The organism is Nonomuraea angiospora (assembly GCF_014873145.1).
Lineage (GTDB): Bacteria > Actinomycetota > Actinomycetes > Streptosporangiales > Streptosporangiaceae > Nonomuraea > Nonomuraea angiospora.
The window spans coordinates 5,802,953-5,860,623 of the sequence record NZ_JADBEK010000001.1; the positions used below are offsets into that span (position 1 = coordinate 5,802,953).

General features: G+C 72.9%; 17 protein-coding genes and 1 tRNA gene (2 of these 18 running past the window's edge). 5 read left to right on the top strand and 13 right to left on the bottom strand.

What is annotated here, in order from left to right; genetic code table 11:
- The 9 genes from H4W80_RS26195 to H4W80_RS26265 form a co-directional block, all read right to left on the bottom strand.
- Window positions 1–358, bottom strand: the 5' portion of a protein-coding gene (locus H4W80_RS26195) for an FG-GAP repeat domain-containing protein (RefSeq protein WP_192787517.1). The gene continues 545 nt to the left of window position 1, outside the view; 358 of the gene's 903 nt are visible here — the first part of the coding sequence; it begins with the start codon at window positions 356–358; its stop codon lies off the left edge, out of view.
- A 177-nt stretch (window positions 359–535) separates the two neighbouring features.
- Window positions 536–1,324 (bottom strand): ABC transporter permease, encoded by a 789-nt coding sequence (locus tag H4W80_RS26200; RefSeq protein ID WP_192787518.1) that lies wholly within the window; start codon window positions 1,322–1,324, stop codon window positions 536–538.
- Window positions 1,321–2,220, bottom strand: a complete 900-nt coding sequence (locus H4W80_RS26205; protein ID WP_192787519.1) for an ABC transporter ATP-binding protein — start codon at window positions 2,218–2,220, stop codon at window positions 1,321–1,323. Before H4W80_RS26205 ends, H4W80_RS26200 begins: the two co-directional genes overlap by 4 nt.
- A 39-nt stretch (window positions 2,221–2,259) precedes the next feature.
- Entirely contained in the window at window positions 2,260–3,681 is a 1,422-nt protein-coding gene (locus tag H4W80_RS26210) for an isochorismate synthase (protein WP_192787520.1), read from the bottom strand.
- A 25-nt stretch (window positions 3,682–3,706) separates the two neighbouring features.
- A complete protein-coding gene (locus tag H4W80_RS26215; protein WP_192787521.1) occupies window positions 3,707–5,296 on the bottom strand; it encodes a (2,3-dihydroxybenzoyl)adenylate synthase in 1,590 nt (529 codons plus the stop codon).
- 33 nt (window positions 5,297–5,329) lie between these two features.
- The gene (locus tag H4W80_RS26220; RefSeq protein WP_192787522.1) at window positions 5,330–14,785 is read right to left on the bottom strand and encodes a type I polyketide synthase; all 9,456 of its coding nucleotides are present in this window, start codon (window positions 14,783–14,785) and stop codon (window positions 5,330–5,332) included.
- Between the two features lie 34 nt (window positions 14,786–14,819).
- Window positions 14,820–25,697, bottom strand: coding sequence for a type I polyketide synthase (locus H4W80_RS26225; RefSeq protein ID WP_192787523.1), 10,878 nt, complete (start codon window positions 25,695–25,697; stop codon window positions 14,820–14,822).
- A gap of 31 nt (window positions 25,698–25,728) precedes the next feature.
- Window positions 25,729–51,171, bottom strand: coding sequence for a type I polyketide synthase (locus H4W80_RS61090; RefSeq protein WP_225963672.1), 25,443 nt, complete (start codon window positions 51,169–51,171; stop codon window positions 25,729–25,731).
- 37 nt (window positions 51,172–51,208) lie between these two features.
- The gene (locus tag H4W80_RS26265; protein WP_318787066.1) at window positions 51,209–51,958 is read right to left on the bottom strand and encodes a thioesterase II family protein; all 750 of its coding nucleotides are present in this window, start codon (window positions 51,956–51,958) and stop codon (window positions 51,209–51,211) included.
- A gap of 336 nt (window positions 51,959–52,294) precedes the next feature.
- On the opposite strand from H4W80_RS26265, the gene H4W80_RS26270 reads away from it, so the two are divergent.
- Both H4W80_RS26270 and H4W80_RS26275 read left to right on the top strand, forming a co-directional pair.
- The gene (locus tag H4W80_RS26270) at window positions 52,295–53,335 is read left to right on the top strand and encodes a MupA/Atu3671 family FMN-dependent luciferase-like monooxygenase (RefSeq protein ID WP_192787525.1); all 1,041 of its coding nucleotides are present in this window, start codon (window positions 52,295–52,297) and stop codon (window positions 53,333–53,335) included.
- The gene (locus tag H4W80_RS26275; protein WP_192787526.1) at window positions 53,332–53,850 is read left to right on the top strand and encodes a flavin reductase family protein; all 519 of its coding nucleotides are present in this window, start codon (window positions 53,332–53,334) and stop codon (window positions 53,848–53,850) included. The genes H4W80_RS26270 and H4W80_RS26275 overlap by 4 nt, the downstream gene beginning before the upstream one ends.
- A 43-nt stretch (window positions 53,851–53,893) precedes the next feature.
- Here H4W80_RS26275 and H4W80_RS26280 read toward each other — a convergent pair.
- The 3 genes from H4W80_RS26280 to H4W80_RS26290 all read right to left on the bottom strand — a co-directional run bounded on the left by H4W80_RS26280 (window position 53,894) and on the right by H4W80_RS26290 (window position 55,562).
- Window positions 53,894–53,967, bottom strand: a tRNA-Lys gene (locus H4W80_RS26280).
- Between the two features lie 41 nt (window positions 53,968–54,008).
- On the bottom strand, window positions 54,009–54,932 hold the full coding sequence (locus H4W80_RS26285) for a nucleoside hydrolase (protein WP_192787527.1): 924 nt from the start codon (window positions 54,930–54,932) through the stop codon (window positions 54,009–54,011).
- A 237-nt stretch (window positions 54,933–55,169) separates the two neighbouring features.
- Window positions 55,170–55,562: an OsmC family protein gene (locus H4W80_RS26290; protein WP_192787528.1), complete on the bottom strand. Its 393-nt coding sequence runs from the start codon at window positions 55,560–55,562 to the stop codon at window positions 55,170–55,172.
- 52 nt (window positions 55,563–55,614) lie between these two features.
- Between H4W80_RS26290 and H4W80_RS26295 the strand changes: the two genes are divergently transcribed.
- Window positions 55,615–56,316 carry a ferredoxin reductase domain-containing protein gene (locus H4W80_RS26295; protein ID WP_192787529.1) on the top strand — a complete coding sequence of 234 codons (702 nt, stop codon included), beginning with the start codon at window positions 55,615–55,617 and terminating at the stop codon, window positions 56,314–56,316.
- A gap of 50 nt (window positions 56,317–56,366) precedes the next feature.
- On the top strand, window positions 56,367–57,143 hold the full coding sequence (locus H4W80_RS26300; protein WP_192787530.1) for an FAD:protein FMN transferase: 777 nt from the start codon (window positions 56,367–56,369) through the stop codon (window positions 57,141–57,143).
- 73 nt (window positions 57,144–57,216) lie between these two features.
- Here the strand turns inward: H4W80_RS26300 and H4W80_RS26305 are convergent, their stop codons facing one another.
- The gene (locus H4W80_RS26305; RefSeq protein WP_185068012.1) at window positions 57,217–57,492 is read right to left on the bottom strand and encodes a hypothetical protein; all 276 of its coding nucleotides are present in this window, start codon (window positions 57,490–57,492) and stop codon (window positions 57,217–57,219) included.
- Window positions 57,493–57,625: 133 nt separating this feature from the next.
- Here H4W80_RS26305 and H4W80_RS26310 point away from each other — a divergent pair, with 133 nt between their 5' ends.
- Window positions 57,626–57,671, top strand: partial view of a phage holin family protein gene (locus H4W80_RS26310; RefSeq protein WP_192787531.1) — the start only. Its footprint extends 335 nt past the window's final position; the window shows 46 of its 381 coding nt (coding positions 1–46); the start codon lies at window positions 57,626–57,628; its stop codon lies off the right edge, out of view.

The window sequence follows — 57,671 nt, forward strand, 5'->3', positions numbered from 1 at the left end:
CGGACACCCGGATCGGCTCGGCGAACGGGCCGATCTCGCCGGGGCCGCCCAGGTTGCGCAGCAGGAAGAAGCCGTGCTCGCCGTTCTCGCCGGGGTTGATGCCGTACTCGCTGGCGCTGAACGCGCAGATGTCGGCGCGCCCGTCGCCGGTCGCGTCCACGGCGCGGACGAAGAAGAACCGCCACCAGCCGAAGCCGTCACCGATCTTCACCGGATCGCCGTAGGTCTCGGTGCCGTTGAACTCGCCGCTGTGCGGATGGACGAACAATTCCCCGGTTTCGGTGTTGCGCACCAACAGGTCCGGCCGCCCGTCGCCGCGGAAGGAACGGCATTGGCCGTTCGCGAAACTCGACGCCATTGTTGAACGCTCCTCCCCGCCAGGAATTCCGGTCAAGCGTCATCAGTATTCGCGAGCCGGGATAAGGCGGGTAACCCCTAGCGCCCATTAAAGAGGCCGCTCACGCCCCACTTCGGGGGCGGACGGCACGCCGAATTCCCGGCGCGCGTGACGCGCGCCGGGTGCCGGTGGGAGGTCTCAGGTGTCGCGCGAGCGGAACAGCGCGAACGCCGCGAGCAGCAGGACCGCGGTGAACGCGGCCATCACGCCGAACCCGGACCACGGCAGCATCCGGTCGGGCAGCTGCACGGTGGTGGTGACCTGGAGGCCGGCCGAGATCGGCCAGTACGTCGTCACCCAGTCGCCGACCGCGTCGGGCAGCAGCCTGGGCGTGATGACGGGGATGATGAAGTTGATCGCCACCACCACGGTCGTCGCGCTCATCGTGGCCCGCATCAGGCCGCCGACCGCCACGCCGACCAGGCCGACCAGCGCCCAGATCAGGCCCATGCCGACGACTGCGCGCAGCACGCCCGGCTGGCCGAGCGAGGCGGTGGGCGCGCCGGCCGCCCCGATCACCCGCTGGCCGAGGAAGTACGCGCCGAAGCCCGCCACCAGGCCCATCAGCAGGGCGATCAGCCCGAACGTGGCCACTTTGGCGGCCAGCAGCCGGCCGCGCCGCGGGACCACGGTCACGCTGGTGCGGATCAGGCCCGTGGCGTACTCGTGGGTCACCACCAGCACGCCCAGCGCGCCCACGGTGATCTGGGCGAACAGGAACCCGCCGTACATGCTGATGTAGGTGGGGTCGAACACCGCCCTGCCGGTCTCGGAGGCCGCCAGGTAGCCCTTGGCCGCGCCGTTGGCGGTGGCCGCGCCCAGGCCGACCATGAGCGCCACGGCGGTGAGGATCGTGGGGATGTTGGACGGTATCGTGCGGAACTTGGTCCACTCGGAGCGGATCGTGTCCGCGATGGCCACGCTCATGCCACACTCGCCTGGAACTCGATGCTGTCACGGGTCAGATCCATGTAGGCCTGCTCCAGGGAGCGCTGCGGCGTCAGCTCCGTCAGCACCACCCCGGCGGCCAGTGCCGCCTTGCCGATCTCCCTGGGCTCCAGCCCGGTGACGATGAGGGCGCCGTCGGCGCCCGGGTGGACGGTGGCGCCGGCCTCGGTCAGGAGCGGGACGAGCAGCTCGTGCTCCTCGGCCCGCACCAGCACGTTGGAGCCCTGCCGGACGAACTCGGTGATGCCGATGTCGGCGATCAGCTTGCCCCTGCCGATCACGACGAGATGGTCGGCGGTCTGCGCCATCTCGCTCATCAGGTGGCTGGAGACCAGCACGGTGCGGCCTTCCGCGGCCAGCCCCCGCATCAGCTCGCGGATCCACTTGATGCCCTCGGGGTCCAGGCCGTTGACGGGCTCGTCGAATAACAGCACCTTCGGGTCGCCGAGCAGCGCCACCGCGATGCCGAGCCGCTGCCCCATGCCCAGCGAGAAGCCGCCGGCGCGCTTGCCCGCCACCGACTCCAGCCCGACCAGGCGCAGGACCTCGTCCACCCGCCGGGCGGGGATGGCGTTGGTCTGGGCGATGCAGAGCAGGTGGTTGCGGGCGGTGCGCCTCGGGTGCACGGCGCGGGCGTCCAGCAGGGCGCCCACCTCGCGCATCGGCCGGGGCAGCCCCGCGTAGGCGCGGCCGTTGACCGTCACGCTGCCCGCGTCGAGGCGGTCGAGGCCGAGAATGGCCCTCATCGTGGTGGATTTGCCCGCGCCGTTGGGGCCGAGAAATCCGGTGACCCGCCCCGGGTGGACGCTGAACGTCAATCCGTCGACTGCCGTCTTATTGCCATAGCGTTTTGTCAAGCCGGTTATTTCGATCATTTCCAGCCCCTCCGAAGACCGGTCGTTTCCAAGATCTTCTCATCGGGACTGTCTATATGGTGCCCTTTCCGACAATGGAATCGCCAGCGCATTAAGCATGGGCCGGAACTTGAGCCGGGTCTCCTCCAGCTCGGCCTCCGGATCGGAGCCCGCCACGATGCCGCATCCGGCGTACAGGGTCGCGGTCTCATCCTGCACGTGTGCCGAGCGGATCGCCACCGCGAACTCGCCCTCCTGCTCGTCGTTCATCCACCCGACGGGGCCCGCGTACCAGCCGCGGTCGAAGGGCTCGGCGTCGCGCACCCACTCCAGCGCGGCGTGGCGCGGATGGCCGCCGACGGCGGGCGTCGGGTGCAGCCGCTCCACCAGGTCGAGGACGCTGGCGGTCTCCGGGTCGGCGATCTCGCCGACGATGCGGGTGTGCAGGTGCCGCAGGTTCGGCAGGTCGAGCACGTGCGGCTCGTCCGGCACCATGACCGTGCGGCACACCTGGTCGAACGCCTGCCGCAGCGTCGCGGTGACGATCCGCTGCTCGCGCCGGCTCTTGTCGTCCTGCAGCAGGGCGGCGCGCAGGCACGCGTCCTCGGCGGGCGTCGCGCCGCGCGGCATGGACGCCGCCAGGCTCATCGACTCGGCCCGCCCGCCGCGCAGGCCGACCAGCCGCTCGGGGGTGGCGCCGACGAAGGCGTGCCCGTACGCGGACACGGCGAAGACGGTGCTCCCCGGTTGCGTGTCGCGCAGGGAGCCCAGCACGGAGGCCAGGTCGTACCCCCACGGCGAGGTGATCCGCAGCTGGCGGGCCAGCACGGCCTTGTCGAACCTGCCGCGGGCGATCTGCTCGGTGGTGTGCGCGACCAGCGCCTTCCACTCCGACGCTGAGGGGACCTCGATCATGGTCGTGCCCGGGAGCAGGGGGCTGGGGCAGGGACGGATCCCGGCGGAGGAGATCAGGGCGAAGGCGTCCGCGACCGTGCGCGCCGGCCCGTCCGTCGTGGTGGGCCGGGGGTCGACGCTGACGCTGAGCGCGAGCGTGGTCGTGCCGTCGGGATCGCGCGAGATCAGCACCCTGGGCACCCACATCAGCGCCTCGGGCAGCGGCCCGGGGCGCGGCGCGAAGGCGAACCCGCCGACCAGCGACGGCATGGCGCGCCGCCCCGGCCCGCCGGAGACCGCGGTCCCGGCCGCCCGCTCCCAGCCGCGCCGGATGCCGGCGAACCGGTCGTGGCCGGCGTGCGTGAAGTCCGTCGCGCTGCCCATCGCCATGACGGTGGAGTGCGGCGACATCCAGACGAAGGTCCGCGTGGACCGCTCGAACAGCGGTCTCAGCAGCCCGGCCGGGTCCACGGGCGGGATCTCCTGGCGCCAGGTCGCCAGCGCGGGGCAGTCGTTGTTGCGCGCCTCGGCGGTGGCCTTGGCGTGCACTTCCAGGAAGCCGGGCAAGTCGATGTCTGCGACGTGCATCGGGTACGTCCTCTGCGAGCGTGGGTTAGCTGAACATCCCGGCGAGCGCCTTCTTGCTGACCTTGCCGAGCGGGGTGACAGGGAGCTCCTGGACGATCTCCAGGCGGTCCGGGAACTTGAAGGCCGCTACCCCGCGTTCTCGCAGGAACGCGGTCAGGTCGCCGAGCGCCGGCGGCGTGCCGCGGGGCACGACGCACGCGCACGCCCGCTCGCCGAGCACCTCGTCGGGCAGGCCCACCAGGGCGACCTCCCTGACGCCCGGGTGCGCGAGCAGGTGGTTCTCCACCTCCTCGGCCGCGATCTTCTCCGCGCCCCGGTTGATCTGGTCCTTGACCCGGCCCTCGAAGACGATGTGCCCGGTCGGCAGCAGCCGTACGAGGTCGCCGGTCCGGTAGTAGCCGTCGGCGGTGAACGTCCTGGCGTTGTGCTCGGGCGCCCGGTAGTAGCCGCGCACCGTGTACGGGCCGCGCGCCAGGAGCTGGCCCACCTCGCCCGGCGTGACGTCGCGGTCGTCCTCGTCGACGACCCGCACCTCGTCGTCCGGGGAGACGGGCAGCCCCTGGCTGACCAGGACCACGTCCTGCGGATCGTCCCATCGGTGGAACCCGCACAATCCCTCGGCCATGCCGAAGGCCTGCTGGAGCCGGCAGCCGAGCGCGGGCTCGACCCGGCGGGCCAGCTCGTTCTGCAGCTTCGAGCCGCCGATCGTGACGCGGCGCAGGCTGGACAGGTCGTACTCGTCCCACTCGGCGGCCTCCATCCACAGCAGGGCCGCGCCGGGGATGAGGCCGGTCTCGGTCACCCCTTCCCGCTCGATGAGCGGGAAGGTCTCGTCCGGGCTGGGGCCGGGCGCCAGCACGAGCGTGCCGGCGGCGTGGAAGGTGGCCAGCAGCCCGTGGGTCAGCGGCCAGTTGTGGCACAGCGGCAGGCTCACCAGGTGGACGGTCTCCTCGCCGTAGTCGCACGCCTCGGCGACCGCGCGCCCGCTGTAGGACCACTCCTGGTGCGCGCGGGGAACGAGCTTGGGCACACCGGTCGTACCGCCCGACAGCAGGAAGAGCGCCACGCCGGCGGGGTCGGGCCGGGGCAGGCAGGCCGCCCCGGCGTCCGCGTAGTCCAGCCTGGTGAAGCCGCCCGGGTCGCCCGCGACGAGCACGTGCTTGAGCGTGGGCACCCGCGCGGCCACCTCGGCGGCCAGGTCCCGGTAGTCGAACCCGACGTGCACGTCCGGGATGACGTACGCGGCCGCCTCCGTGAACTCGCAGAAGTACGTGATCTCGCTGCCGCGGTGCGCCGGCAGCGCCATGACCGGCAGGGCGCCGATCCTGAACAGGGCGAACAGCAGCGCGACGAGCTCCGGGACGTTGGGGAGCTGCACGACGACCCGGTCACCCGGGCCGATGCCGATCTCGCCCAGCCGCGCCGCCATGCGGTCGGCCCGGCTGTCCAGCTCGGCGTAGCTCCACCGGTGGGTGCCCGCCACGAGAGCGAGCTTGTCCGGGTGGGAGCGGGCCCGCGCGCCGAGGAGCTCGCCCAGCGTCTCGTCGCGCCAGTGACCGGCCGAGCGGTAGCGCTCGGCGAACTCCTCCGGCCAGGGGGTGCATCCGTCCAGCATGGGTGCGTCCTTTCTCAGGTGGGGTCCGCGAGCTCAGCTCACGGCCTCCGCGAGCAGGTGCTCGGCCAGCTCGGCGGGGGTCGGGTAGTCGTAGATCGCGTCGGCCGCCACCTCGATGCCGGTCAGTTCGACGAGCCGGTTGCGCAGCTCCACCGCGGCCATCGAGGAGAAGCCCAGCTCGAAGAACTCCGCGTCCCGCTCCACCGCGTCGGGCAGCGGCAGCTGCAGGATCGCGGCGGCCTGGCCGCGTACCACGTCGAGCAGGATGCCGTGGTGCTCGTCGGCCGGGCTGTCGGACAGCAGGCGGCGGAAGGCGGCGATGCCGTCCACGACGCCGTCCGGCCCGATCTGCCGGTCCGCGGCCTGCGGGATCTCCTCCAGCAGCCGGGCGGGCCCGGCCGCGGCGAGCGCGGCCCAGTCCGGGTCGGCGACGACGAGCGCCCTGTCCCCCTGGCGCAGGGCCTGGCGGACGGCGCGGACCGCGTCCGCGGGCTCCTCGAGGCCCGCCGCGACGGCCAGCGCGGGCTGCCCGGATGCGAGCCGCTCGTCGGCGAGCGCGGTGAAGTACTCGTACCGGCCGGCGCCGTCCCCGCCCCAGGCGGCGTGCGCCGGGGCCAGCATGAGGAAGACGGGCACGTCCGCGGCGCGGGCGGGCTTGTCGAGCGCGTACGCCGCCTCGGCGGTCGTGCAGACGACGGCGGTCACCCGGCCTGCGGGCAGCCGCCCGCCGACGGCCCGGACGACCACGCCCGGCTCGCTTTCGAGCCCGGCGTGCGGCTGGGTCAGGACGACCTCGTCCGCGCCGTTGCGCGCGGCCCATCTGGCCAGCTCGGCGGCGGTGTCGTCGAGCGGGCCCGCCACCAGGACCGTGCCGCCGGGACGCCATTCGCGGCCGGTCGGGGCGCCGCGCGGCGGTGCCGGGCGCAGCCTGCGGGCGAAGGCCCCGCCGGAGCGGACCGCCACCTCGTTCTCGCCGGTCAGCCCGGACAGCACCCCGCACAGCCGCCGCATGACCTGCTCGTCCAGCCGGCCCGGCAGGTCGATCAGCCCGCCGCGCCCTTGACCGGTCTGCTCGTCCAGCCGGGCTCGCAGGTCGCCCCAGTCGCGGGCGGCCTGCGGTCCGGCCAGCGGGTCGGACGGCGCCACCTGGATCGCCCCTTGGGTGAGGAACCAGACCGGCGCCGATCCCGACGGGAGCGCCGGAGCGGTCGCGCCTTCCGGCAGCAGGCACACGACGCCCGCCACGCCGCCGTCGGAGTCCGGCATCGCGGACAGCCGTACGGTGTCCGCGCCGTGCGCCGCGAGCCCGGCCGCCAGCAGTTGTGCCGGCGTCTCACCCGGCGCGGTTCCGGCCCGCGTCTCGCCCGGCGCGGCTCCAGCCGGCGTCTCATCCGGGCCGGCGCCGTCGGGGGCGACCACCAGCCAGGTGCCGCGGAGCGCGGGCGCGGGCAGGTCCGTCAGAGGGTGCCAGCCGAGCTGGTAGCGCACGTCCGCGTGGTCGGCGCCGTCCTGGCCGCGCAGCCGGGCCAGCGCGGGCAGCAGCTCGTCGAGCGTCGCCCCGCCCCGCAGGCCGAGCACCGCGAGCAGGCCGTCGCGGTCGCCCCGGGCGACGGCGTCCCACAGCTCCTGGCCGGGCCCCTCGGCCTCCTCGTGCCGGGGCGGGTCCGGCCAGTAGCGCTGCCGCTGGAAGGGATAGGTCGGCAGCGGTACGGGCGAGCCCGTGCCGATCACCGCGCCCCAGTCGACGCCGACGCCGTTGGCGTGCGCCCGGGCCAGGGCCTCGACCAGCGTGGTGGCCTCGGCCCGGTCGCGGCGCAGCACCGGCGCGGCGACGCCGCTCCAGCCGTCCAGGCAGTCCTCGACCATGGCCGACAGCACGGCGTCCGGCCCGAGCTCCAGGAACGTGGAGACGCCCTGGTCCCGCAGGGTCCGCACGCCGTCGCAGAAGCGCACGGCCTGCCGCAGGTGGCGGGCCCAGTACTCGGGCGAGGTCAGCTCGTCGTCGGTGGCGAGCTCGCCGGTGACGTTGGAGACGACGGGGATGGTCGGCGGCCGGAAGTCCAGCCCCCGCGCCACGCTCACGAACTCCTCCAGCGCGGGCTCCATCAGCGGCGAGTGGAACGCGTGGCTGACGGCCAGCCGCTTGGTCTTGCAGCCGCGCCGGGCCAGCCGTTCGGCCAGCTCCAGCACGCTCGTCTCGTCGCCGGACAGGACCAGGGAGGCCGGTCCGTTGAGGGAGGCGATGCCGACGCGCTCCTCGTACCCGGCGAGCAGCGGCAGCACCTCCTCCTCGGTGGCGCCGCGCACCGAGACCATCGCGCCGCCGGGCGGCAGCGCCTGCATCAGCCTGCCCCTGGCGGCGACGAGCGTGACCGCGTCGTCCAGCGACAGCACGCCGGCGACGTGCGCGGCGGCGATCTCGCCGATGGAGTGGCCGGCCAGGTAGTCGGGCCGCACGCCCCACGCCTCCAGGACCCGGAACAGGGCGACCTCGACGGCGAACAGCGCCGCCTGGGTGTACCGCGTCTGCGTGAGCAGGTCGGCGTCGCCGGTGATGACCTCGCGCAGCGGCCGGTCGAGGTGCCGGTCGAACCTGGCGCAGACCGCGTCGAAGGCCGCGGCGTACTCGGGGTAGGCCGCGTACAGCTCCTCCCCCATGGCCGGGCGCTGGCTGCCCTGGCCGGTGAAGAGGTACGCCGTCCGGCCGCGGGCCGCCGATCCGGTGATCACGTTGTCGGCCGCGGTCCCCTCGATCGCCGACTCCAGCCCGGCGGCGAGCTCGCCGCTGGTGGTCCCCAGGACGACCAGCCGCCGCTTGAACGAGGACCGCGTGGTGGCGAGCGACCAGGCCAGGTCCGCGACGGGCCGGCCGGGCCGGGCCGCCAGGTGCTCGCGCAGCCGGCGGGCCTGGGCCTTCAGGGCGTCCTGTGTCTTGGCCGACAGCACCCAGGGGATCACCGGCCGCCCGGCCCGCGCCGGCGGCGCGGCGGGCTCCTCCGGGACCTGCTCCACGATGACGTGCGCGTTGGTGCCGCTGATGCCGAAGGACGAGACGCCCGCGCGGCGCGGCCTGCCGGTCTCCGGCCACGAGGTGGCCTCGGTGAGCAGCCGGACGGCGCCGGCGTCCCACGCGACGTGCGTCGTCGGCTCGTCCACGTGCAGGGTCTTCGGCAGCACGCCGTGCCGCATGGCCATCACCATCTTGATGACGCCCGCCACTCCGGCCGCGGCCTGGGTGTGGCCGAGGTTCGACTTCACCGAGCCCAGGTAGAGTGGCCGGTCCTGCGGCCGGTCCTGGCCGTAGGTGGCGACGATGGCCTGCGCCTCGATCGGGTCGCCGAGGGTGGTGCCGGTGCCGTGGCCCTCGACGGCGTCGACGTCGGCGGCGCGCAGCCCCGCGTCGGCCAGCGTCTGCTCGATGAGCCGCTGCTGGGAGGGGCCGTTGGGGGCGGTGAGCCCGTAGCTGGCGCCGTCCTGGTTGATCGCGCTGCCGCGCACGACGGCCAGGATGGGGTGGCCGTTGCGGCGCGCGTCGGAGAGCCGCTCGACGAGCAGCATGCCCACGCCTTCCGCCCAGCCGGTGCCGTCGGCGGCCGCGGCGAACGACTTGCAGCGGCCATTGGCGGCCAGCCCGCGCTGGCGGCTGAAGTCGACGAACACGGACGGGGTGGACAGCACGGTGACGCCGCCGGCCAGCGCGAGCGAGCACTCGCCGCGCCGCAGCGCCTGGATCGCCATGTGCAGCGCCACCAGCGAGGAGGAGCAGGCCGTGTCGAGGGTGACCGACGGGCCCTCGAACCCGAAGGTGTACGACACCCGCCCGGAGGCGACGCCGGCCGAGATCCCGGTGCCGACCAGGCCCTCCAGGTCGCTCGCCGGCTGCTGCAGGTGCATCCCGTAGTCGTGGTACATCAGGCCGACGTACACGCCGGTCTTGCTGCCGCGCAGCCCGGCCGGGTCGATGCCGGCGTGCTCCAGCGCCTCCCACGAGCTCTCCAGCAGCAGGCGCTGCTGGGGGTCCATGGCCACGGCCTCCCTGGGCGAGATGCTGAAGAACGCCGGGTCGAACGCGGTCGCGTCGTAGACGAAGCCGCCCTCGCGGGCGTACGTGGTGCCGGGGTGCTCGGGGTCCGGGTGGTAGAGCTCGTCCAGGTTCCAGTTGCGGTCGGAGGGGAACATCGACATCGCGTCGCCGCCCTCGGCCACCAGGTTCCACAGCTCGTCGGGGTTGGTGACGCCGCCGGGGAGCCGGCAGCTCATGCCGACGATGACGATCGGCTCCTCCTCACCGGCCCGGGTCGTGGCGGAGGCGGCCGTCTGGGGCCCGTCGAGCAGGCGGTCGAGCAGATACCGGACCAGCTGGACGGGCGTCGGGTAGTCGAAGATCAGCGTGGCGGGCAGCCGCAGCCCGGTGGCCGCGTTCATCCTGTTGCGGAACTCGACGGCGGTCAGCGAGTCGAACCCGGCCTCGTTGAACGGGCGGTCCTGCTCCACGGCGCCGGCGTCGCGATAGCCGAGCACGGTCGCCACCTGGCCGAGCACCAGGTCGAGCAGCACCCTGGCGTGCTCGGCCGCGGGCATGCGGGCCAGGCGCTCGCGCAGCTCCGACGCGGCGGCCGGGTCGTCGCCCACCACCCGCCGCTTGGAGGTGGGGACGAGCTCCCGCAGGATCGTGGGCAGCGCCCCGAACTGGGCCGCCATCCGCAGCGCGGCGAACTCCAGCCGGATCGGCACCAGCGCCGCCCGGTCGGCGGCGCAGGCCGCGTCCAGCAGCGCGAGGCCGTCGGCGGTGGACAGCGGCGCGACCCCGGTGCGGGCCAGCCGCGCCCGGTCCGCCTCGCTGAGGGTGCCGGTCAGCCCGCTGTCCTGCTCCCACAGGCCCCAGGCCAGGGACAGGGCGGGCAGGCCGAGCCGCCCGCGCCACTGCGCGAGGGCGTCCACGAACGCGTTGGCGGCCGCGTAGTTGCCCTGGCCGGGGCCGCCGAAGACGCCGGCGGCCGACGAGAACAGCACGAACGCGGTCAGCGGCAGGTCCTTGGTCAGCTCGTGCAGGTTCAGCACGGCGTCGGCCTTGGCCCGCAGCACGTTGTCGATCCGCTCGGGCGTCAGCGCGGCCAGGACGCCGTCGTCCAGCGCGCCGGCCGTGTGGACGACCCCGGTGAGCGGGTGCTCGTCCGGGATTGCGGCCAGCACGTCGGCCAGCGCCTGCCGGTCGGCGGCGTCGCAGGCGGTGACGGTCACGTCCGCGCCCAGCCCGGTCAGCTCGGCCATCAGGCCGGCCGCGCCGTCGGCGTGGGGGCCGCGCCGGCTGATCAGCACCAGCCGCCGTACCCCGTGCTCGTTCACCAGGTGACGGGCGACGATCCCGCCCAGGGTGCCGGTACCGCCGGTGATCAGCACGGTCCCGTCGGGGGTCCACGTGCCGGGGCCGGCGGGCTCCACGGCGCGGTGCCGGGCCAGCCGCGGGACCAGGGCCTCGCCTTCGACCAGCGCGAGCTGGGGTTCGCCCGAGGCGAGGGCGGCGGGGACCGCCTGCCAGGACGCGTCCGTGCCGTCGACGTCGAGGAGGACGAACCGGCCGGGATTCTCCGACTGGGCCGAGCGGATCAGCCCCCATACGGCGGCGCCCGGCAGGTCGTCGCCGGTTGCTCCCTGGGTCAGGATGACCAGGGGCACGTCGGCGTACCGCTCCTGTTCGAGCCAGGACTGGGCGGCGGCCAGCACCTCGCCGGTCGCGGCGCGGGCGCCGGCGGCCGGGTCGTCGCCCGCGTACGGGGTGCAGACCAGGATCGCCAGGTCCGGCACGGGGCCGTCCGGGTCGAGGGCGTCCACCGGCAGGCCGAGCCGGGTGGCGTCGCCACCGGCGATCGCGTACCGGAGGCCGTCCCGGGCGGGGGCGGGCTGCGCGGGCACCCATTCGAGGGCGAACAGCGCGTCCCGCAGCGGGTCCGCGGCGGCCTTGAGGTCGGCGGCGGCCATCGCGCGCACGACCAGCGAGTCCACGGAGGCGACGGGCGCGCCGGTCGCGTCGGCCACCTCGATGCGGACCGCGTTCGCTCCCTCGGGCGCCAGCCGGACCCGTAAGGTGGCCGCGCCGGTGGCGGCCAGCCGCACGCCGGTCCAGGCGAAGGGCAGGACGGGCCCGGCGCCGTCCTGGGCGGGGAAGAAGTCGCCCACCGCGAGCGGCTGGATGGCCGCGTCGAGCAGCGCCGGGTGCAGCCCGAATCCGCCGGTCTCGGTCCCTTCCGGGAGCGCCACCTCGGCGAACAGCTCCCGGTCGCGCCGCCAGACGGCCCGCAGGCCGCGGAAGGCCGCGCCGTAGCCGACGCCGATGCCCTCCAGCAGCTCGTAGACGTCGTCGGCGCCGACGGCGGTCGCGCCCGCGGGCGGCCACGACGGCTCGCCGAACGCCACGGCGCCGGTGTCCTTGGCGAGGAAGCCGGTGGCGTGCCTGGTCCAGGGCTCGTCGTCGAGCCGGGCGTGGATGGCCAGCGCCCGCCGCCCGTCCTCGTCGGGCGCCCCGACGGCCACCTGCACCTGGACGCCGCCGCGCTCGGGCAGGATCAGCGGTGCCTGCAGGGTCAGCTCTTCGAGCAGGTCGCAGCCGGCCTCGTCGCCCGCTCTGACGGCCAGCTCCACGAACGCGGTGCCGGGCAGCAGCACCTGGCCGTTGACCTGGTGGTCGGCCAGCCACGGGTGGGTCTTCAGCGAGAGCCTGCCGGTCAGCAGCACGCCCTCGCCGTCCGCGAGCGACACCGCCGCCGCCAGCAGCGGGTGCCCGGCGGGGCCCATGCCGACCTCGGTGAGGTCGCCGTTGGACTGGACGGTCTTGGGCCAGTACGGCTCGCGCTCGAAGGCGTAGGTGGGCAGTTCGACCTGGGTCGGGCGGGCGGGCTCGTACACGCCGGTCCAGTCGATCTCCACGCCGCGTACCCACAGCTCGGCGGCGCTGGTCCACAACCTGCGCAGGCCACCGTCGTCGCGGCGCAGCGTGCCGCACGCCACCACGTCCTCGACCGTCTCCTGCACCGCCATCGTCAACACCGGATGGGCACTGACCTCGACGAACACCCCATGACCCTGCTCAGCCAGCGCCCGCACCGACGGCTCCAACCACACCGTCCGCCGCAGATTCTCGTACCAGTACGCGGCATCCACCTCGGACCCGGTCAGCCAGCACTGCCGCACCGTCGAGTACCACGGCACCTCGCCCGCTCGCGGCTCCACCGGGGCCAGCAACCTCGCCAGCTCCTCCTCGATCGCCTCCACATGAGCCGAATGCGAGGCGTAATCCACCTCGATCCGCCGCGCCCGCACCCCCTGGGCCTCATAGCCGGCGATCAATTCCTCAATGGCATCCGCATCGCCTGAGACCACCGTCGAAGACGGCCCGTTCACCGCCGCGATCGAAATCCGATCGCCCACTTCGACTTCCGAGGCCGGTAGCGGGATCGACGCCATGCCGCCCTGCCCGGCCAGCGCGACGATCGCCTGGCTTCGCAACGCCACCACCCGGGCGCCATCCTCGAGCGACAGCGCACCCGCCACGACCGCGGCGGCGATCTCACCCTGAGAGTGACCCACCACGGCGGCCGGAGCCACCCCGAGCGAGCGCCACACCTCGGCCAGCGACACCATCACGGCCCACAACACCGGCTGCACCACATCCACGCGGTCCAGACCCTCTTGATCGCGCAACACACCCGTGAGGGACCAGTCCACGAACTCCGACAGCGCCGCCTCACACTCCGCCATCCGCGCCGCGAACACCGGCGACTCATCCAGCAGTTCCACGCCCATGCCGAGCCACTGCGACCCCTGACCGGGAAAAACGAACACCGTCTTGCCGAGCGGCCCGGCCACACCCCGCACCGCGCCCTCGCCCAGACCGGCCAGCAGCTCCTCCCGGTCAGACCCGATCACCACCGCACGGTGGTCGAAGACCGAGCGGCCGAGCAACGACCAGCCCACGTCCACCGTTCCCTGGTCGGGATGCGACCGCGTCCACGAGGCCAGCCGTTCGGCCTGCCGCCGCAGCGCCTCGCCCGTCCTGGCCGAGAGCGTCCACGGCACGACGGGCAGCTCCCCGCCGGGTTCCGCGGGGGTCTCGGCGGGCGCCTCCTCCAGCACCACGTGCGCGTTCGTGCCGCTCATGCCGAACGACGACACGCCGGCTCGGCGCGGCTCGCCGCCCGCGGGCCAGGGGCGGGCCTCGGTGAGCAGCTCCACCGCGCCCGCCGACCAGTCGATGTGCGGCGAGCGCTCCTCGGCGTGCAGCGTCGCGGGCAGGACGCCGTTGCGCATGGCCATGACCATCTTGATGACGCCCGCCGCGCCGGCGGCGGCCTGGGCGTGGCCGATGTTCGACTTGATCGATCCCAGCCACAGCGGCTGGTCCCGCTCCTGGCCGTAGGTCGCGAGCAGCGCCTGGGCCTCGATCGGGTCCCCCAGCGGGGTCCCCGTGCCGTGCGCCTCGACCGCGTCGACCTGGACGGGCGCGAGTCTGGCGTCGGCGAGCGCCTGGCGGATCACCCGCTGCTGGGAAGGGCCGTTAGGGGCGGTCAGGCCGTTGCTGGCGCCGTCCTGGTTGACCGCCGAGCCGCGGATGACCGCCAGCACCGGGTGTCCGTTGCGGCGGGCGTCCGACAGCCGCTCGACCAGGAGGATGCCGACGCCCTCGGCGAGCCCCATGCCGTCCGCCTCGGCGGAGAACGCCTTGGAACGGCCGTCCCTGGCCAGCCCGCGTACCCGGCTGAAGCCGATGAAGGTGCCCGGCGTGGACAGGACGGTCACGGCCCCCGCCAGCGCCAGCGAGCAGTCCCCGTTGCGCAGCGCCCGCACCGCCAGGTGCAGCGCCACCAGGGACGAGGAGCAGGCCGTGTCGATCGTGACGGCCGGTCCCTCCAGGCCCAGCGTGTACGAGACGCGGCCGGACACCACGCTCGTGGCGACGCCGGTCATCAGGTAGCCCTGCAGCTCCGGCGGCGCCTGCATCATCATCGTGAGGAATTCGGGGCTGTTGGCGCCCACGAACACCCCGGTCCGGCTGCCGCGCAGCGCGGCCGGGTCGATGCCGGCCCGCTCGATCGCTTCCCATGAGGTTTCGAGCAGCAGCCGCTGCTGCGGGTCCATGGCCACGGCCTCGCGCGGCGAGACGCCGAAGAACGCGGCGTCGAAGGCGGTGGCGTCCCGCATGAAGCCGCCGTCCCGGACGTACGAGGTGCCGACCGCGTCGGGATCCGGGTTGTACATCGACTCCAGGTCCCAGCCGCGGTCGTCCGGCATCCCGGAGACGGCGTCGGTGCGGTCGGACACGACCCGCCACAGGTCCTCGGGGCTCGCGATGTCGCCGGGGTATCGGCAGCCGATGCCGATGATGGCGATGGGCTCGTGGTCCTTGTCCTCGGCCGCCTGCAGCCGCTTCTTGCTGTCGTGGAGCTCGGTCGTCACGCGCTTGAGGTATTCGACGAGCTGCTCTTCTGTCGCCATGTGTGCTGCCTTCCTAGCCTTCGGTGACGCCTGCTCAGGAGAGTCCGAACTCGCTGTCGATGAAACTGATGATCTCGTCGGCCGTGGCCGAGCTGAGCTGGCCGGCCACGTCGTCGGCGGTGGCGCCGGCTTCTTGGTGCCGTTCCTTCCAGGAGAAGACCAGCTGTTCGAGCCGGGCGGTGATCTCCCCGGCGGTGGCGCATTCGGCCGCCATGACGGCCAGCCTGGCCTCGATCCGGTCGAGCTCGGCCAGGACCTGCTGTTCGGCGCTGAGCGCGGGTGGCGCCAGCTCCTCCAGCAGGTGCCCGGCCAGCGCGGCGGCGTTGGGGTAGTCGAAGATCAGGGAGACGGGCAGCCGCAGTCCCGAGACCGCCTTGAGCCGGTTGCGCAGCTCCACGGCGGTCAGCGAGTCGAAGCCGAGGTCCTTGAACGCCCGTCCCGGTTCGACGGACTCCGGCCCGGCGAAGCCGAGCACGGCGGCCACGTGGCCGCGTACCAGGTCGAGGAGCATCGGAGCCCGCTCCGCCTCCGGCAGGGCGGCCAGCCGGTCGGTGAGCGAGTCGCCGAGGGGCGTCTCCGCCGCCAGCACGCGGCGCGTGGAGATGCGTACCAGGCCGCGGAAGAGCGGGTGGCCGAACCCCTTGGCCGCGCCCGCGCGCAGCGTGGCGAGATCCAGGTGGATCGGCACGAGCGCCGCCTCGTCCACGCTCAGCGCCCGGTCGAACAGGCCGAGGCCCTCTTCGAGGCCGAGCGCGCCCATGCCGGACCGGCTCAGCCTGCTCAGGTCGGCCTCGTCCAGGTGGCCGGTCATGCCGCTGCCGCTCTGCGGCGACCACAGGCCCCAGGCCAGGGAGGTCGCCGCCAGCCCGCGGGCGCGGCGGTGCTGGGCGAGCGCGTCCAGAAACGTGTTCGCCGCGGCGTAGTTGCCCTGGCCGGGGCTGCCGAGGATGCCCGCGGCGCCCGAATACAGGATGAACTGCGCCAGATCGAGATCGGCGGTCAGCTCGTGTAGGTTGGCCGCCGCGGTCACCTTCGGGCGCATGACAGCCTCGACGCGCTCCGGCGTGAGCGAGGAGATCATCCCGTCGTCGAGCACGCCGGCCGTGCTGACGACCCCGGTCAGCGGATGCTCGGCGGGGATGCTCGCGAGCAGCGCGGCGAGGGCGTCGCGGTCGGCGGCGTCGCAGGCGGCGACCGTCACGGTGGCGCCGAGCCCGGTCAGCTCCGCCTCCAGCGCCGCCGCGCCGCCGGCGTCGGGGCCGCGCCGGCTGGCCAGGACCAGGTGCCGCACGCCGTGCTCGGTGACCAGGCGCCTGGCGGCCAGGGCGCCGAGCGCGCCGGTGCCGCCGGTGACGAGCACGGTGCCCTCGGGGTCGAGGGCGGGCGGCGCGGTCAGCACGACCTTTCCGATGTGGCGGGCCTGGGCGACATACCGGAACGCGTCGGGGGCGCGGCGGACGTCCCACGTGCTGATCGGCGGGAGCCGGAGCGCGCCCCGCGCGAACAGGGCGGCGATGTCGGCCAGGATCTCGCCGGTGCGCGCCGGGCCGAGCAGGGTGAGGTCGAAGTTCTGGTAGCGGACCGAGGGCAGCCCGGCCGGGTCCCGTACGTCCGTCTTGCCCATCTCGATGAAGCGCCCGCCCGGCCGCAGCAGGCCCAGGGAGGCGTCCACGAACTCGCCCGCGAGGGAGTTGAGCACGACGTCCACGCCGGGGGCGAAGGTCCGCGCGAACTCCAGCGTCCGGGACGAGGCGATGCGCTCGGCGGGGACGCCCAGCTCGCGTACCGCGTCCCATTTGCTCTCGCTGGCGGTGCCGTAGACCTCGGCGCCCAGGTGGTGCGCGAGCTGCACGGCGGCCGTGCCCACGCCGCCCGCGGCGGCGTGGACGAGCAGCGCCTCGCCCGCCTGGAGCCCGGCCAGGTCCACCAGGGCGTGGTACGCGGTGACGAAGGCGATCGGCACGGACGCCGCCTGGGCGAACGTCCACTCGTCCGGGATGCGGGCGAGCAGCCGGTGGTCGGTGACCGCCTCCCGGGCGAAGCCGTCGACGATGCCCATCACCCGGTCGCCGGGCGCGAGCGTGGTGACGTCGCCGGCCACCTCGATGACGACGCCGGCGCCCTCGCCGCCCATCGGCGCGTCGCCCGGATACATGTCCAGGGCGATCAGCACGTCGCGGAAGTTCAGGCCCATGGCCTTGGTGCTGATGCGGACCTGGCCGGGCGCGAGCGCCGCCGACGGGGTGGGCAGCAGCGCGAGGTCGTCGAGCGTGCCGCGGGTGGTGACGTCCAGCCGCCAGTTCGCGGCCCCGGCCGGCGGGGTCAGCGCGCCGTCGGCCCCGGGCCGGGCCAGGCGGGGCGCGTACGGCGTCCCCTGCCTGATCGCGAGCTGTGCCTCGCCCGTCGCGAGCGCGGCGGGCAGCGCCCGGCAGGAGTCGGCGTCACGGTCGAGGTCGAGGACGACGACCCGTTCGGGGCTCTCCGACTGCGCGGACCTGACCAGGCCCCAGACCCCGGCGTTGACCAGGTCCGGCACCTCGTCCTCGGCCGTGGTCGCGACCGCGCCGCGGGTGAGGAGGACGAGCCTGGAGGCGGGGAAGCCCTCCTCGGCCAGCCAGGTCTGCAGCAGCTCCAGCACCTGGCAGGTCCGGTCGGCGACCGCCGCGGCCAGATCGGGCCCCGGTTCGCCGTCCAGCGGGACGACCACCCATTCGGGCACCGATCCGGCGGCCAGGAGTTCGGCCAGGCCGGCGTGCGCGGCCGCGTCGATCCCGGCGGCCGCCAGCTCGGACGGGTCGCCGATGACGGCCCATCGCTGCTCGCCCGCGGGTTCGCCGGCGGGCACCGGCGCCCATTCGAGCGTGTAGAGCGAGTCCTCTCCGGCCGCGCGCTGCTCGGCGCCGAGGTCGGCGGGCAGCGGGCGCAGGATCAGCGAGTCCACGTGCGCGACGGGCACGCCGGTGGCGTCGGTGACGGCGAGCGTCACGTCGTCGGTGCCGCGAGGGGTGAGCCGGACGCGGATCGAGGTCGCGCCGGTCGCGTGCAGCCGCACGCCGGTCCAGGCGAACGGCATCCGCGGCCCGTCCTCGGCGGTGGCCGCGTCGAGCGCGACGCTGTGCAGCGCGGCGTCGAGCAGCGCCGGGTGCAGCCCGAATCCGCCGGTCTCGGTCCCTTCCGGCAGCGCCACCTCGGCGAACAGCTCCTGGTCGCGCTTCCAGGCCGCCTTCAGGCCCTGGAACGTGGGTCCGTAGCCCAAGCCGACCGCGCCGAGCCAGTCGTACAGGCCGGTCATCGGGAGCGGCTGCGCGCCCTCGGGCGGCCAAGCGGCCGTCTCCTGGGCGGGCGGCGCGGCGGCCTCCGGCGCGAGCACGCCGGTGGCGTGGCAGGTCCACGGGTCGTCGGCGGCTCCGCCGTCGGGCCGGGTGTGGACGGTGAGCTGCCGACGCCCGTCCTCGTAGGGGGCGCCGACGGCCAGCTGGAGCTGGACCGCGCCGCGCTCGGGCACGATGAGCGGTGCTTGCAGGGTGAGCTCTTCGAGCAGGTCGCAGCCGGCCTCGTCGCCCGCTCTGACGGCCAGCTCCACGAACGCGGTGCCGGGCAGCAGCACCTGGCCGTTGACCTGGTGGTCGGCCAGCCACGGGTGGGTCTTCAGCGAGAGCCTGCCGGTCAGCAGCACGCCGTCGGCGTCGGCCAGCGAGACGGCGGCGGCGAGGAGGGGGTGTCCGACCGCCCCGAGCCCGGCGGCGCCGACGTCACCCGCGCTCGCGGTGCGCTCCTCGAGCCAGAAGTGCTGGTGTTGGAAGGCGTAGGTCGGCAGGTCGACCGTCCGGGGGGCGAAGGGCTCCAGCGCCCGCGCCCAATCGACGTTCACGCCGCGTACCCACAGCTCGGCGGCGCTGGTCCACAACCTGCGCAGGCCGCCGTCGTCGCGGCGCAGCGTGCCACAGGCCAGAACGTCCTCGACCGTCTCCTGCACCGCCATCGTCAACACCGGATGCGCACTGACCTCAACGAACACCCCATGACCCTGCTCGGCCAGCGCCCGCACCGACGGCTCCAGCCACACCGTCCGCCGCAGATTCTCGTACCAGTACGCGGCGTCCACTTCGGTCCCGGTCAGCCAGCACTGCCGCACCGTCGAGTACCACGGCACCTCGCCTGCTTGCGGGGTCACCGGGGCCAGCAGCCTCGCCAGCTCCTCCTCGATCGCCTCGACATGAGCCGAATGCGAGGCGTAGTCCACCTCGATCCGCCGCGCCCGCGCCGTGTCATACCGAGCCAGGAACTCCTCGATGGCATCCGCATCACCAGACACCACCGTCGAAGAAGGACCATTCACGGCCGCGATCGAGATCCGGTCGTCGACCGCCACCTCCGAGGCCGGTAGCGGGATGGATGCCATGCCGCCCTGCCCGGCCAGCGCCACGATGGCCTGGCTTCGCAGTGCCACCACCCGCGCGCCGTCCCGAAGCGACAGCGCGCCCGCCACGACCGCAGCGGCGATCTCACCCTGCGAATGGCCCACCACCGCAGCCGGGACCACCCCGAGCGAGCGCCACACCTCGGCCAGCGACACCATCACGGCCCACAACACCGGCTGCACCACATCCACGCGGTCCAGACCCTCTTGACCGCGCAACACACCGGTGAGAGACCAGTCCACGAACTCCGACAGCGCCGCCTCACACTCCGCCATCCGCGCCGCGAACACCGGCGACTCATCCAGCAGCTCCACCCCCATGCCGAGCCACTGCGACCCCTGACCGGGAAAAACGAACACCGTCTTGCCGAGCGGACCCGCCACACCCCGCACCGCGCCCTCGCCCAGCAGCTCCTCCCGGTCAGCGCCGAGCACCACCGCACGGTGATCGAAGACCGAGCGGCCGAGCAACGACCAGCCCACGTCCACCGGCCGGACCCCGGCCACCGCATCGGCCAACCGGCCCGCCTGGGCCCGCAACGCCTCCGCGCTACGGCCCGACAGCACCCACGGCACCACCGGCGGCCCGTCAACGGGCTCGGGCTCCTCGTCCGTGCCCGGCACCTGCTCGATGATCACGTGGGCGTTGGTGCCGCTGATGCCGAAGGAGGAGACTGCGGCGCGGCGCGGGCGGTCCTGAACGTCCCACGGCCGGGCCTCGGTCAGCAGTTCGACGGCCCCGGCCGACCAGTCCACGTGCGGGGACGGCTCGTCCACGTGCAACGTCCGCGGCAGCAGCCCGTGGCGCATGGCCATGACCATCTTGATGACCCCGGCCACACCTGCGGCGGCCTGGGTGTGGCCGATGTTCGACTTGACCGAGCCCAGCCACAGCGGCTGGTCCCGCTCCTGGCCGTAGGTGGCGATCAGGGCCTGGGCCTCGATCGGGTCGCCCAGCGTCGTGCCCGTGCCGTGCGCCTCGACCACGTCCACCTCGGCGCCCGACAGCCCGGCGTTGGCCAGCGCCTGGCGGATCACCCGCTGCTGGGAGGGGCCGTTCGGCGCGGTCAGGCCGTTGCTGGCACCGTCCTGGTTGATCGCCGAGCCCTTGACGACCGCCAGCACCGGGTGCCCGTTGCGGCGGGCGTCCGACAGCCGCTCCACCAGCAGCATGCCGACGCCCTCCGACAGGGCGAACCCGTCCGCCGCACCGGCGAAGGGCTTGCACCTCCCGTCCCGGGCGAGCGCGCCCTGCAGGCTGAAGCCGATGAAGCCGAGCGGGGTGCACATCACGGTGACGCCGCCGGCCAGCGCCAGGTCGCAGTCGCCGTTCCGCAGTGCCTGTGCCGCCAGGTGCAGCGCCACCAGCGACGACGAGCAGGCCGTGTCCACTGTCACCGCGGGCCCTTCGAGCCCCAGCGCGTACGCGACCCGGCCGGACGCGATGCTGCTCAGCGTGCCGGTGACCAGGTGCCCCACGGATTCCAGCGGGACCTGGTCGGAGTGGCGGCCGTACTCCTCGTAGGCCGCGCCGACGAAGACGCCGGTACGGGTGCCGCGCAGCGAGCCGGGCTCGATCCGGCCGTGCTCGATCGCCTCCCACGACGCTTCGAGCAGGACCCGCTGCTGCGGGTCCATGGCCAGGGCCTCGCGCGGGCTGATGCCGAAGAACTCGGGGTCGAACTCGGCCGCGTCACGCAGGAAGCCGCCTTCCCGTACGTACGAGGCGAGCTGGGCCTCGGGGTCCGGGTCGTAGATCCCCTCGACGTCCCAGCCGCGGTCGTCCGGGAGGAGCGAGATCGCGTCCCCGCCCTCGGCGACCAGCCGCCAGAGGTCGTCGGCGTTGGTCACGCCGCCGGGCATCCGGCAGCTCATCCCGACGATCACGATCGGGTCGTCGGAGACCGGCCCGCGGCTCTCGCCGGTGGGCCCGGCCTCCGTCCGGGTGCCCAGGATCTCGCCGCGTACCAGGGTCGCGAGCGCCTTGACGTTCGGGTAGTCGAAGACCACGGTCGCCGGGAGCCGCACGCCCAGCGCGGCGTTGAGCCTGCCGCGCAGCTCGACCGCGGTGACCGAGTCGAAGCCGAGGTCTCTGAAGGCCCGGTCCACCTCCACCTCGCCGGGGGCGTACCCGAGCACGGCGGCCACCTGCTCGCGCACCTGCGCGACCAGCAGCCGGTCCTGCTCGTCCGCGCTCAGCGGGAGCAGCTTCGCGCGCAGCTCGGAGGTCTCGGAGTCGGTCTCCGCCTCCTTCCGCAGCGCCGCCACGGCCTCCGGGACGCCGTCGAGGAGGGGCCGCCGCCGGGCGGCGGTGAAGACGGGGAAGAAGCGTTCCCAGTCGACGTCGGCGACGACCAGGTTGGTCTCGCCGTCGTCCAGGGCCTGCCGCAGGGCGTCGATGGCCAGGCCGGCGTCCATGTAGCGGACGCCGGTCCTGCGGGCGTCCTCCTCGTCGAGGAGCGTGGTCATGCCGCCGCCCGCGGCGTCCCAGAAGCCCCAGGCGACGGCCGTGGCGGCGAGGCCGCGGGAGCGGCGGTGCGCGGCCAGCGCGTCGAGGTAGGCGTTGCCGGCGGCGTACGCGCCGTTCAGGGCGCCGCCCCAGACGCCGGCGCCGGACGAGAACAGCACGAACGCGTCGAGCGGCCCGTCGAAGGCGGCGTCCAGGTTGGCGGCCCCGACGATCTTGGCTTGGGTGGCGTCGGCCAGTTCGTCGCGTCCGAGCCGGGTGAGGGGCTGCATGTGGGGCACGCCCGCGGTGTGGAAGACCGATCGGACGGGGGCGTCGGCCTCGATCTCGCGGACCAGGGCCGCGAGCGCGTCGCGGTCGGCCACGTCGCACCTGGACACCGTCACCCGCGCGCCGAGCTCCTGGAGTTCGGCCACGAGCGCGGCGGCGCCGGGGGCGTCGGCGCCGCGCCGGCTGGTGAGCACGAGGTGCTCGGCGCCGTCGCGGGCCAGCCACCGCGCGACGTTCGCGCCCAGTCCGCCGGTGCCGCCGGTGATCAGTACGGTCCCGCGGGCCCGCCAGCGCTCGGCCGAGTCGGTCCGCGCCCTGGGCGCCCTGGACAGGCGGCGGGCGAAGATCCCCGACGCGCGGACGGCGAGCTGGTCCTCTTCCTCGATCCCGGCGAGCACGGTGACCAGGCGGGCCAGGACGCGCTGGTCGAGCGTCTCCGGCAGGTCGACGAGACCGCCCCAGCGGGCGGGGTGCTCCAGGCCGAGGACCCGGCCGAGCCCGGAGACCGCGGCCTGCTCCGGGTCGCGGACCGGGTCGGCCCGGCTGACGCTCTCGGCGCCGTCGGTGGCGATCCAGAGCGGCGCCGCCACGCCGGCGTCGTCCATGGCCTGGATCAGCGTGACCGTCCGGGGCAGGTCGCAGTGGAGGGCGAGCACGCCGGCCGGCGCCTCGTCCCCGCCCAGCAGCGCGGCGAGGCCGTCCCTGCCGGTGTCGGCGGTGACCTCCAGGACCTCGCACCGGGCTCCGTGCCGTTCGAGCGCCCCGGCGACGCAGGCCACCGCGTCGCCGCCGGCCCGCTCCGCCGGGACGACGACGCGCCAGGTGCCCGACAGCGCGGGCGGCTTCCCGCCGGGCGCGCCGACGGGCGTCCAGGTGACGCGGTACCGCCAGGAGTCGAGCACGTCCTGGTCGCGCCGCCGGCGCCGCCAGGACGACAGCGCCGGCAGGATGGCGGCCAGCGGGGAACCGTCCTCGATGCCGAGGGTGGCGGCCAGCGCGGCCACGTCCTCGCGTTCGACCGCGGCCCAGAACTCGGGGTCGACGGAGCCGTCGGGCGCCTGCTCGGCCGGGGCGGCGCCGGGCATGAACCAGAAGCGCTTGCGCTGGAAGGCGTACGTGGGCAGGTCGACGCGCTGGGGGACGGCGTCGGCGAAGTAGGCGTCCCAGTCGACGGCGACGCCCCGGCAGTGCAGCCGGCCGACGGCCTCCACGAAGGCGCGGGCCTCGTCGCGGTCCTTGCGGGTGGCGCTGACGAAGAACGCGGCGTCGTCGCCGTCGAGCGTCTGCCTGGCCAGGCTGGTCAGCACCCCGTCCGGGCCGACCTCCACGAACACGGTGGCGCCGCCGGCCCTGGCGGTGGCGACGGCGTCGGCGAAGCGCACCGCCCGGCGGACGTGGTCCACCCAGTAGCCCGGGTCGGCGAGCTGGCCGGGCTGCGCCTTCTGCCCGGTCACGTCGGAGATGATGGGAATGGCGGGCTCGCCGTACGTGAGGGACTCCGCGACCTGCCGGAACTCCTCCAGCATCGGCTCGACGAGCGGCGAGTGGAACGCGTGTGAGACGCGCAGCCGGCGGGTGCGCACCTGCCGCACCTCAAGTTCCTGCGCGATCTCGTCGAGGTCGGCGGCGGCGCCGGAGACGACGACCGCGCCCGGCGCGTTGACGGCGGCGATCCCGGCCCGGTCCGCACGCCCCGCCAGCAGCGGGAGGACCTGCTCCTCCGGGGCGGCGACGGCGAGCATGGCGCCGCCCGCGGGCAGCGCCTGCATCAGCCGGGCCCGCGCGGCGACCAGCGCGCAGGCGTCGCCGAGCGAGAGCACCCCCGCGACGTGCGCGGCGGCGAGCTCGCCGACCGAGTGCCCGGCGAGCACGTCGGCCTCGATGCCCAGCGAGGTCAGCAACCGGTACAGGGCGACCTCGAAGGCGAACAGGGCGGGCTGGGTCATGCCCGTCTCGTCCAGCACCCCGTCGGGGTCGGTGAACATGACGTCCCTGATGGGGTGCGGCAGCAGCGGGTCCAGGACCTTGCAGACGTCTTCGAGCGCGGCGGCGAACACCGGGAACGCCTGGGCGAGCGCGGCGCCCATGCCTGCCCGCTGGCTGCCCTGCCCGGCGAACAGGAAGGCGATCCTGCCTCCCGCCCCGGAGCCCGTGACGGCGGTGGCGCCGTCGGCCAGCGACCGGAGACCGGCCAGGAGCTCGTCCCGGGTCTCCCCCACGATCACGGCGCGCTGGTCCAGCGCGGCCCGGCCGGTCGCCAGCGACCAGCCGACGTCCTCGACGCGCAGGTCCGGCCGCGCGGCCACCCACGTCCCGAGCCGGTCGGCCTGCGCGGCCAGCGCCTGCCCGTCCCTGGCGGAGACCGTCCAGGGCACCAGTGGCAGGTTCAGCCCGGCCTGCTCGGCGGTGTCGTCCTGCTCGGCGGGCGTCTCTTCGAGGATCAGGTGGGCGTTGGTGCCGCTGAAGCCGAAGGCCGAGACGGCGGCGCGGCGGGGCGCCTCGCCGGACTCCCACGGCCGGGGTTCGGTGAGCAGCTCGACGGCGCCGGCCGACCAGTCCACGTGCGTGGACGGCTCGTCCACGTGCAGGGTGCGCGGCAGCGTCTCGTTGCGCAGCGCCATCACCATCTTGATCACGCCGCCGACGCCGGCGGCGGCCTGGGCGTGGCCGATGTTCGACTTCAGCGAGCCCAGCCACAGAGGCTGGTCCCGCTCCTGCCCGTACGCGGTGATGAGCGCCTGGGCCTCGATCGGGTCACCCAGGGTGGTGCCGGTGCCGTGCCCCTCCACCGCGTCCACCTGCGAGGGCGACAGGCCGGCGTCGGCCAGCGCCTCCCTGATCACCCGGATCTGGGAGGGGCCGTTCGGCGCGGACAGCCCGTTGCTGGCGCCGTCCTGGTTGACCGCGCTGCCGCGGATGACCGCGAGGACGTGGTGCCCGTTCTCCCGCGCGTCCGACAGGCGTTCCAGCAGCAGCACCCCGACGCCCTCGCTCCAGCCGGTGCCGTTCGCCGCGTCGGCGAAGGACTTGCAGCGGCCGTCGGCCGACAGGCCCCGCTGCTGGGAGAACTCGATGAAGGTGTTCGGGGTCGCCATCACCGTCACGCCGCCGGCCAGCGCCAGCGAGCACTCGCCGCGCCGCAGCGCCTGCGCCGCCAGGTGCAGCGCCACCAGCGACGACGAGCAGGCCGTGTCGACCGAGATCGCCGGGCCCTCCAGGCCGAGCGCGTACGCCACGCGGCCGGAGACCACGCTGCCGAGCGCCTCGGCGCGGAAGTAGTCGTGGTACATGACGCCGGCGTAGACGCCGGTCCGGCTGCCGCGCACGGAGTTCGCGTCGATGCCGGCGCGCTCGAACGCCTCCCAGCACGACTCCAGGAACATCCGCTGCTGCGGGTCGGTCCCGAACGCCTCACGCGGCGAGATCGCGAAGAAGCCGGCGTCGAAGTCGGCCGCGTCGTAGACGAAGCCGCCCGTCCTGGCCGTGGTCGTGCCCGGATTGTCCGGGTCGGGGTGGTAGAGGTTCTCGTCCCAGCCCCGGTCGGTGGGGAACTCGGAGATCGCGTCCACGCCGTCGGCGACGAGCCGCCACAGCTCCTCGGGCGAGGTGACCCCGCCCGGGTAGCGGCAGGCCATGCCGACGATCGCGATCGGCTCGTGCTCCCGGCCCTGGATCTCCCGCAGTTGCTGCCTGGTTTGGTGCAGGTCGGCCGTGACCCGCTTCAGGTAGCCCCGGAGCTTGTCTTCGTTTGCCATCGAACGTAGCCCTTCTGAGCCGCTGCAACTGTCAGGAGATCTCGAGCTCGTTGTCGATGAAGGCGAACATCTCGTCGTCGCTGGCAGACTCGAGCTGGTCCGCGACGTCCGACTCGCCCGTGCCGTTCAGGCCCGACAGGAGCTCTTTGAGGCGCGTGGTGAGCCTGGCGCGCACCGTGCTGTCCTCAGCGAGTGTGGTCAGTGAATCCTGGATCTGGTCCAGCTCCGCGAAGATCCGCAGGATGCCGGCCTCCCCGTCCGTCGCCCCGGCGTCGCCGAAGTACCCCATGAGGTGGTCGGTCAGGGCGACCGGGGTGGGGTAGTCGAAGACGAGGGTGGCGGGCAGCCGCAGGCCCGTGGCCCGGCCGAGCTGGTTGCGGAACTCGACCGCGGTCAGGGAGTCGAACCCGAGGTCCTGGAACGGGCGCTGCGGGTCGATGGCGGATCCGTCGGAGAACCCGAGGACGGCCGCCACCTGGCCGCGGACGGTGTCCGACAGCGCCGACCGGCGCTCGGCCGGCTCCATCGCGGACAGCCGCTCGGCCAGCCCGTCGGTGGTGCCCGCCCGCCGCATGGAGGTCCGCGCGCTGGCGCGGGCCTGGACGAAGCGGGCCGGGATGAGCAGGGACCGGCCGGACGTGACCGCGGTGTCGAACAGCTCCAGCCCGTCGGCCGCGGACAGCGGCGCCACGCCCATGCGCGCCAGCCGGCGCAGGTCGGCCTCGGTCAGCTCGCCGGACATGCCGCCCTGCTCCCACAGCCCCCAGGCCAGGGACGTGCCCGCCAGCCCTTCGGCGGCCCGCAGCTGGGCCAGCGCGTCGAGGAACGCGTTCGCCGCGGCGTAGTTGCCCTGACCGGCTCCTCCCAGCACCCCCGACATCGAGGAGAACAGCACGAACGCGGTCAGGTCGAGCCCTCGCGTCAGCTCGTGCAGGTGCCAGGCGGCGTCGGCCTTGGGCCGCAGGACCGTGTCGAGCCGCTCGCCCGACAGGGAGGTGATCACCCCGTCGTCCAGCACACCTGCCGTGTGCACGACGCCGGTCAGCGAGTCCGCCACCCAGGCGACCGCCGCCGCCAGCGCCTCGCGGTCGGCGACATCGCAGGCGGCCACCTCCACCTCGGCACCCAGCTCCGAGAGCTCGGCGACCAGCTCGGCCGCGCCCGGCGCACCCAAGCCACGACGGCTCACCAGCACCAACCGCCTGACCCCGTGCTCGGTGACCAGGTGCCGGGCCACCAGCGCACCCAGCCCGCCCGTGCCACCGGTGACCAGCACCGTGCCGTCCGGCCCGAACACCGGACCCCGATCCTCCAGCTCCGTGACCCGGCCCAGCCGGGGCACCCAGAGCTCGCCCGCCCGCACCGCGAGCTGCGACTCACCCGAAGCAAGCGCCCGGCCGATCACGTCCTCGGACGCGTCGCCGTCCAGGTCCAGCAGGACGAACCTGCCGGGCTGCTCGGCCTGCGCGGCCCGGACGAGGCCGCCCACCGCCGCCTGGGCGAGGTCGGGGCTCTCGCCGGCGGTGGTGGCCAGGGCGCCGCGCGTGAGGATGACGAGCCGGGATGACTCGAGGTGCTCCTCCGCCAGCCAGCTCTGCAGCAGTTCGAGTACGTCGTGCGTCGCGGCGTGATGGTCCCGCCCGGCGGACGGGCCGGTCAGGACCGCCTCCGGGAGATCGGCCGGGTCGTGCAGCGAGACCAGAGTGGCCAGGTCCGGATAGGTGACGCGGCCGGTGCCGAGGTCGTCGGCACCGAGCAGCGCCCAGCGCGGCGTCTCGGACGCGGGCGCGTCGGGGAGCCGGGTCCACTCGATCTGGTGCAGGGCGCCCTGGTTCCCGCCGCCCGGCCGGCCGCCGGCCATCGGGCGCAGGGTGAGGGTCTCGACCGCGGCGACCGGCGCACCGAGCTCGTCGGCGATGCTCAGCGCGATGGCCGCGCCGCCGACATTGGCGATCTTGACGCGCAGGCTGGTCGCTCCCGCCGCGAGCAGGGACACGCCCGACCACGCGAAGGGCAGGTACGGTCGCCCCGGCTCGGGCCGCGGCAGCAGCCCGCCCAGCGCGGTGGCGTGCAGCGCGGCGTCCAGCAGGGCCGGGTGCAGCACGAACCGTCCGGCGTCCGCGTGCGCCTCCTCGGGCAGGACGATCTCGGCGAACACCTCGCCGTCCCGCTCCCAGGCGCCGGTCAGCCCCTGGAACGTCGGCCCGTAGTCCAGCCCGATCGCGAGCATGTCGTCGTAGAGGTCCTGGACCGGGACCGGCTCCGCGCCTGCGGGCGGCCACTGCCGCAGGTCGATGTCCGGCTCGGGCGCGGTCGCGGTGAGCGTGGCCTGGGCGTGCCGGGTCCACTCGGTCGCGTCCTGCGTACGGGAGTGGATCGCCAGCGACCTGCGGTCCGGCTCCTCGGTGGCGGTGGACACCAGCTGGAGCTGGACGCCGCCGCCCTCGGGCAGGACCAGAGGGGCCTGCAGGGTGAGCTCCTGCAGGTGGGGGCAGCCGCTCTCGTCCCCGGCCCGGACGGCCAGCTCGACGAGCGCGGTGCCCGGCACGATCACGCTGCCGCCCACGACGTGGTCGGCCAGCCAGGGGTGCGTGGCGACCGACAGCCGCCCGCTGAAGATCACCGTCTCGCCGCCGGCGACCTCGGTCGCCGCGCTGAGCAGCGGGTGCTCGACGGCGCCCAGGCCCGCGGTGGTGACGTCGCCGGCGTCGGGGCCGGGCAGGAGCCAGTAGCGCTCGTGCTGGAAGGCGTAGGTGGGCAGGTCCACCCGGGACGGGCGGGCCGGCGCGAAGAACGCCTCCCAGTCGACGGCGACGCCGTTCGCGTGCATCCGGCCCAGGGCCTCGACGAACGTACGGGTCTCGTCACGGTCCTTGCGCGCGGCCGGTACGAAGACGCCGTCCTCCAGGCTCTGCTGGGCCAGCGCGGTCAGGGTGGTGTCCGGACCGACCTCCACCCACACCTTCGCCCCGGCGGCCTTCACCCCGTCGGCGAACCGGACGGCCTGGCGCACATGCTCCACCCAATAGTCCGGGGTGGTCAGCTGCCCCGGCTCGGCGAGCCGGCCGGTCACGTTGGAGACGATCGGAATGGTCGGCTCGTGGTAGGTCAGGCCGGAGATGGCCTGCTCGAAGTCGGCCAGCATCGGCTCCATCAGCGGCGAGTGGAAGGCGTGCGAGACCCGCAGCCTGCGCGTGCGAGCGCTGACCCGGCCCTCGATCTCCGCGATCTCTTCGGCGTCGCCGGAGATCACCACCGCTGCCGGGCCGTTGACCGCCGCGATCCCGACCCGCTCTCCCAGAAGAGGCACGACGTCCGCCTCGGGTGCGGCGATCGCGAGCATCGCCCCGCCGGTCGGCAGGGCCTGCATCAACCGGGCCCGGGCCGCCACCAGCGCACACGCGTCCGCCAGGGAGAAAACTCCGGCCACGTGCGCGGCGGCGATCTCCCCGATCGAGTGACCGACCAGCACCTCCGCACGGACGCCCAAGGATTCCAGCAGCCGGTACAAGGCCACCTCGAAGGCGAACAGCGCCGGCTGGGTCATGCCGGTCTCGTTCAGCACCCCATCGGGATCGTCGAACATGACCTCGCGGATCGGCAGGAGCTGATTGATCTCCTCCAGCGTCTCGGCGAACACCGGGAACGCCTCGGCGAGCTGCCGGCCCATCCCGACCCGCTGGCTCCCCTGACCGGCGAACAGCAGTGCCAGCTTGGCCCGCGAGCGCACCAGGCCCGTCTGGGTCCTCGGCTCGTCCGCTCTGCCGTCGGCCAGCGCCGCCAGTGCTTCGAGGAGTTCGGCGCGGTCCGCGCCGGTGATCACCGTGCGGTGCTCCAGTACCGACCGGCCCGCCGCCAGCGACCAGCCGACGTCGGCCGCGTCCAGCTCCGGCCGCGACTCGATCCAGGAGCGGAGCCGTCCGGCCTGCGCCGACAGCGCCTGCTCGCTGCGTCCCGACAGCACCCACGGAACCATGGGCAGCTCGCCGGCCGCCTCCGGCTCGGGCGCGACCGGGGACTCCTCCAGGACGACGTGGGCGTTCGTTCCGCTGATCCCGAAGGAGGAGATGCCGGCGCGGCGCGCGTGCCCGTTCCGCTGCCACGGCTGCGCGTCGGTGAGCAGCCGCACCGCGCCCGCCGTCCAGTCCACGTGCGTGGACGGCTCGTCCGCGTGCAGGGTCCGCGGCAGCGTCTCGTTCCGCAGCGCCATCACCATCTTGATCACGCCCGCGACGCCCGCGGCGGCCTGCGCGTGGCCGATGTTCGACTTGATCGTGCCGAGCCACAGCGGCTGCTCCCGCTCCTGGCCGTAGGTCGCGATCAGCGCCTGGGCCTCGATCGGGTCGCCGAGCACGGTGCCGGTGCCGTGCGCCTCGACGGCGTCCACGTCCGCGGCCGACAGCCCGGCGTTGGCCAGGGCCTGCCGGATCACCCGCTGCTGGGAGGGGCCGTTCGGGGCTGTCAGGCCGTTGCTGGCGCCGTCCTGGTTGACCGCGGACCCGCGCACGACCGCCAGCACCTGGTGGCCGTTGCGCCGCGCGTCCGACAGCCGCTCCACCAGCAGCATGCCCGCGCCCTCCGACAGCCCGACGCCGCCCTCGGCCTCGGCGAACGCCCGGCACCGGCCGTCCACGGAGAGGTTGCGCTGGCGGGCGAACTCGATGAACGTCCACGGCGTGGCCATCACGGTCACGCCGCCGGCCAGCGCCAGGTCGCAGTCCCCCGACCGCAGCGCCTGCACCGCCAGGTGCAGCGCCACCAGGGACGACGAGCACGCGGTGTCCACGGTCATCGCGGGTCCCTCGAAGCCGAAGGTGTACGACACCCGGCCGGAGGCGACGCTGCCCGAGTTGCCGGTGCCGATCAGCCCTTCCAGCTCTTCCGGCACCGAGGACAGCTGGGACGCGTAGTCGTGGTACATCACACCGGCGAACACGCCCGTCCGGCTGCCCCGCAGCCCGTGAGGGTCGATTCCGGCGCGTTCGAGCGCTTCCCACGAGGTTTCGAGGAGCAGCCGCTGCTGCGGGTCCATGGCCAGCGCCTCGCGCGGCGAGATGCCGAAGAAGCCGGGGTCGAACTCGGCGGCGTCGTACAGGAAGCCGCCGTGCCGGGCGTACGAGGTGCCCCGGTTGCCGGGGTCCGGGTCGTAGAGCCTGTCCAGATCCCAGCCGCGGTCCGCCGGGAACTCGCCGACGGCGTCCCCGGCCTGCGCCACCAGCCGCCACAGGTCCTCGGGCGAGGCGACCCCGCCGGGGAAGCGGCAGGCCATGCCGACGATCGCGATGGGCTCGTCGTCGGCCGCCGCCGTCCGTGCCGTGACCGCGACCTCACGCGTGCCCAGCAGCTCGCCGGACAGGAACCTGACGAGCGCCGCCTGGGTGGGATAGTCGAAGACCAGCGTCGCCGGCAGCCGGATGCCCGTGACCTCGCTGAGCCGGTTGCGGAACTCCACCGCCATCAGCGAGTCGAAGCCCAGCTCCTGGAACGACATGCCTTCGTCGAGGGTTGACCGGTCGGCGAAGCCGAGCACCACGGCCAGCTGGTCGCGTACCAGGTCTTCCAGCGCGGACTGCCGGCCGGCGGCCGGCAGGCTCGCCAGCTGCTGCTTCAGCGTGGCGGCGGCCTCCGACGCGGCCGTCACCACGCGCCTGGCGGGACCGGACACGAGACCGCGCAGCAGCGGGGGCAGCATGTCGGCGTGGGCGCCGAGGACCTTGAGGTTCAGCTGGGCGGGGACCAGCGTGGCCCGGTCGGTGCCGAGCGCGGCGTCGAGCAGGGCCAGCCCGTCCTCGGCCGACAACGGGTCGACGCCGGAGCGCGCGAGCCGCCGCAGGGCGGCGTCGTCGAGCTCCGCGAGGCCGCCTTCCCTCCACAGGCCCCATGCCAGCGAGATCGCCGTCAACCCCTGTGCTCTGCGGTGCTCCGCCAGGGCGTCCAGATAGGCGTTCGCCGCCGCGTAGTTGCCCTGGCCCGCGCCTCCCATCACGCCTGCGAGGGAGGAGAACAGGACGAACGCGGACAGGTTCAGATCCTCGGTCAGCTCGTGCAGGTGCCGGGCGGCGTCGGCCTTGGGCCGCATGACGGTGTCGAGCCGTTCGGACGTCAGGGAGGTGATCACGCCGTCGTCCAGGACGCCGGCCGCGTGTACCACCCCGGTCAGCGAGCCGGCCAGCGGGGCCATCACCGCCGCCAGCGCCTCGCGGTCGGCCACGTCGCAGGCGGCCACCTCCACCTGGGCGCCGAGTCCTTCCAGCTCGGTGACCAGCTCGGCCGCGCCCGGCGCCTCCGGGCCGCGCCGGCTGACCAGCACCAGACGGCCCACCTGGTACTCCGTGACCAGGTGCCGGGCCACCAGCGCGCCCAAACCGCTCGTGCCACCGGTGATCAGCACCGTCGACTCCGGCTCGAACACCGGCGCAGGGTCCTGCGGCACCGCGGCTCGCACCAGGCGCGGGACTCGCGCCTCACCGGCCCGCAGGGCCATCTGCGCCTCGTCGCCGGCCAGCGCCCGGCCGATCACGTCCTCGGGTGTGTCGTCGTCCAGGTCGAGCAGGACGAACCGGCCCGGCTGCTCGGCCTGCGCGGCCCGTACCAGGCCCCAGATCGCCGCCTGCTCCGGATCCGGCACGTCCGCCGGATCGGCCGCCACCGCGCCACGCGTGACGACCACCAGCCGCGACGACGCGAACCGCTCGTCCGCCAGCCACTCCTGCAGCAGGTCCAAAGTCTCGTGCACACCGGCCGGGGCCGCCACCGGCACGCATTCCGGAACCGTCCCGACCTCGGCGAGCCCTGCCAGGATCTCTTGCGCGTCGCCCGTGGCGCTCAACGCCACCGGCACCCAGTCGACCTGGAACAGCTTGTTCCTGCTCCTGGCCCCCGGGGTGGTCTCCACCTGGCCGGCGGACACCGGACGTACCGCCAGCGAGGCGACCGTGGCCACGGGCAGGCCGCCCGTGTCCGTCAACGTCACGGAAACCGCGCCCTGCGCCCGCAAGGAGATCCGTACGCGGAGCTTCGTGGCGCCGGAGGCGTGCAACGCCACGCCGCTCCAGGCGAACGGCAGGGACGGGCGGCCGGGCTCCGCGTCCGGCGCGAACCCGCCGAGTGCGGTGGCGTGCAGTGCCACGTCGAACAGCGCCGGGTGCAGCCCGAACCGGGCCGCGTCGCGCGCCATCTCCTCCGGCAACGCCAGCTCGGCGAAGACCTCGTCGCCCTTGCGCCATGCGGCCCGGAGCCCGCGGAAGGCGGGGCCGTAGCCGAGACCCATGGCGGCGAACTGGTCGTACAGGCCGTCCAACGCGACCGCCTCCGCTTGTTCCGGCGGCCAGACGCTCTCGGGCTCGGGCGCCGTCACGCCGGCTCGCGCCAGCGTTCCGGCGGCGTGCTGGGTCCAGGGCTCGTCCTGCGCGCCGTGGAGGCGGGAGTAGATTCCCAGCCGCCGGCGGCCGTCCTCGTCCGGGGCGCCGACGGCCACCTGGAGCTGGACCGCGCCGCGCTCGGGCACGACGAGCGGGGCCTGCAGAGTCAGTTCGTCGAGCAGGTCGCAGCCGGCCTCGTCGCCGGCCCTGATGGCCAGCTCCACGAAGCCCGTCCCGGGGAGGAACACCTGCCCGTTGACGGCGTGGTCGGCCAGCCACGGGTGGGTGGCGATCGACACGCGGCCGGTGAGGACCACCGCTCCGCCGTCGGCGAGACCCGTGACCGCGCCGAGCAGCGGGTGTCCCGTGGCCCGCAGGCCAAGGCTCTCCGCGTCGCCGGCACCGGCCGACTCCAGCAGCCAGAAGCGCTGGTGCTGGAAGGCGTAGGTGGGCAGGGCGACCTGGTTCGGCCGGGCGGGCTCGTACACACCGGCCCAGTCGATCTCCGCGCCGCGCACCCACAGCTCGGCGGCGCTGGTCCACAACCTGCGCAGGCCGCCGTCGTCGCGGCGCAGCGTACCCACCACGACCGCCTCGGCACCGGCCTCCTCGACCGCCTCGCGCATCCCGATCTGCACCACCGGATGCGCGCTGACCTCCACGAAGAACCGGAAGCCCGAACCCGCCAGCTCAGTCACGGCGGGGGCGAACCACACCGTCTGCCGCAGGTTCTCGTACCAGTACGCGGCATCCACCTCGGACCCGGTCAGCCAGCACTGCCGCACCGTCGAGTACCACGGCACCTCGCCCGCTCGCGGCTCCACCGGGGCCAGCAGCCTCGCCAGCTCCTCCCCGATCGCCTCGACATGGGCCGAATGCGAGGCGTAGTCCACCTCGATCCGCCGCGCCCTCGCCGTGTCATACCGAGACAGGAACTCCTCAATGGCATCCGCATCACCAGACACCACCGTCGAAGAAGGACCATTCACGGCCGCGATCGAGATCCGGTCGTCAACCGCGACCTCCGAGGCCGGTAGCGGGATGGATGCCATGCCGCCCTGTCCGGCCAGCGCCACGATGGCCTGGCTTCGCAGTGCGACCACCCGGGCACCGTCCCGAAGTGACAGCGCGCCCGCCACGACGGCGGCGGCGATCTCGCCCTGCGAATGGCCCACTACGGCGGCCGGGGCCACTCCGAGCGAGCGCCACACCTCGGCCAGCGACACCATCACGGCCCACAACACGGGCTGCACCACATCCACGCGGTCCAGACCCTCTTGATCGCGCAACACGCCGGTGAGAGACCAGTCCACGAACTCCGACAGCGCCGCCTCACACTCCGCCATCCGCGCCGCGAACACCGGCGACTCATCCAGCAGCTCCACGCCCATGCCGAGCCACTGCGACCCCTGACCGGGGAAGACGAACACCGTCTTGCCTCCCGGCCCGGCCACACCCCGCACCGCGCCCTCGTCCAGCCTTTCCAGACGAGCCAGCAGTTCTTCCTGGCCGGCGCCGATCACCACCGCGCGGTGATCGAACGCCGAGCGGCCGAGCAACGACCACCCGACGTCCACCGGCCGGACCCCGGCCGCCGCATCGGCCAACCGGCCCGCCTGGGCCCGCAACGCCTCCGCGCTACGGCCCGACAGCACCCACGGCACCACCGGCGGCTCGTCAACGGGCTCGGGCTCCACCGGGGCCTCGATCGGCGGCTCCTCCAGCACCACGTGCGCGTTCGTGCCGCTGACGCCGAAGGAGGAGACCGCTGCCCGGCGCGGGCGGTCCCGCCGGTCCCACGGCTGCCGCTCGGTCAGCAGTTCCAACGCGCCCGCCGACCAGTCCACGTGCGGGCTGGGCTCGTCGGCGTGCAAGGTCTGGGGAAGCACGCCGTTGCGCATCGCCATGACCATCTTGATGACGCCCGCCGCGCCGGCGGCGGCCTGCGTGTGGCCGATGTTCGACTTGATCGACCCCAGCCACACCGGCTGGTCCCGCTCCTGGCCATAGGTCGCGAGCAGCGCCTGGGCCTCGATCGGGTCCCCCAGCGGGGTCCCCGTGCCGTGCGCCTCGACCACGTCCACCTCGGCGCCCGACAGCCCGGCGTTGGCCAGCGCCTGGCGGATCACCCGCTGCTGCGAGGGGCCATTCGGCGCGGTCAGGCCGTTACTCGCACCGTCCTGGTTGACCGCCGTACCGCGGATGACCGCCAGCACCTGGTGGCCGTCGCGCCGCGCGTCCGACAGGCGCTCCACCAGCAGCACCCCGATGCCTTCGCTCCAGCCGGCGCCGTCCGCCTCGGCCGAGAACGCCTTGCAGCGGCCGTCGGTGGACAGGCCGCGCTGCCGGCAGAACTCGATGAACGTGCCCGGCGTCGCCATCACGGTCACACCGCCGGCGAGGGCCAGGTCGCACTCGCCGGACCGCAGCGCCTGCACCGCCAGGTGCAGCGCCACCAGGGACGACGAGCAGGCCGTGTCCACGGTCACCGCGGGGCCCTCGAAGCCGAAGGTGTACGAGACCCGGCCGGAGGCGACGCTGCCCGAGTTGCCGGTGCCGATCAGCCCTTCCAGCTCTTCGGGCACCGAGGTGAGCTGGGAGGCGTAGTCGTGGTACATGACGCCGGAGAACACGCCGGTCCGGCTGCCGCGCAGCCCGTGCGGGTCCATTCCGGCCCGCTCCAGGGCCTCCCACGAGGTTTCGAGCAGCAGCCGCTGCTGCGGGTCCATCGCCAGCGCCTCGCGCGGCGAGATCCCGAAGAACCCGGGGTCGAACTCCCCCGCGTCATACAGGAATCCGCCGTGGCGTACGTAGGAGGTGCCCCTGCTGTCGGGGTCGGGATCGTACAGTTTGTCCAGGTCCCAGCCGCGGTCGGTGGGGAACTCCCCGATCGCGTCCGTACCGGAGAGCACGAGCTCCCACAGACCTTCCGGAGACACCACGCCGCCCGGATAGCGGCAGGCCATCCCCACGATCGCGATCGGCTCGTCGTCGATCGTCGTCCGGGCCACGGCGACGGACGCCGCGGACGCGGCCCCCGTCAGCTCCGAGTCCACGTGATCGGCGACCGCGGCGGCGGTCGGGTAGTCGAAGACGAGGGTGGCCGGCAGGCGCAGCCCGGACACGGCGTTCAGCCGGTTACGCAGCTCCACCGCGGTCAGCGAGTCGAAGCCCAGCTCCTGGAAGGCGCGATCGGGCTGCACCGCGTCCCCCGAGGCGTGCCCCAGCACGGTCGCCACTTCCTGCCGTACCAGCTCCAGCAGCACCTGCCGCCGCTCCGCCGGCTCCAGACCGGCCAGCCGCCGCCCCAGCGCCGTGGCGTCCGAGCGGGCCGACCGCCGGGCCGAGCCGCGCACCAGTCCGCGCAGCAGCGCCGGGAGGCCGTCACCCCGCGAACGCAGCGCCTGCGCGTCGACCCGCAGCGGCACCAGCACCGCCGCCTGCGCGGCCACGCCCGCGTCGAACGACGCCAGGCCCTCCTCCACCGACAGCGCCGGCAGGCCCTGACGCCGCATCCGCTCCAGGTCGGCCTCGTTCAGCCAGGCGCTCAGCCCGGTCTCGGCGTCCCAGAGCCCGTACGCCAAGGATGTCGCCGGCAGCCCCAGCGAGCGACGGTGCACCGCCAACGCGTCCAGGAACACGTTGGCCGACGCGTACGCCGCCTGCCCGGCCGCCAGCACCAGCCCGCCGGCCGACGAGAACAGCACGAACGCCGACAGGTCCAGGTCCCGGGTCAGTTCGTGCAGGTGCCAGGCTCCGTCGGCCTTCGCCCCCAGCACCCCGTCGATCCGCTCGGCCGACAGCGAACCCACCAGCCCGTTGTCGGCCACACCCGCCGCGTGTACCACGCCGACCAGCGGATGCTGCGGGGGGACAGAGGCGATCGCCTCGGCCAGCGCGTCCCGATCGGCGACATCACAGGCCGCCACCGACACCTCGGCCCCGAGCTCGCCCAGCTCGGCGACCAGCTCGGCCGCGCCCGGGGCGGCCGGCCCGCTGCGGCTGACCAGAAGCAGGTGCCGCACGCCGTGGGTGACCACCAGGTGCCGGGCGACCAGCGCGCCGAGCCCGCCGGTGCCACCGGTCACCAGCACCGTGCCGTCCGGCCCGAACACCGGTGACCCGCCTTCCGCGCTCGCGGCCCGCGCGAGCCGGGGCACCCACACTTCGCCCTCGCGGACAGCGGCCTCGGGCTCCCCGGAGGCGACCACCGCGCCCAGGGCGCGCCAGGACTCCTCGCTGCCGTCCACGTCCACCAGTACGAACCGGCCCGGGTTCTCGGCCTCGGCCGCCCGCACCAGCCCCCATACCGGGGCCACGCCGACGTCCACGGACTCGTCGGGCCGCACCGCCGCCGCGCCACGCGTGACGACGACCAGCCGCGACGACTCGAACCGCGCCTCGGCCAGCCACTCCCGCACCGCTTCCAGGACGGGACGAGTGGCCTGCCGTACGGCGGTGGGGACGTCCGTCGCGGGGTCGGTGGCCGGGCACTCCAGGAACGCCCACTCGGGCACCTCGTCCCCGAGAGCCGCCAGGTCCGGGTACTCGCCCACGCCGGCGGACGCGGCCGCAATCTCGGCCGGCTTCGTCCAGGTCACCTCGTAGAGGGGGTTGTGCCCCGTCTGCAGCCGGCCGGTGGACAGCGGTCGGACGGTGAGCGCGTCGATGTCGGCCACCGGCGCGCCGGTGCCGTCCGCGATGGTCAGCGAGACGGAGGTGCTGCCGGCGTCGGCGTTCTTGGTGGCTCTGACGCGCAGGCCGGTCGCTCCGGTCGCGTGCAGCGACACGCCCGACCAGGCGAAGGGCAGGAACGGCTGCCCCGGCTCGGGCGTCGGCAGCAGATCGCCCAGTGCGCTGGCGTGCAGCGCGGCGTCCAGCAGGGCCGGATGGATCCCGAACCGCGCCGCCTCGGCGTGCGCCTGCTCCGGCAGCGTGATCTCGGCGAACACCTCGCCCGGCCGCGTCCACGCGCTCGTCAGGCCCTGGAAGAGCGGGCCGTACTCCAGGCCGATCCCCGCCAGGTTCTCGTACAGGTCCTCGACCTCGACCGGCACCGCGTCCGCCGGCGGCCACTGCGCCACGTCGAAGCCCGGCTCCGCGGCCGTGGCCGCCAGCACGCCCTCGGCGTGCCGGACCCACTCGTCCCCGTCACCGGACCGGGAATGGATGCTCACCGACCGCTGACCGGACTCCTCCGCCGCGCCGACCACCACCTGCAGCTGTACGCCGCCCTCGGCCGACACCACGAGCGGGGCCTGGAGGGTCAGCTCCTGCAGGCACGAGCAGCCCACCTCGTCACCGACGCGGACCGCCAGCTCCACCAGGCCCGCGCCGGGAAGCAGGATCATGCCGTTGACCAGGTGATCGGCCAGCCAGGGCTGCGTGGCCACCGACAACCGGCCGCTGAAGACCACCGACTCGCCGCCGGCCACCTCGGTCACCGCGCTCAGCAGCGGATGATCGACGGCGCCCAGCCCGGCCGCGTCCACATCGCCGGTGCCCTGAGCGGCCGGCACCCAGTACCGCTCCCGCTGGAAGGCGTAGGTGGGCAGATCCGCCCACTGCGCCCCCACGGGGGCGAAGAACGCCTCCCAATCGACGGTCAGACCGCAGGTGTGGAGCCGTCCCAGGGCTTCGACCAGGGTACGGACCTCGTCGCGGTCCTTGCGGGTGGCGGGGATGAACACACCGTCGGCGATGCTCTGCTGGGCCAGCCCGGTCAGCACTCCATCAGGTCCGATCTCCAGGAAGTGGCTCGCTTCCGCTGCCGTCACTCCGTCGGCGAACCGCACGGCTTGGCGCACGTGCTCCACCCAATAGCCGGGGTTGGTGAGCTGCCCTGGTTCGGCGATCCGGCCGGTGAGGTTGGAGACGATCGCGAGAGTGGGCTCGTGGTAGGTCAGGCCGGAGATGGCCTCCTCGAAGTCGGCCAGCATCGGCTCCATCAGCGGAGAGTGGAAGGCGTGCGAGACCCGCAACCTGCGCGTCCGGGCGCTGACCCGCTCCTCGATCCCAGCGATCGCCTCGGCATCGCCAGAGATCACCACCGCTGACGGACCGTTGACCGCCGCGATCCCGACCTGGCCCTCCAGCAGGGGCAGAACATCCGCCTCTGGTGCGGCGATCGCGAGCATCGCGCCGCCGGCCGGCAGGGCCTGCATCAGCCGGGCCCGGGCCGCCACCAGGGCACACGCATCTTGCAGCGAGAACACGCCCGCCACGTGAGCGGCGGCGATCTCGCCGATCGAGTGGCCGACCAGCACCTCCGCACGGACGCCCAAGGATTCCAGCAGCCGGTACAAGGCCACCTCGAAGGCGAACAACGCCGGCTGAGTCATCCCCGTCTCGTTCAGCACACCATCGGGGTCGTTGAACATGACGTCGCGGATCGGCAGGAGCTGATCGATCTCTTCCAGCGTCTCGGCGAACACCGGGAACGCCTCGGCCAACTGGCGGCCCATCCCGACCCGCTGGCTGCCCTGACCGGCGAACAGCAACGCCAGCCTGCCGCCCGATCCACTCTCGGAAACCCCATCCGAGGCCAGCGCCCGCAGCCCGGCCAGCAGCTCGTCACGATCAGCCCCCACCACGACCGCACGCCGCTCCAGCACCGCCCGGTTCCTCGCCAGCGCCGCGCCCGTACCGGCGATCGAGGTCTCCTCCGAGACCCACGACTCCAGACGCCGGGCCTGGGCCTGCAGCGCCTCGGTGGTCCTGGCCGAGATCAGCCACGGCACCATGGGCAGAACCGCGTCATCACTCGCGACCTCGGCGTCGACCTGCTCGATGATCACGTGAGCGTTCGTGCCGCTGATCCCGAACGAGGAGACCGCCGCCCGCCGCGGCCGGTCCTGCCGCTCCCACGGGCGGGCCTCGGTCAGCAGCTCAACGGCGCCCGCCGACCAGTCCACGTGCGGCGACGGCTCGTCCACATGCAAGGTCCGGGGCATGAGGCCGTGCCGCATGGCCATCACCATCTTGATGACCCCCGCCACGCCGGCGGCGGCCTGCGTGTGGCCGAAGTTCGACTTCAGCGAGCCCAGCCACAACGGCCGTTCCCGCTCCTGACCGTAGGTGGCGAGGAGGGCCTGGGCCTCGATCGGGTCGCCGAGCTTGGTGCCCGTGCCGTGCGCCTCGACCACATCCACATCCCCGGCCGACAGCCCGGCGTTCGCCAGCGCCTGCCGGATCACCCGCTGCTGGGAAGGACCGTTCGGCGCCGTGATCCCGTTGCTCGCACCATCCTGGTTGATCGCCGAGCCCTTGAGAACCGCCAGCACCTGATGCCCGTTGCGCCGCGCGTCCGACAGCCGCTCGACCAGCAGCACGCCGGCACCCTCGCCCCAGCCGGTACCATCCGCCGCGCCGGCGAAGGACTTGCACCGGCCGTCCGTGGCCAGGCCGCGCTGGCGGGAGAACTCGATGAACGTGCCCGGCGTCGACATCACCGTCACACCACCGGCCAGCGCGAGGTCGCACTCACCGGACCTCAGCGCCTGCGCCGCCAGGTGCAGCGCCACCAGGGACGACGAGCACGCGGTGTCCACGGTCACCGCCGGGCCCTCGAACCCGAACGTGTAGGACACCCGCCCGGACACCAGGCTGCCGCCGCTGGTCGAAGCGGGAGTGCCCAGTCCGTAGTCGTGATACATCACACCCGCGAACACACCGGTCCGGCTGCCGCGCAGCCCGACGGGACTGACGCCGGCGCGCTCAAGCGCCTCCCACGAGGTCTCCAGCAGCAGCCGCTGCTGCGGATCCATGGTCAACGCCTCGCGCGGCGAGATCCCGAAGAAGCCGGGGTCGAACTCGGCGGCCTCGTACAGGAACCCGCCGTGGCGTACGTAGGAGGTGCCTTTGCTCTCCGGGTCGGGGTCGTACACCCTGTCGAGGTCCCAGCCTCGGTCGCTGGGGAACTCCCCGATCGCGTCCGTCCCGGAGGAGACGAGCTCCCACAGACCTTCCGGAGACACCACCCCGCCCGGATAGCGGCAGGCCATCCCCACGATCGCGATCGGCTCGTCGTCGATCACCTTCCGCGCCACGGCGACGGACGCCGCCGACGCCGCCCCCGTCAGCTCCGAGTCCACGTAATCGGCGACTGCGGCGGCGGTCGGGTAGTCGAAGATCAGCGTGGCCGGCAGGCGTATTCCGGTGACCGTGCTGAGCCGGTTGCGGAACTCGACCGCCGTGAGGGAGTCGAAGCCGAGATCCTGGAACGTCCGATCGGGCCGCACCGCGTCGGCCGAGGCGTGCCCCAGGACGGTCGCCACCTCCTGCCGCACCAGGTTCGACAGTGCCGACTGGCGTTCGGCCGGCTCCATCGCGGCCAGCCGACCGGCGAGGTCGTTGACCGCGGCGGCCCTCCGGGGCTGGGTGCGGGCGCTCCTGGCCTGCGCGAACCGCGCCGCGACCAGCACCGGCCGTTCGGAGCACAGTGCGGCGTCGAAGAGCGTCAGCCCCTCTGCCTCCGACAGCGGCTTCAGCCCCACCCGCTCCATGCGGCGCAGGTCGGCCTCGGTCAGCTCTTCGGTCATGCCGCCCGTGTTCCACAGGCCCCAGGCCAGCGAGATCGCGGGCATTCCCTGCGCTCTGCGGTGCTCCGCCAGGGCGTCCAGGTACGCGTTCGCCGCCGCGTAGTTGCCCTGACCAGGGCCACCCAGCACTCCCGCGATCGAGGAGAACAGGACGAACGCGGACAGGTCCAGGTCCTCGGTCAGCTCGTGCAGGTGCCGGGCGGCGTCGGCCTTGGGCCGCATGACAGTGTCGAGCCGTTCGGACGTCAGGGAAGTGATCACGCCGTCGTCCAGAACACCGGCCGCGTGCACCACACCCGTCAACGAGTCCGCCACCGAGGCCACCACGCCCGCCAGCGCCTCACGGTCGGCCACGTCACAGGCCGCCACGCTCACCTCGGCGCCCAGCTCTGCCAGCTCGGCGACCAGCTCGGCCGCGCCCGGCGCCTCCGGACCGCGCCTGCTGACCAGCACCAGATGACCCACCTGGTACTCCGTGACCAGGTGCCGGGCCACCAGCGCGCCCAGACCGCTCGTACCGCCGGTGATCAGCACCGTCGACTCCGGCTCGAACACCGGCCTCTGGCCCTCCGGCACCGCCGCCCGGGCCAGGCGCGGCACCCACACCTCACCGGCCCGCACCGCCACCTGGGCCTCGTCACCGGCCAGCGCCCGGCCGATCACGTCCTCGGACGTGTCGCCGTCCAGATCCAGCAGGACGAACCGGCCCGGCTGCTCGCCCTGCGCGGCCCGTACCAGGCCCCAGATCGCCGCCTGCTCCGGATCCGGCACATCCGCCGGACCGGCCGCCGCCGCGCCACGCGTGACGACCACCAGCCGCGACGACGTGAACCGCTCGTCCGCCAGCCACTCCTGCAGCAGGCCCAGCACCTCGTGTACCGCACCCCGCCCGGCCGGAGCCGCCACCAGCACACACTCCGGAACCGTCTCGATTTCGGCGAGTCCCTCAAGCAACGCCCACGTGGGCGCCTGAGCCGCGGGATCGGCCGGAGCCGTGCTCCACTCGAGGTGGTGCAGCGACTCCAGGCTGTTCCTCTTGGCCGCGGCGAGCTGGTCGGCCGAGATCGGGCGTACGGCGAGCGACTCCACCGACAGGACCGGAGCCCCGGTGGGATCGGCGATGATCAGAGCGATGGCGTTGTCACGCAAGGGGGAGATCCGCACCCGGACGCTGGTCGCGCCGGCCGCGTGCAGATCCACTCCGGCCCAGGAGAACGGCAGGACCGTCTGCCCGTCCCCGGCGACCAGTTGCGCGTGCAACGCGGCGTCCAGCAGGGCCGGATGTATCCCGAAGCGTCCCGCGTCGGCGAATGCCTGCTCCGGCAGCGCGACCTCGGCGAATATCTCGTCGCCGAGCCGCCAGGCCGCCTGCAGCCCCTGGAAGACCGGCCCGTACTCGTAACCCCGGTCCAGGAGCATGTCATAGGCGTCCGCCACGTCGATCCCGACGGCATCGGACGGCGGCCACTGCTCCAGCCTGGACGCCGACACCGAGACCGGCGGAGCCGCGGTCAGCGCGCCCTCGGCATGCCCCGTCCACGCGCCCGCGGTGTCGGTCTCGACACGGGAGTGGATCGAAACCGGCCGCGTCCCGGACTCGTCGCTCGCGCCCACCACGACCTGCAGCTGACAACTGGCATCGGTAGGCAGCAGCAGCGGCGCCTGAAGAGTGAGCTCCTGAAGGCGGGAGCAGCCCACTTCGTTCCCGGCGTGCAGGGCCAGCTCCAAGAGCGCCGTGCCGGGGAGCAGGATCGTGTCGTTGACCATGTGATCGGCCAGCCAGGGCTGCGCGGCCACCGACAACCGGCCGCTGAAGACCACGGACTCTCCGGCGGCCACTTCGGTCATGGCGCCCAGCAGCGGATGGTCTACGTCCGCCAGCCCGACGGAACTCATCTCACGGGCCTCGACCTGCGCGTTGACCCAGTACCGCTCGCGCTGGAAGGCGTAGGTGGGCAGATCGACATGCCTGGCCGGGGTCAGAACCGCCGTCCAGTCCACGGCGATGCCGTGGGTGTGCAGCCGGCCGAGCGCCTCGATCAGGGCGCGTGCCTCATCCCGGTCCTTTCGCGTTGCGGGGATGAACACACCGTCGGCGATGCTCTGCTGGGCCAGCCCGGTCAGCACCCCATCAGGTCCGATCTCCAGGAAGTGGCTCGCTTCCGCTGCCGTCACTCCGTCGGCGAACCGGACGGCCTGGCGCACGTGCTCCACCCAATAGCCAGGGTTGGTCAGCTGCCCTGGCTCAGCGATCTGTCCGGTGAGGTTGGAGACGATCGGGATGGTCGGCTCGTGGTAGGTCAGGCCGGAGATGGCCTGCTCGAAGTCGGCCAGCATCGGCTCCATCAGCGGCGAGTGGAAGGCGTGCGAGACCCGCAGCCTGCGCGTCCGAGCGCTGACCCGGCCCTCGATCTCCGCGATCTCTTCGGCGTCGCCGGAGATCACCACAGCTGCCGGGCCGTTGACCGCCGCGATCCCGACCCGCTCTCCCAGAAGAGGCACGACGTCCGCCTCGGGTGCGGCGATCGCCAGCATCGCGCCACCCGTCGGCAGGGCCTGCATCAACCGGGCCCGGGCCGCCACCAGCGCACACGCGTCCGCCAGCGAGAACACCCCGGCCACGTGAGCGGCGGCGATCTCGCCGATCGAGTGCCCGACCAGCACGTCCGCGCGGATGCCGAAGGACTCCAGCAGCCGATACAGCGCGACCTCGAAGGCGAACAACGCCGGCTGAGTCATGCCGGTCTCGTTCAACACCCCGTCCGGGTCGTTGAACATGACCTCGCGGATCGGCAACAGCCGGTCGATCTCCTCCAGCGTCTCGGCGAACACCGGGAACGCCTCGGCCAACTGGCGGCCCATGCCGACCCGCTGGCTGCCCTGACCGGCGAACAGCAACGCCAGCCTGCCACCCGAGCCACTCTCGGAAACCCCATCCGAGGCCAGCGCCCGCAGCCCGGCCAGCAACTCGTCACGATCGGCACCCACCACGACCGCACGCTGCTCCAGCGCAGAACGTCCCGTGGCCAGCGACCAAGCGGCATCAGCCGTCTTCAGCTCCGGCCGCTCCTCCAGCCACGACGCCAGTCGAGCCGCCTGAGCCTGAAGCGCCTGCGCGTCCTTGGCCGACACCAGCCACGGCACCACCCGGGGCTCGTCAACAGGCTCCGGCTGCTCCTCCACGACCGGCCCCTGCTCGATGATCACATGCGCATTGGTGCCACTGATCCCGAACGAGGAGACCGCCGCACGACGCGCATGCCCGTTCTGCTCCCACGGCTGCGTCTCGGTCAGCAGCTCAACGGCACCGGCCGACCAGTCCACATGCGGCGACGGCTCGTCCACATGCAAGGTCCGAGGCATGAACCCGTTCCGCATCGCCATGACCATCTTGATCACGCCACCCACACCGGAGGCGGCCTGCGTGTGGCCGAAGTTGGACTTCAGCGACCCCAGCCGCAGCGGCTGGTCCCGGTCCTGGCCATAAGTCGCGATCAACGCCTGCGCCTCGATCGGGTCGCCCAGCGTCGTACCTGTCCCGTGCGCCTCGACCACGTCCACATCGGCCGCCGACAACCCGGCATTCGCCAGCGCCTGGCGAATCACCCGCTGCTGCGACGGACCGTTCGGAGCCGTGATCCCGTTGCTCGCCCCGTCCTGGTTGATCGCCGAGCCCTTGAGAACCGCCAGCACCTGGTGACCGTTGCGCCGCGCGTCCGACAGCCGCTCCACCAGCAGCACGCCGACGCCCTCACCCCACCCGGTGCCATCCGCCGCCGCCGAGAACGCCTTACACCGTCCATCCGCAGCCAACCCCCGCTGCCGCGAAAACTCGATGAACATCCCCGGCGTCGACATCACCGTCACACCACCGGCCAACGCGAGGTCACACTCGCCGGACCGCAACGCCTGAGCAGCCCAATGCAACGCCACCAACGACGACGAACACGCCGTGTCCACCGTCACCGCAGGACCTTCCAGCCCCAACGTGTAAGAGACCCTGCCCGACACCAGACTTCCGCCGCTGGTGTTGGCCGGGGTGCCCAGCCCGTAGTCGTGGTACATCACACCCGCGAACACACCCGTCCGGCTGCCACGCAGCCCGTGAGGATCGATTCCGGCGCGCTCAACCGCCTCCCACGAGGTTTCGAGCAGCAACCGCTGCTGCGGATCCATCGCCAACGCCTCACGCGGCGAAATCCCGAAAAATCCTGAATCGAACTGCGCCGCGTCATACAAGAAGCCGCCATGCCGCGCATACGACGTCCCACGACTGTCCGGATCCGGGTCATACAACCTCTCCAGATCCCAACCCCGATCAACCGGGAACTCCCCAACCGCATCCCCACCCGAGAACACCAGCTCCCAGAGGTCCTCCGGCGAGGTCACGCCACCCGGATACCGGCACGCCATCCCCACGATCGCGATCGGCTCGTCCGCCGCCATCGTGGTGGCGGCCACCACCTGCGACGTCTGCCCGCCGACCAGCTCACCCGCCAGATACCCGGCCACCGCCTCAGCCGTCGGAAAATCGAACACCAACGTCGCCGGCAACCGCAGCCCAGTGGCGGCGATCAGCTGGTTGCGGAACTCCACCGCGGTCAGCGAGTCGAAGCCCAGCTCCTGGAAGGCGCGATCCGGCTGGACCGCGTCCATCGAAGCGTGTCCGAGGACCTTGGCGACCTCCTGCCGGACCAGCTCCAGCAGCATCCGGTCCCGCTGGTCGGCCTCCAGCCCCGCCAGCCGCCGGGCCAGCCCCGTTCCCGCCGCCCGCGCCACCTGCCGAGCGGGACCGCGTACGAGCCCGCGCAGCAGCGCCGGAAGCCCTTCGCCCCGGCTCCGCAAGGCCGCCGCGTCCACCCGCAACGGCACCAGCACCGCAGCGTCACCGGCCGACCCGGCGTCGAACAGCGCCAGGCCCTCCTCCACCGACAGCGCCGGCAGGCCCTGGCGCCGCATGCGCTCGAAGTCGGCTTCGCTCAGCGCGCCGCCCATGCCCGCGTCGGTGTCCCAGAGGCCGAACGCCAGCGACGTCGCCACCAACCCCATCGACCGCCGGTACGACGCCAGGGCGTCCAGGAACACGTTCGCCGCCGCGTAATTGGCCTGCCCCGCCGCCAGCACCAGGCCACCGGCCGACGAGAACAGCACGAACGCCGACAGGTCCAAGCCCGCCGTCAGATCATGCAGATGCCACGCCGCCGCCGCCTTGGCCCCGAGCACCCGCGCGAGCCGCTCCACCGACAGCGACCCCACCAGGCCGTTGTCACTCACCCCGGCCGCGTGCACCACCCCGGTCAACGAATCCGCCACCGAAGCGACAACGCGGGCCAGCGCCTCCCGGTCGGCCACGTCGCAGGCCTCGACCGCGACCTCGGCTCCCAGCTCGGCCAGCTCCGTCACGAGGTCGGCGGCGCCGGGCGCCTCCAGGCCGCGCCGGCTCACCAGCACCAGCCTGCGCACCCCGTGCGCCGTCACCAGGTGCCGGGCCACCAGGGCACCCAGCCCGCCCGTGCCACCGGTCACCAGCACCGTGCCGTCCGGCCCGAACACCGGCTCGCCCGCCGGCACCTGCGCCTTCACCAGCCGGGGAACCCGCACCTGCCCCTCGCGAACGGCCGCCTCCGGCTCCCCCGAAGCGACCACCGAACCCAGGGCACGCCACGACTCCGCGCTGCCGTCCACGTCCACCAGCACGAACCGGCCCGGATTCTCCGCCTCGGCCGCCCGCACCAGGCCCCACACCGGGGCCGTACCGACGTCCAGGCTTTCGGCGGCCTGCACGGCCACCGCGCCACGCGTCACCACGACCAGCCGCGACGCCGCGAACCGCTCGTCGGCCAGCCACTCCTGGATCACGCCCAGGGCCTCAGCGGTGATCTCGTGGACGGCGTCGAGGACCTCGCCCTCCGGCGCGGACACCACGTACGTCACAGCCTCGGGCACTTCGGCACCCTCGGCGACGGCCGCCAGTTCGGGCAGGTCCCCGGCCCCGCCGGGGGCGAGCGAGAGCGGTGCCCAGTCCACGCGGAACAGCGAGTCGGCGTGACCGCCGCTCGCGGCGGTGAGCTGGCCGGCCGAGACGGGGCGCACGGCCAGCGACTCGACCGACAGCACCGGCGCGCCGTCGGCGTCGGCGATGGTCAGGGCGATGGAGGTGTCCCGGATGCGGGAGATCCGCACCCGGACGCTGCTCGCGCCCGCCGCGTGCAGCCGCGCTCCACCCCAGGAGAACGGCAGGACGGTCTGCCCGTCCCCGGCGATCAGCTGCGCGTGCATGGCGGCGTCCAGCAGGGCGGGGTGCAGCCCCGACCTGGCCGCGTCCGCGTGCGCCTGCTCCGGCAGCGCGACCTCGGCGAACACGTCGCGGTCCCGGGACCAGGCCGCCTGCAGGCCCTGGAAGACGGGCCCGTACTCGTACCCCATGTCGAGGAGGAGGTCGTAGGCGTCGGACACGTCGATCGCGGCGGCGCCGGACGGCGGCCACTGCTCCAGCCCTTCCACCGGCGCGGGCGCGGCATCGGCCAGCGTGCCGTCGGCGTGCAGCACCCAAGGGGCGTCGCCGTCGGCGCGCGAGTGGATCGAGACCGGCCGCGCTCCGGCGCCGTCACCGCTGCCGACCAGCACCTGCAGCTGGCGCCCGCCGTCGGCGGGCAGCAGCAGCGGCGCCTGCAGGGTGAGCTCCTGTACGACCGGGCAGCCGACCTCGTCGCCGGCCCGCAGCGCCAGCTCCAGGAACGCCGTGCCGGGCAGGAGAACCGTGCCGTTGACGGCGTGGTCGGCCAGCCACGGCTGCGCGGCCACGGAGAGCCGGCCGCTGAAGATCACGGACTCGCCACCGGCGATCTCGGTCACCGCGCTCAGCAGCGGGTGATCGACCGCCGAGAGCCCGGCCCCGGCCATGTCCCCGGCGTCGGCCCGCGCCGACATCCAGTACCGCTGGTGCTGGAAGGCATAGGTGGGCAGATCGACCTGCTTGGCCGGGGCCAGCACCGCGGTCCAGTCCACGGTGATGCCGTGAGTGTGCAACCGGCCGAGCGCCTCGACCAGCGCGCGAACCTCATCCCGGTCCTTACGCGTCGCGGGAACGAACACCCCATCGGCGACGCTCTGCTGAGCCAGCCCGGTCAGCACCCCATCCGGGCCGACCTCCAGGAAGTGGCTCACCCCGGCAGCCGTCACCCCGTCGGCGAACCGCACGGCCTGGCGCACGTGCTCCACCCAGTAACTAGGACGGGTGAGCTGGCCCGGCTCGGCCAGCCGGCCGGTGAGGTTGGAAACGATCGCAAGAGCGGGCTCGTGATAGGTCAGCCCCGAGATGGCCTGCTCGAAGGAAGCCAGCATCGGCTCCATCAGCGGGGAGTGGAAGGCATGCGAGACCCGCAACCTGCGCGTCCGAACACTCACCCGCCCCTCGATCTCGGCGATCGCCTCTTCATCACCAGAGATCACCACCGCAGCCGGACCGTTGACCGCCGCGATCCCCACCCGGTCCCCCAGCAGCGGGAGAACCTCCGCCTCAGATGCGGCGACGGCCAGCATCGCCCCACCCGCCGGAAGGGCCTGCATCAACCGCGCCCGAGCCGCCACCAGCGCACACGCATCCGCCAGAGAGAACACCCCGGCCACATGCGCGGCGGCGATCTCCCCGATCGAGTGCCCGACCAGCACATCCGCCCGCACCCCGAAGGACTCCAGCAGCCGATACAGCGCCACCTCGAAGGCGAACAACGCCGGCTGAGTCATCCCCGTCTCGTTCAACACCCCATCGGGATCGTCGAACATCACCTCACGGATCGACAGGAACCGGTCGATCTCCTCCAACGCCTCGGCGAACACCGGGAACGCCTCGGCGAGCTGCCTGCCCATCCCGACCCGCTGGCTGCCCTGACCGGCGAACAGCAACGCCAGCCTGCCACCCGAGCCGCCGTCGGAAACCCCATCCGAGGCCAGCGTCCGCAACCCGGCCAACAGCTCGTCACGATCAGCCCCCACCACGACCGCACGCCGCTCCATCACGGAACGACCGGTCGCCAGCGTCCACGCGACCCCGGCGGCGTTCGGCTCCGGGCGTTCCTCCACCCATGACGCGAGCCGCTCCGCCTGCCCCGCCACCGCCTCGGGCGTCTTTGCCGAGATCAGCCACGGCACCACCGGCAGCCCCGTGCCGTCGCCGACGACCGCCTCGGTCTCCTCGCCCTGCTCGATGATCACATGCGCGTTGGTGCCGCTCACCCCGAAGGACGAGACGGCGGCCCGGCGCGGACGATCCTGCGCCTCCCACGCCCGAGCCTCGGTCAGCAGCTCAACAGCACCCGCAGACCAGTCCACATGCGGCGAAGGCTCGTCCACGTGCAACGTCCTCGGCAGCACCCCGTGCCGCATGGCCATGACCATCTTGATCACGCCACCCACGCCGGCGGCGGCCTGGGAGTGACCGATGTTCGACTTGAGCGAGCCCAGCCACAGCGGCCGATCCCGCTCCTGGCCATAGGTCGCGATCAACGCCTGTGCCTCGATCGGGTCGCCCAGCGTCGTACCGGTCCCGTGGGCCTCGACGACGTCCACGTCCCCGGCCGCGAGCCCGGCGTTCGCCAGGGCCTGCCGGATGACCCGCTGCTGCGAGGGACCGTTCGGCGCGGTCAGACCGTTGCTGGCACCGTCCTGGTTGATCGCCGAGCCCTTGACCACCGCCAGCACCCGGTGCCCGTTACGCCGCGCGTCCGAGAGCCGCTCCACCAGCAGCATGCCGACACCCTCGGCCCAGCCCGTGCCGTCCGCCGAAGCCGAGAACGCCTTGCATCGCCCATCAGGCGACAGCCCGCGCTGGCGCGAGAACTCCACGAACGTGCCCGGAGTGGCCATCACCGTGACACCGCCGGCCAGCGCCAGATCGCACTCGCCCGACCGCAGCGCCTGCACCGCCAGGTGCAGCGCCACCAGGGACGACGAGCACGCGGTGTCCACCGTCACCGCCGGGCCCTCGAACCCGAACGTGTACGACACCCGGCCCGAGGCGATGCTGCCCGAGTTGCCGGTCCCGACCAGGCCCTCCAGCTCCTGGGGCACGGAGGACACCTGAGGGGCGTAGTCGTGGTACATCACCCCGGCGAACACACCGGTACGGCTGCCACGCAACCCGGCCGGATCGACGCCCGCCCGCTCGATCGCCTCCCACGACGCCTCCAGCAGCAACCGCTGCTGCGGATCCATCGCCAACGCCTCACGCGGCGAAATCCCGAAGAACCCGGGATCGAACTCCCCGGCGTCATACAGGAAACCGCCGTGCCGCGCGTAAGACGTCCCACGACTGTCCGGATCCGGGTCGTACAGCGCCGCCAGATCCCAGCCGCGATCGACGGGGAACTCCCCGATCGCGTCCCCGCCCGAGGCCACCAGGTCCCACAGGTCCTCCGGTGACAGGACCTCGCCCGGGTAGCGGCAGGCCATTCCCACGATCGCGATCGGCTCGCGCGCCGCCTCGGCGAGAGAACGGTTCTGCGCACGCAGCCGTTCCGTCTCTTTCAATGAGGAACGCAGGGCCTCGATGAGCTTGGTGTCGTTCGCAGCCATTCTCGCCTCGTACTCTTCCTGCAACCGAAAGGGGGACCTACGCCTGGACGGCGGGGATGTTCTCGGTGATCTTCCGCATGACCGCTGCCGCGTGTGAGTTCAGGTAGAAGTGGCCGCCGCGGAAGACGTGCATGTCGAACGGGCCGCTGGTGTGCTCTTTCCAGCGCTTGGCCTCGTCCAGCGACACGTGCGGGTCGGAGTCGCCGACCAGGGTGACGATCGGCGCGTCGATCTTGGTGCCGGGCGGGCAGCGGTAGGTCATGATCGCCGTGTAGTCGCCGCGCAGCGACGGAAGGATCATGTTCACGAGCTCGGGGTCGTCCAGCATCCGCGTGTCGGTGCCGCCGAGCCGCCGCACCTCGGCGATGAGCGCCCGGTCGCCCTCCTTGTGCACGGTCTCGACGCGTACGCTCGACGGCGCGCGCCGGCCGGACGCGAAGAGCACCAGCGGCGAGACGCCGTCGCCCATCAGCCTCTTGGCCACCTCGAACGCGACCACCGCGCCCATGCTGTGCCCGAAGAAGGCCATCGGCCGGTCCGCCAGGGGCAGGATCTCCCCGGTGACGCGATCGGCGAGGGTGCCGATGTCGTCGATGCACGGCTCCAGGCGGCGTTCCTGCCGGCCCGGGTACTGGATCGCCAGGACGTCGAGCCGCGGTGCGAGCTGTTTGGCGACCGGGTGGAAATAGGAGGCTGAGCCGCCCGCGTGCGGGAAGCAGATCAGACGGGTGGCGGATGCCGGTGCGGCGAAGAACCGCCGTACCCACGCTCCGGTTTCGGTGATCACTAGGGATTCCTTCCTTCTGCCGGCCAGGAATTCGGCACCACGCCGCGGGATATCACCGTTCATTCCAGCCCATGCGGCCGCGGCGTAGCCACGGGATTCGCCCCCTAATGTCCGGGGTCATTCCCCTAACGAATCCGCCGACGGCCGGGCGCGTGGTGAAGTCGCGTCGGGACAAGGGGCGATAAGGGTTGCCCGAGCGCATCAGACCGTGCTCAGCAGGGCGGACGCCCGGCGGCGGCACGCCTAGTGGGCGCTAGGGGTTACCCCGCTTTCGCTTCTCACAAATACTTGTGGCACCCGGACCGGGCGCATCAACGCGGCACGCAAGGAGAAACGATGGACTTTGGTCTCTTCTATTTCGCCGACGATGTCAGGGCGGGAACCGACCAGTACCGGCTGCTGCTGGAAGGGGCCAGGTTCGCCGACACCCACGGATTCTCCGCGGTGTGGACACCCGAGCGGCATTTTCATGAATTCGGCGGCCGATATCCCAATCCCGCCGTGAGCGCGGCGGCCGTCGCCGCCGTGACGGAGCGGGTCGCCATCCGCGCGGGAAGCGTCGTGGCGCCGCTGCACCACCCGGTTCGCATCGCCGAGGAATGGGCCATGGTGGACAACCTGTCCGGCGGCCGGGTCGGCGTGTCCTTCGCCCCGGGCTGGCATGTGGTCGACTTCGCGTTGCGGCCCGAGAACTACGCCGGTCGCCGGCAGGTGACGATGGACACCATCGACACGGTGCGGCGGCTGTGGCGGCAGGAGGAGGTGGAGCTGGTCGACGGGGCGGGCGAGTCGGTCAAGCTGCGCGCCTACCCGGCGCCGGTCCAGCCGGAGCTGCCCACGTGGCTCACCAGCTCGGGCAACCCGGAGACGTTCCGCCAGGCGGGCGACCTCGGCTACGGCATCCTGACGCACCTGCTCGGCCAGAGCCTGGACGACCTCGTACGCAAGGTCGCCGACTACCGCGAGCACTACGCCAGGGCGCACAGCGGCACCGGCCACGTCGCCCTGATGCTGCACACCTTCATCGGCGAGAACCGCGCCCGCGTGCGCGAGGTGGTCCACCAGCCCTTCACCGACTACCTGCGCAGCTCTCTCGGCCTGGTGCTGAAGGCGGCCGAGGACCTGATGCCCGGCATCGACCCGGACTCGATGGACCCGGAGGACATCGAGTTCCTCCTGGAGGTCTCGTTCGACCGCTATTTCGAGACGGGCGGCCTGTTCGGCACGGTCGACGACGGCATGGCCGTGCTGAGCTCGCTGCAGGAGATCGGCGTCGACGAGGTCGCCTGTCTCATCGACTTCGTCCCCGACACCGACACCGTCCTCGACGGGCTGCGCCACCTCGACGAGCTCAAGCGGCGCTGGAGCACACGATGATCGACAGCCTGCGGCTGAGGCGCGTGCTCGGCCACTACCCGACGGGGGTCGTCGTGATCGCGGCGCTGGAGGACGGCGAACCGCACGGTTTCACGGTCAACTCCTTCACCTCGGTCTCCCTCGACCCGCCCATCGTGAGCTTCTGCGCCGCCCACACCTCGGCCACCTGGCCCCGCATCAAGGCCGCGGGCGCGTTCACGATCAGCGTGCTGGGCGCCGGGCAGGAGCAGGTGTGCCGGTCGTTCGCGGCCAAGGGAAGCGACAAGTTCGCGGGGGTCGGCTGGTCGGTGCGGGAGAGCGGGCACCCGGCGATCACGGACGCGGTCGCGTGGATCGACTGCGTCCTGGACCTGAGCCACGTGGTGGGCGACCACGAGCTGATCCTCGCCAAGGTGGTGTCGCTCACCGTGAACGACTCCGACGACGACCCGCTCGTCTTCCACCGCGGGCGCCTCGGCCGGGTGTGCGCCGAGACCTTCCCGATCCTGACGCGACGATGCCCGGCCCTCGCCTGATCAAAAAAGCCCAGGCCACCTGAGTGACCTGGGCTTTTCGCTGTGCGCCGCCAGGGACTCGAACCCCGGACCCGCTGATTAAGAGTCAGCTGCTCTGACCAACTGAGCTAGCGGCGCAACAGGTGTAACTGTATCAGCCGCTGAGCCCTGCCCGCACATCATCCGAGCCGCCCCGCCAACCTCTCGTACGCTCCCAGCACCAGCTCCCAGAACCCCTTGACGTCGATCGATGTGGCCACGAGCGCGTTCGAGTCCTGCTCGCTCACCTTGAAGTCCGTCACGGTCATCCCCCGCGTGTAAAGGCCGGCGGTCTCGACGTTCACCATCGCGGGGACGCAGGTGAAGAGGGAGGGGTCGAGCACGTACGCCACCGCGCACGCGTCATGGATGGCCGGCCCGCCGTCGGCCGTCACCACGCCGTAGAACTGCGCGGCGGGCACCAGCAGCTCGGCCAGCTTGCCGAGAGGCCGCATCCGGTCCAGGACGTCGGAGGTGACCGTGGCCGACAGGGTGACGTCCAGGCCCAGCATCCGCACGGTCCATCCGGCGCCGAAGACGATGGCGGCCGCCTCCGGGTCGGCCAGCATGTTGAACTCGGCCGCCGGATTGTGGTTGCCACGAGTGAACGAGCCGCCCATGATCACCAGTTCGCGGGCCCACTCCACGACGCGCGGCTCGCGGCGTACGGCGAGGGCGATGTTCGTCAGCGGGCCCACGGCCACCAGCGTGATCTCGCCCGGGGCGGCCTTCAGGGTGTCCACGATGAAGTCGACCGCGTGGCCGTCCGAGGGCCCGAGCTGCGGAGTGGGGAGGACCACGCCGCCCAGGCCCGTGGTGCCGTGTACGCGGGTGGCGCGCACGGTCTCGCGCAGCAGGGCGCCGGCGCTGCCCGGCGTCACGGGGACGTTCCCCATCTCCAGGAACTCGCGCAGCGCGAGCGCGTTCGCGGTGGTCAAGGAGAGGTCAACGTTGCCCCCCACCGTGGTGATGCCCACCACGTCGAGGGAGGGGGAGCCGGCGGCCAGGGCCAGAGCGAGCGCGTCGTCGATGCCGGGGTCGCAGTCAATCAGCACTTTCTTCACGGAAGGGGAGGATACGCATAGATCGGGCCGGGCAGTTCCCCCAAAGCTGCCCGGCCCGATCGGCGGCGGTCCAGGCCGGCGATTCCCCCAAAACGCCGGCGGTCCCGCACTTGCGAACCGCGGTCCCCCTCCGCGTCCGCTTCGGTGAAGGTCTATTGGCCTCTTGACCTGCTACAACGCTACCGATACGAATGCAACGGTCGCGTCATAACGGGGTCGAATATCTGTTTAATCCGACTACGGAAGCTCCAACCGAACCTCCGTACCTTCCTGCAGCGACCTGCTCACCGTGCAGTACTTCTCGTGCACCCGCTCCGCGACCGCCCTGAACACCTCGTCGGCCTCCTCCGAGGGCAGCTCGACGTCGTACGTGACGGTGACCGGGCCCAGCTTGCTGGGCTCGACCTTGTCCGCCTGCACCGTCATCGCCAGGCGGACCAGCCGGTGGCCGCGCTTGGCGGTCAGCGGCTCGACCGTCACGATGTTGCAGCCGCCCACCGCCGCCAGCAGCAACTCCACCGGGGTGAACACCCCGTCCTCGTCCCCGCCGCCCATCCGCACCTCGGCGCCGCGGGCGTTCGTCGCCCGGAATCCGCCGTCCTCAGTTCGCTCGACACGCACGTTAGCCATGTTTCAGACCCTACTCAGAAACCTTTAATGTTCATTCAGCATCGTGAGTGGCATGGCTAGCGAGGCGAATGCGAACCAAGGTCCCGTCCTCTTCTGGTGCGGGGTCGCGGTGGCCGAGTTCGGTGCGATCCAGCCGGGATTCGGCTACCCCTGGCGACCCAGTGCCTACGCCGCCGCGGCGCTGCTCGTCGCGTTCGGCCTGATCACCGTCAAGGCCGCCGACTACCTCCGCACCGAGGAGGCCAGGCAGCGCCTGCGGCTCGGCAGCTATCTCGCCGGCGCGATGCTGGTGGCCCACCAGTTCAGCTCCACGGCGTACGTGACCGACCTCAGCCGCGCCGGCTCGCTCATCCTGTACGCGATGGCGGCCGTCATGGCGGTCTGGAGTCACCAGGTCTCTGACGCGACCAGGCCGACCCTGCTGATCGCCACCGGCCTCGACGCGGCCGCCCTGCGCGAACGGCTGGCCGGCACGCCCGGCACCGTGGCCGTCTACCGCACCGAGCGCGCCACCGACGAGCTGCGCGACCTGGAGGCCCGGTACGGGCTCATCCTCATCGAGGGCGCCGAGCACGACCCGCGGGCCAAGGAGCGCCTGAGCGCCTCCGGCCTGAGCCGCCAGATTCCCGACATCGCCGAGCGCGACGTGGTGGTGGCCGGTCCGCGGCAGTTCAAGAGGTACGTAGGCGGCGCGTTGTCACGCCTTGCTGTCCCAAGATCACAGATTTATTTCAAATCACGGCAAAAGGTTTAGCTCCACATTACGTGCCATCTGCAACGGTGGGCTGCGGACAAGGAGGCAAGGTGACGATTTTCCCCGGAAGCGCCCGTGTCGAGATGGTCATGGGCATGCCGGTCAGTGTGGACATCCGCACCGCTCTCCCGGCACGCGAGATGACGCCCCTGCTGGATGACGCGTTCTCCTGGCTGAGGTGGGTGGACGACACCTTCAGCCCGGTACGCGAGGACAGCCAGATCGGCCGGCTCAACCGCGGCCAGACGATCAAGCAGATCCCCGAGCTCATCGAGGTCCTCCACCGCTGCGACGAGATCAGCCAGGCCACCGACGGCTACTTCGAGGCCCGCATCAACGGCCTCACCGACCCGTCGGGCTACATCAAGGGCTGGGCGCTCGAACGCCTTTCCCGCGCCCTGGTCAACGCCGGCGCGGGCGACCACCGCATCAGCGCGGGCGAGGACATCAGGGTGCGCGGCTCGGCCGCCCCCGGCAAGCGCTGGCGGGTCGGCATCCGCGATCCGCGCAAGGACGTGATCCGCAAGGTCGTCTTCGCCCACGACCTCGGCATCGCCACCTCCGGCGGCGCGGCCGTCGTCAACCCGCACACCGGGACCGTCGAGGAGGGGCTCGGCTCGGTCACCGTGATCGGTCCCGACCTGGGCGTGGCCGACGCGTACGCCACCGCCATCTACGCCATGGGGCCCATGCTGGCCAGGCGTTTCGCGGCCGACCTGGCGGCGGCGGGACCGTACCAGACGATGATCATCACCCGTGACGGGCAGGAGATCAGCACGCCCGGCTTCGCGCAATACAGCGGCAGCGAGGCCCGCCTGGCGGGCTGAGCGCGCCCGCGCGATTACGGAGGGTGGACCGCACCGGCTCTGCGAGGCCACCTCCCGGCGCCCTGGGAGCACGTCAGGCGTCGGGATGTTTACGCAAATACTCTATGTAGATCGGGCGCAGCGCCTCCCCCAGCTGGCCCTCGCCGGAGGCGATGGCGTCGCTGAGCAGCGCGGAGACCCTGCTGAGGTCGTTGGCGGCCTCCGTGCCATGACCGCTGGCGGCCTCGGCCGCCGGGATCACCTTCAACAGGTCCCAGAGAAACCCCAGGTCCCCGTGGCGTACGGCGTACCGCACGGCACGGTCGTGCAACTCGTCGGCCGGCAACGACTCGAGCCCGTTCGCGTCCATCTCGCTCCCTCCCCTGGACGCCCCTGCCCGAGTTTGACCAACCATAACCGACAACTACGCACAGTAACCGTCGGGAATCGTAGTGGCCGCGCCACTATCGAAGTGCCGATCTCAAGTGGGAGGATCAAGCAGCGTGAGATTCATCATCAGAACCATCGCCGCGGCGGCGGCCCTCTGGG

Bases quoted from the DNA above. Each gene is read 5' to 3' on its own strand.
- H4W80_RS26295 (WP_192787529.1), top strand. From the start codon at position 55,615: ATGGCTAGCGAGGCGAATGCGAACCAAGGTCCCGTCCTCTTCTGGTGC.
- H4W80_RS26225 (WP_192787523.1), bottom strand. From the start codon at position 25,697: ATGGCAAACGAAGACAAGCTCCGGGGCTACCTGAAGCGGGTCACGGCC.
- H4W80_RS26305 (WP_185068012.1), bottom strand. From the start codon at position 57,492: ATGGACGCGAACGGGCTCGAGTCGTTGCCGGCCGACGAGTTGCACGAC.
- H4W80_RS26215 (WP_192787521.1), bottom strand. From the start codon at position 5,296: ATGCTGGACGGATGCACCCCCTGGCCGGAGGAGTTCGCCGAGCGCTAC.
- H4W80_RS26290 (WP_192787528.1), bottom strand. From the start codon at position 55,562: ATGGCTAACGTGCGTGTCGAGCGAACTGAGGACGGCGGATTCCGGGCG.
- H4W80_RS26270 (WP_192787525.1), top strand. From the start codon at position 52,295: ATGGACTTTGGTCTCTTCTATTTCGCCGACGATGTCAGGGCGGGAACC.
- H4W80_RS26205 (WP_192787519.1), bottom strand. From the start codon at position 2,220: ATGATCGAAATAACCGGCTTGACAAAACGCTATGGCAATAAGACGGCA.
- H4W80_RS26200 (WP_192787518.1), bottom strand. From the start codon at position 1,324: ATGAGCGTGGCCATCGCGGACACGATCCGCTCCGAGTGGACCAAGTTC.
- H4W80_RS61090 (WP_225963672.1), bottom strand. From the start codon at position 51,171: ATGGCTGCGAACGACACCAAGCTCATCGAGGCCCTGCGTTCCTCATTG.
- H4W80_RS26275 (WP_192787526.1), top strand. From the start codon at position 53,332: ATGATCGACAGCCTGCGGCTGAGGCGCGTGCTCGGCCACTACCCGACG.
- H4W80_RS26210 (WP_192787520.1), bottom strand. From the start codon at position 3,681: ATGCACGTCGCAGACATCGACTTGCCCGGCTTCCTGGAAGTGCACGCC.
- H4W80_RS26220 (WP_192787522.1), bottom strand. From the start codon at position 14,785: ATGGCGACAGAAGAGCAGCTCGTCGAATACCTCAAGCGCGTGACGACC.